The 57,671-nt window shown below is 49.0% G+C and carries 58 protein-coding genes and 1 pseudogene (1 of these 59 running past the window's edge); 19 read left to right on the forward strand and 40 right to left on the reverse strand.

Annotated features, from left to right (window positions below; all coding sequences use genetic code 11):
- From H1R82_RS03420 to speE, 10 genes are all read right to left on the reverse strand, one after another.
- Positions 1-860, reverse strand: an 860-nt coding sequence (locus tag H1R82_RS03420; RefSeq protein WP_181821594.1) for a hypothetical protein, incomplete at its 3' end; no start/stop codon positions are given.
- Complete coding sequence (gene kamB / locus H1R82_RS03425) at positions 850-1,881, reverse strand: lysine 5,6-aminomutase reactivase subunit KamB (protein ID WP_181731264.1); 1,032 nt, start codon at positions 1,879-1,881, stop codon at positions 850-852. The genes kamB and H1R82_RS03420, both read right to left, overlap by 11 nt.
- An 11-nt stretch (positions 1,882-1,892) precedes the next feature.
- A complete protein-coding gene (gene kamA / locus H1R82_RS03430) occupies positions 1,893-3,152 on the reverse strand; it encodes a lysine 2,3-aminomutase (RefSeq protein WP_181731263.1) in 1,260 nt (419 codons plus the stop codon).
- Positions 3,153-3,165: 13 nt separating this feature from the next.
- On the reverse strand, positions 3,166-4,206 hold the full coding sequence (gene kdd / locus H1R82_RS03435) for an L-erythro-3,5-diaminohexanoate dehydrogenase (RefSeq protein ID WP_232333917.1): 1,041 nt from the start codon (positions 4,204-4,206) through the stop codon (positions 3,166-3,168).
- Between the two features lie 106 nt (positions 4,207-4,312).
- A complete protein-coding gene (locus tag H1R82_RS03440) occupies positions 4,313-5,704 on the reverse strand; it encodes a sigma-54 interaction domain-containing protein (protein ID WP_309544783.1) in 1,392 nt (463 codons plus the stop codon).
- A 132-nt stretch (positions 5,705-5,836) separates the two neighbouring features.
- The gene (locus H1R82_RS03445; RefSeq protein ID WP_181731262.1) at positions 5,837-7,303 is read right to left on the reverse strand and encodes a protein kinase domain-containing protein; all 1,467 of its coding nucleotides are present in this window, start codon (positions 7,301-7,303) and stop codon (positions 5,837-5,839) included.
- 215 nt (positions 7,304-7,518) lie between these two features.
- Positions 7,519-9,189 carry an arginine--tRNA ligase gene (argS, locus tag H1R82_RS03450; protein ID WP_181731261.1) on the reverse strand — a complete coding sequence of 557 codons (1,671 nt, stop codon included), beginning with the start codon at positions 9,187-9,189 and terminating at the stop codon, positions 7,519-7,521.
- Positions 9,176-9,616: a YwiB family protein gene (locus H1R82_RS03455; RefSeq protein WP_181731260.1), complete on the reverse strand. Its 441-nt coding sequence runs from the start codon at positions 9,614-9,616 to the stop codon at positions 9,176-9,178. Before H1R82_RS03455 ends, argS begins: the two co-directional genes overlap by 14 nt.
- Positions 9,617-9,741: 125 nt before the next feature.
- Entirely contained in the window at positions 9,742-10,614 is an 873-nt protein-coding gene (gene speB / locus H1R82_RS03460) for an agmatinase (RefSeq protein ID WP_181731259.1), read from the reverse strand.
- Positions 10,604-11,455, reverse strand: coding sequence for a polyamine aminopropyltransferase (gene speE, locus H1R82_RS03465; RefSeq protein WP_181731610.1), 852 nt, complete (start codon positions 11,453-11,455; stop codon positions 10,604-10,606). Before speE ends, speB begins: the two co-directional genes overlap by 11 nt.
- A 193-nt stretch (positions 11,456-11,648) precedes the next feature.
- Between speE and H1R82_RS03470 the strand changes: the two genes are divergently transcribed.
- Positions 11,649-13,694 (forward strand): transglycosylase domain-containing protein, encoded by a 2,046-nt coding sequence (locus tag H1R82_RS03470; protein ID WP_181731258.1) that lies wholly within the window; start codon positions 11,649-11,651, stop codon positions 13,692-13,694.
- 42 nt (positions 13,695-13,736) lie between these two features.
- On the opposite strand, the gene H1R82_RS03475 is transcribed toward H1R82_RS03470, so the two are convergent.
- The 5 genes from H1R82_RS03475 to H1R82_RS03495 form a co-directional block, all read right to left on the reverse strand.
- Positions 13,737-13,967, reverse strand: a complete 231-nt coding sequence (locus tag H1R82_RS03475; protein ID WP_181731257.1) for a hypothetical protein — start codon at positions 13,965-13,967, stop codon at positions 13,737-13,739.
- A gap of 190 nt (positions 13,968-14,157) precedes the next feature.
- Positions 14,158-14,658: a YwhD family protein gene (locus tag H1R82_RS03480; RefSeq protein WP_181731256.1), complete on the reverse strand. Its 501-nt coding sequence runs from the start codon at positions 14,656-14,658 to the stop codon at positions 14,158-14,160.
- A gap of 18 nt (positions 14,659-14,676) precedes the next feature.
- The gene (locus H1R82_RS03485; protein WP_181821602.1) at positions 14,677-16,728 is read right to left on the reverse strand and encodes a sensor histidine kinase; all 2,052 of its coding nucleotides are present in this window, start codon (positions 16,726-16,728) and stop codon (positions 14,677-14,679) included.
- A 312-nt stretch (positions 16,729-17,040) separates the two neighbouring features.
- Positions 17,041-17,607 (reverse strand): hypothetical protein, encoded by a 567-nt coding sequence (locus H1R82_RS03490; RefSeq protein WP_181731254.1) that lies wholly within the window; start codon positions 17,605-17,607, stop codon positions 17,041-17,043.
- 201 nt (positions 17,608-17,808) lie between these two features.
- The gene (locus H1R82_RS03495; RefSeq protein WP_181731253.1) at positions 17,809-18,558 is read right to left on the reverse strand and encodes a YheC/YheD family protein; all 750 of its coding nucleotides are present in this window, start codon (positions 18,556-18,558) and stop codon (positions 17,809-17,811) included.
- Positions 18,559-18,847: 289 nt separating this feature from the next.
- Between H1R82_RS03495 and yycF the strand changes: the two genes are divergently transcribed.
- The 5 genes from yycF to H1R82_RS03520 all read left to right on the forward strand — a co-directional run bounded on the left by yycF (position 18,848) and on the right by H1R82_RS03520 (position 24,349).
- Positions 18,848-19,561 (forward strand): response regulator YycF, encoded by a 714-nt coding sequence (yycF, locus tag H1R82_RS03500; protein ID WP_232333916.1) that lies wholly within the window; start codon positions 18,848-18,850, stop codon positions 19,559-19,561.
- Between the two features lie 572 nt (positions 19,562-20,133).
- Positions 20,134-21,390: an ATP-binding protein gene (locus H1R82_RS03505; protein ID WP_374189108.1), complete on the forward strand. Its 1,257-nt coding sequence runs from the start codon at positions 20,134-20,136 to the stop codon at positions 21,388-21,390.
- Positions 21,383-22,762 (forward strand): YycH family regulatory protein, encoded by a 1,380-nt coding sequence (locus H1R82_RS03510; protein ID WP_181731250.1) that lies wholly within the window; start codon positions 21,383-21,385, stop codon positions 22,760-22,762. Before H1R82_RS03505 ends, H1R82_RS03510 begins: the two co-directional genes overlap by 8 nt.
- Before the next feature lie 15 nt (positions 22,763-22,777).
- Positions 22,778-23,554 carry a two-component system regulatory protein YycI gene (gene yycI / locus H1R82_RS03515; protein WP_181731249.1) on the forward strand — a complete coding sequence of 259 codons (777 nt, stop codon included), beginning with the start codon at positions 22,778-22,780 and terminating at the stop codon, positions 23,552-23,554.
- Positions 23,555-23,557: 3 nt separating this feature from the next.
- Complete coding sequence (locus tag H1R82_RS03520) at positions 23,558-24,349, forward strand: MBL fold metallo-hydrolase (RefSeq protein ID WP_181731248.1); 792 nt, start codon at positions 23,558-23,560, stop codon at positions 24,347-24,349.
- 38 nt (positions 24,350-24,387) lie between these two features.
- On the opposite strand, the gene H1R82_RS03525 is transcribed toward H1R82_RS03520, so the two are convergent.
- Positions 24,388-24,642: a hypothetical protein gene (locus H1R82_RS03525; protein ID WP_181731247.1), complete on the reverse strand. Its 255-nt coding sequence runs from the start codon at positions 24,640-24,642 to the stop codon at positions 24,388-24,390.
- Between the two features lie 172 nt (positions 24,643-24,814).
- Positions 24,815-26,182, reverse strand: a complete 1,368-nt coding sequence (locus H1R82_RS03530) for a hypothetical protein (RefSeq protein ID WP_181731246.1) — start codon at positions 26,180-26,182, stop codon at positions 24,815-24,817.
- A 122-nt stretch (positions 26,183-26,304) separates the two neighbouring features.
- On the opposite strand from H1R82_RS03530, the gene H1R82_RS03535 reads away from it, so the two are divergent.
- The 4 genes and pseudogenes from H1R82_RS03535 (at position 26,305) to H1R82_RS03550 (ending at position 28,596) form a co-directional block, all read left to right on the forward strand.
- Positions 26,305-27,495, forward strand: a complete 1,191-nt coding sequence (locus tag H1R82_RS03535) for a S1C family serine protease (RefSeq protein ID WP_181731245.1) — start codon at positions 26,305-26,307, stop codon at positions 27,493-27,495.
- 71 nt (positions 27,496-27,566) lie between these two features.
- On the forward strand, positions 27,567-27,764 hold the full coding sequence (locus H1R82_RS03540; RefSeq protein WP_181731244.1) for a CxxH/CxxC protein: 198 nt from the start codon (positions 27,567-27,569) through the stop codon (positions 27,762-27,764).
- Positions 27,761-28,240 carry a 23S rRNA (pseudouridine(1915)-N(3))-methyltransferase RlmH gene (gene rlmH / locus H1R82_RS03545; RefSeq protein ID WP_181731243.1) on the forward strand — a complete coding sequence of 160 codons (480 nt, stop codon included), beginning with the start codon at positions 27,761-27,763 and terminating at the stop codon, positions 28,238-28,240. The genes H1R82_RS03540 and rlmH overlap by 4 nt, the downstream gene beginning before the upstream one ends.
- Positions 28,241-28,280: 40 nt before the next feature.
- Positions 28,281-28,596 (forward strand): annotated as a pseudogene (locus H1R82_RS03550) (VOC family protein).
- 98 nt (positions 28,597-28,694) lie between these two features.
- On the opposite strand, the gene H1R82_RS03555 reads toward H1R82_RS03550, so the two are convergent.
- The 11 genes from H1R82_RS03555 to H1R82_RS03605 form a co-directional block, all read right to left on the reverse strand.
- Positions 28,695-29,981 carry an adenylosuccinate synthase gene (locus tag H1R82_RS03555; protein ID WP_181731242.1) on the reverse strand — a complete coding sequence of 429 codons (1,287 nt, stop codon included), beginning with the start codon at positions 29,979-29,981 and terminating at the stop codon, positions 28,695-28,697.
- A 115-nt stretch (positions 29,982-30,096) separates the two neighbouring features.
- Entirely contained in the window at positions 30,097-31,446 is a 1,350-nt protein-coding gene (gene dnaB, locus H1R82_RS03560) for a replicative DNA helicase (protein WP_181731241.1), read from the reverse strand.
- Positions 31,447-31,500: 54 nt separating this feature from the next.
- A complete protein-coding gene (rplI, locus tag H1R82_RS03565; protein WP_181731240.1) occupies positions 31,501-31,947 on the reverse strand; it encodes a 50S ribosomal protein L9 in 447 nt (148 codons plus the stop codon).
- Positions 31,944-33,920 carry a DHH family phosphoesterase gene (locus tag H1R82_RS03570; protein WP_181731239.1) on the reverse strand — a complete coding sequence of 659 codons (1,977 nt, stop codon included), beginning with the start codon at positions 33,918-33,920 and terminating at the stop codon, positions 31,944-31,946. The genes rplI and H1R82_RS03570 overlap by 4 nt, the downstream gene beginning before the upstream one ends.
- A 126-nt stretch (positions 33,921-34,046) precedes the next feature.
- Positions 34,047-34,949 carry a DUF2232 domain-containing protein gene (locus tag H1R82_RS03575; RefSeq protein WP_232333932.1) on the reverse strand — a complete coding sequence of 301 codons (903 nt, stop codon included), beginning with the start codon at positions 34,947-34,949 and terminating at the stop codon, positions 34,047-34,049.
- A gap of 16 nt (positions 34,950-34,965) precedes the next feature.
- Positions 34,966-35,277 carry a MazG-like family protein gene (locus H1R82_RS03580; RefSeq protein WP_181731237.1) on the reverse strand — a complete coding sequence of 104 codons (312 nt, stop codon included), beginning with the start codon at positions 35,275-35,277 and terminating at the stop codon, positions 34,966-34,968.
- A 110-nt stretch (positions 35,278-35,387) separates the two neighbouring features.
- On the reverse strand, positions 35,388-35,615 hold the full coding sequence (gene rpsR / locus H1R82_RS03585) for a 30S ribosomal protein S18 (RefSeq protein ID WP_037998203.1): 228 nt from the start codon (positions 35,613-35,615) through the stop codon (positions 35,388-35,390).
- A 35-nt stretch (positions 35,616-35,650) separates the two neighbouring features.
- The gene (gene ssb, locus H1R82_RS03590) at positions 35,651-36,115 is read right to left on the reverse strand and encodes a single-stranded DNA-binding protein (RefSeq protein WP_181821604.1); all 465 of its coding nucleotides are present in this window, start codon (positions 36,113-36,115) and stop codon (positions 35,651-35,653) included.
- Between the two features lie 54 nt (positions 36,116-36,169).
- Positions 36,170-36,466, reverse strand: coding sequence for a 30S ribosomal protein S6 (gene rpsF / locus H1R82_RS03595; RefSeq protein ID WP_181732960.1), 297 nt, complete (start codon positions 36,464-36,466; stop codon positions 36,170-36,172).
- A gap of 171 nt (positions 36,467-36,637) precedes the next feature.
- Complete coding sequence (gene ychF, locus H1R82_RS03600) at positions 36,638-37,738, reverse strand: redox-regulated ATPase YchF (RefSeq protein ID WP_181732961.1); 1,101 nt, start codon at positions 37,736-37,738, stop codon at positions 36,638-36,640.
- A 150-nt stretch (positions 37,739-37,888) separates the two neighbouring features.
- The gene (locus H1R82_RS03605) at positions 37,889-38,092 is read right to left on the reverse strand and encodes a DUF951 domain-containing protein (RefSeq protein WP_181732962.1); all 204 of its coding nucleotides are present in this window, start codon (positions 38,090-38,092) and stop codon (positions 37,889-37,891) included.
- Between the two features lie 322 nt (positions 38,093-38,414).
- Between H1R82_RS03605 and yyaC the strand changes: the two genes are divergently transcribed.
- Positions 38,415-39,020 carry a spore protease YyaC gene (yyaC, locus tag H1R82_RS03610; protein WP_232334046.1) on the forward strand — a complete coding sequence of 202 codons (606 nt, stop codon included), beginning with the start codon at positions 38,415-38,417 and terminating at the stop codon, positions 39,018-39,020.
- 94 nt (positions 39,021-39,114) lie between these two features.
- Here yyaC and H1R82_RS03615 read toward each other — a convergent pair whose 3' ends face one another.
- The 4 genes from H1R82_RS03615 to noc form a co-directional block, all read right to left on the reverse strand.
- A complete protein-coding gene (locus H1R82_RS03615) occupies positions 39,115-40,254 on the reverse strand; it encodes an aminotransferase class V-fold PLP-dependent enzyme (RefSeq protein WP_181732963.1) in 1,140 nt (379 codons plus the stop codon).
- Positions 40,255-40,275: 21 nt separating this feature from the next.
- Positions 40,276-41,145, reverse strand: a complete 870-nt coding sequence (locus H1R82_RS03620) for a ParB/RepB/Spo0J family partition protein (RefSeq protein WP_181732964.1) — start codon at positions 41,143-41,145, stop codon at positions 40,276-40,278.
- A complete protein-coding gene (locus tag H1R82_RS03625) occupies positions 41,132-41,902 on the reverse strand; it encodes a ParA family protein (RefSeq protein ID WP_181732965.1) in 771 nt (256 codons plus the stop codon). Before H1R82_RS03625 ends, H1R82_RS03620 begins: the two co-directional genes overlap by 14 nt.
- Before the next feature lie 188 nt (positions 41,903-42,090).
- The gene (noc, locus tag H1R82_RS03630; RefSeq protein ID WP_220215077.1) at positions 42,091-42,927 is read right to left on the reverse strand and encodes a nucleoid occlusion protein; all 837 of its coding nucleotides are present in this window, start codon (positions 42,925-42,927) and stop codon (positions 42,091-42,093) included.
- A gap of 420 nt (positions 42,928-43,347) precedes the next feature.
- Here noc and H1R82_RS03635 point away from each other — a divergent pair, with 420 nt between their 5' ends.
- Both H1R82_RS03635 and H1R82_RS03640 read left to right on the forward strand, forming a co-directional pair.
- Positions 43,348-44,538 (forward strand): ParM/StbA family protein, encoded by a 1,191-nt coding sequence (locus H1R82_RS03635; protein ID WP_181732966.1) that lies wholly within the window; start codon positions 43,348-43,350, stop codon positions 44,536-44,538.
- 173 nt (positions 44,539-44,711) lie between these two features.
- Complete coding sequence (locus H1R82_RS03640; RefSeq protein WP_181732967.1) at positions 44,712-46,070, forward strand: hypothetical protein; 1,359 nt, start codon at positions 44,712-44,714, stop codon at positions 46,068-46,070.
- Between the two features lie 69 nt (positions 46,071-46,139).
- Here H1R82_RS03640 and rsmG read toward each other — a convergent pair whose 3' ends face one another.
- The 8 genes from rsmG to rpmH form a co-directional block, all read right to left on the reverse strand.
- Positions 46,140-46,859 (reverse strand): 16S rRNA (guanine(527)-N(7))-methyltransferase RsmG, encoded by a 720-nt coding sequence (gene rsmG / locus H1R82_RS03645; protein WP_181732968.1) that lies wholly within the window; start codon positions 46,857-46,859, stop codon positions 46,140-46,142.
- Between the two features lie 37 nt (positions 46,860-46,896).
- Positions 46,897-48,801: a tRNA uridine-5-carboxymethylaminomethyl(34) synthesis enzyme MnmG gene (mnmG, locus tag H1R82_RS03650; RefSeq protein WP_181732969.1), complete on the reverse strand. Its 1,905-nt coding sequence runs from the start codon at positions 48,799-48,801 to the stop codon at positions 46,897-46,899.
- 15 nt (positions 48,802-48,816) lie between these two features.
- On the reverse strand, positions 48,817-50,193 hold the full coding sequence (gene mnmE, locus H1R82_RS03655; RefSeq protein WP_181732970.1) for a tRNA uridine-5-carboxymethylaminomethyl(34) synthesis GTPase MnmE: 1,377 nt from the start codon (positions 50,191-50,193) through the stop codon (positions 48,817-48,819).
- Positions 50,194-50,311: 118 nt separating this feature from the next.
- Positions 50,312-50,944, reverse strand: coding sequence for an RNA-binding cell elongation regulator Jag/EloR (jag, locus tag H1R82_RS03660; RefSeq protein ID WP_181732971.1), 633 nt, complete (start codon positions 50,942-50,944; stop codon positions 50,312-50,314).
- The gene (locus H1R82_RS03665) at positions 50,941-51,693 is read right to left on the reverse strand and encodes a YidC/Oxa1 family membrane protein insertase (RefSeq protein WP_309544784.1); all 753 of its coding nucleotides are present in this window, start codon (positions 51,691-51,693) and stop codon (positions 50,941-50,943) included. Before H1R82_RS03665 ends, jag begins: the two co-directional genes overlap by 4 nt.
- Before the next feature lie 13 nt (positions 51,694-51,706).
- Positions 51,707-51,964, reverse strand: coding sequence for a membrane protein insertion efficiency factor YidD (yidD, locus tag H1R82_RS03670; protein WP_181732972.1), 258 nt, complete (start codon positions 51,962-51,964; stop codon positions 51,707-51,709).
- Between the two features lie 15 nt (positions 51,965-51,979).
- Entirely contained in the window at positions 51,980-52,333 is a 354-nt protein-coding gene (rnpA, locus tag H1R82_RS03675) for a ribonuclease P protein component (RefSeq protein WP_037998238.1), read from the reverse strand.
- 129 nt (positions 52,334-52,462) lie between these two features.
- Positions 52,463-52,597 (reverse strand): 50S ribosomal protein L34, encoded by a 135-nt coding sequence (gene rpmH, locus H1R82_RS03680; protein ID WP_082240799.1) that lies wholly within the window; start codon positions 52,595-52,597, stop codon positions 52,463-52,465.
- A gap of 542 nt (positions 52,598-53,139) precedes the next feature.
- Between rpmH and dnaA the strand changes: the two genes are divergently transcribed.
- The 6 genes from dnaA to gyrB form a co-directional block, all read left to right on the forward strand.
- A complete protein-coding gene (gene dnaA / locus H1R82_RS03685) occupies positions 53,140-54,495 on the forward strand; it encodes a chromosomal replication initiator protein DnaA (protein ID WP_181732973.1) in 1,356 nt (451 codons plus the stop codon).
- A 239-nt stretch (positions 54,496-54,734) separates the two neighbouring features.
- Positions 54,735-55,868: a DNA polymerase III subunit beta gene (gene dnaN / locus H1R82_RS03690; protein WP_181732974.1), complete on the forward strand. Its 1,134-nt coding sequence runs from the start codon at positions 54,735-54,737 to the stop codon at positions 55,866-55,868.
- Positions 55,869-55,909: 41 nt separating this feature from the next.
- On the forward strand, positions 55,910-56,125 hold the full coding sequence (gene yaaA, locus H1R82_RS03695) for a S4 domain-containing protein YaaA (protein WP_181732975.1): 216 nt from the start codon (positions 55,910-55,912) through the stop codon (positions 56,123-56,125).
- A 15-nt stretch (positions 56,126-56,140) separates the two neighbouring features.
- Positions 56,141-57,259, forward strand: coding sequence for a DNA replication/repair protein RecF (recF, locus tag H1R82_RS03700; RefSeq protein WP_181732976.1), 1,119 nt, complete (start codon positions 56,141-56,143; stop codon positions 57,257-57,259).
- A 5-nt stretch (positions 57,260-57,264) separates the two neighbouring features.
- Entirely contained in the window at positions 57,265-57,507 is a 243-nt protein-coding gene (remB, locus tag H1R82_RS03705; protein ID WP_309544785.1) for an extracellular matrix regulator RemB, read from the forward strand.
- Between the two features lie 44 nt (positions 57,508-57,551).
- Positions 57,552-57,671 carry the beginning of a DNA topoisomerase (ATP-hydrolyzing) subunit B gene (gene gyrB, locus H1R82_RS03710; protein ID WP_181732978.1) on the forward strand. It continues 1,794 nt past the right edge of the window, so the window shows 120 of its 1,914 coding nt (coding positions 1-120); its start codon is at positions 57,552-57,554; the stop codon falls past the right edge of the window.

The following is a 57,671-nucleotide window of genomic DNA, read 5'->3' on the forward strand; positions in this document are numbered from 1 at the left end:
GCCCGGATCCGGGCCCATTGCAAATCGAACCGGGTGATGTGAACCAGCCACTGACGGAAATCCGGAACCAACGGAGCCATTTCTTGTACCAACCACCGGTTGATTTCCTGTTCGATCCGGGCGATCTTTTCTTCCCATCCGGCGATTTCACGGGACAGGGGATGCCCGTTTTTCAAGCGGTAAACCGATTCATGGGCCGTTTGCCGGACCAGCATCAATTCCTCCTCTTCTTTTAACAACCGGTCCCCTTCCGTGTCCCGGGGCACCACCCATTCGCCAAACCGGTTGCAAGTTTGCCCTGTTTTTTCCGCAATCCCGGCCGCCTTTTGTTCCTGATCCCGCTTGACGGTTGCCTGCAATTTCCTGAGCGTTTTTCTGGCTTCTTTTAAACGGTCATCGTAGGCATCATCAAACCAAAAAGAAGAGGTGCGCGTTTTGGCGGGGTTTAAAAGGAGAAAAGCCTTTTCGCATTGTTTTTCCATCGCTTTGTTTTTGAGAATCATGCGGGAGAGCGTGGTTTGTTTCAACAACGAATGGAGCTTCTGCGTGTTGTATAAAAAAGTTTTCAATTGGTACCATTCCGTCAAGTCCAATAACCGGGACTCCTCCAGTTTCCGCAAAACGGGGGAAATGTCCGGGAGGTTCGCAAGAAGGGCATGAACCGGTTCCCGTATGGAAAAGGCATCCAATTGCTGTTTGATCTCCGCTTGCTCGTTTAAACATTGCTGCCAAGCTTCTTCCTCTCCCGGCAAAAACGGCCGGCAAGCCTTTTGCTCTTTTCCGTAAGGGGTGAGCGGCTGAAACAAGTCCAGGCAATCCAAGAGGCCGATTTCTTTGGCCGTACGTTCATCACAAAACATCACACCACCCTCCCTGCTTATACCGGTCCCGCATCACATCGACCACGGGGACGGGAAAAAAAAGGCGGCCAATTTTTTCTTTCATCTCCCCAGGAGGAAAGGAATATCCGTCCGGCGATTCCGGATTGACGGCCACCCGGAGGAGACGGATCGGTTTCAGGACGCGGATTTCCCCTCCTTGGTTATAAAAACGGCGAAGCACCGGCATGCTGACAAATAAATGTGTAATGTCGGGAACAATGATACGGACCGCCTTCCGGCAGCGGAGAAACATTTGCAACATCCGATCGGTCAACGCCCCGCTGATCGCCAGTGCCTGCCATTCGTTTTGCAACCACTCCCCTTCCTCCCGGATGGAAAACAACCCGGAGAAAGGAAGCACTTCGATGCGGTTGCCGAAAATGCCAACCACCCGCTTTTTTTCCAAAGCCAAGGACCCGGCTTTTTGTTCCGGGAAACAGTCGCATGCCTTCAGGCGCAGCAAACGGCTCCATTCCCCGGCTTTGCGGATGACCCCGGCAAAGTTTGAATCAAGGGAAGCCCCGATGACAAGAATGGTGGCATCGGTCAGTTGGGGACTGGACGGAGATCGCCGGTCATAAGCCCCGTCCAGCAGGATTTTTTGTGCACCGGCCCGTCTTAACAACTCCATCGCCCGCTTGGCCCCGCTTTTGGAAGGAAGGCCTGCCAACAGGACCGTCCCCTCCCGTTTGGCGCGGGCAATGAACACTTCCCCCATCACCGATTGGATTCCGCAGGATTGAATCACTTCCCAGTGTCCCGGTTGGCGGTTCAGCCAGTGGGCGGAAGTGGCCACCAGCATATTCTCCCTCACCCGGATCAACGGCTTTTCCTTGCCGCTTATGGCATCATGTTTCTCCCCGTCCACTCCCATGCTTAATATCCCGAGCACACCGGCTTCGGGGGCATCGCGGATCAATGCATTCAACACGGTTGTTTTTCCGGCGTTTTTGGACAGTCCGATGACAGACAGGGAAGCAATTTCTTTTTTTAAACCCATGGCCCCGTTCCTTAAGACGGTTGGACACGCCGGTCTTCCCGTGTCAATTGTTTCGGCTCCAGATTGATTCGTTCATCGTTCATCAAAGCCGCAATTCCCACTTGCTCTCCGGCCGCCTGGCAGTATTCGCATTCTTCTTTGTTGTGCGGTTTATAATGTGCCGGCTCGGGATAACTGGTGATTACGCCTTCAAAGTTGCGCAACACGGTTTTTTCGGTGCTTTGCGAGATCAGATAATTCGGGCTGAGCGGAATTTTGCCTCCTCCTCCCAGCGCATCGACCACAAACGTGGGAACGGCATAACCGGACGTATGCCCCCGCAAATACTCGATGATTTCCAACCCTTTGGAAACAGGGGTTCTGAAGTGCCCGATGCCTTCCGATAAATCGCATTGGTAAATGTAATAAGGCCGGACACGAATTTTCACCAACTCATGCATCAATTTTTTCATGATATGCGGACAGTCATTGATCCCCGCCAGAATCACGGACTGATTTCCCAGCGGAACCCCCGCATCCGCCAGCATTTCACAAGCCCGTTTGGCTTCCGGCGTGATTTCTTTCGGATGGTTAAAATGCGTGTTCAGCCATACCGGATGATATTTCTTCAAAATATTGCACAAATTTTCGGTGATCCGTTGCGGGAAAACCACCGGGGCCCTGGTTCCGATCCGGATGATTTCCACATGGGGAATTTCGCTCAGGTTTTTCAGCAAATACTCCAAAATCCGGTCGTTGACCAATAATCCGTCTCCCCCGGACAACAGCACGTCCCTGACCTCGGGCGTGTTCCGGATGTAGTCGAGGCAGGCATCCATCTGTTTTTTGGGAACGCCCATCCCGATTTGCCCGGAAAAGCGGCGGCGCGTGCAATAGCGGCAATACATGGAACATTGGTTGGTGATCAAAAACAGGACCCGGTCCGGGTAACGATGGGTCAATCCGGGGACAGGGGAATCCGTATCTTCCAACAGCGGATCTTCCATATCGTAAGGAGTGCGGTCCAATTCGGCAGAAATCGGCACCGATTGCATCCGGATGGGATCTTTCGGATCATCGGGATCCATCAACAGTGCATAATACGGCGTGATATTCAGCGGAATCGTCTGTTTGGAGATCTTCACCCCTTCGATCTCCTCCGGCGTCAAACGGATCACCTTGCTTAAGTCTTCAAAATTGCGGATGGTGTGTGTCAGTTGCCACAGCCAGTCATTCCACTGTTCCTCCGTCACATTTTTCCACAGTTCGATTTCACGCCAATCTCTCATCATCTTCCGACCCCTTTCATTGATAGCGTTTGGCAAAAACTTGAAACAACCGGTCGCATTCGCGAAGAGACTGAAAAGCCAGCGTTGCGTGCCCGGGAGCATAACCGTTTCCAATCATCATCTGCACGTCTTTGCCCATTCCTTCCGCTCCCAAAGCCGCTTTGGTGAACTGTACCGCCATGCTGAAGAAATATACCAATCCTTGATCCCGGGTGGCCAAAATGGAGGAAAGCTCCGTATCAGAAGCATTGACACAGTTGATGGTTAAATCGGCCAGCTTCCCGCGGGTTGCGGTGTGAACCGCCTCATAAACCGCCATCGGATCCGTGGCATTCAACCGGATCACGTCATGGGCCAGCCCCAGGGAACGAATCTCCCGGCATGCCTTTTCGCCGGCCTCAATGGCGATCACTTGCCCGGACTTGCCTGCTTTTTTCCATGCCTGATACAAACTGAGCAGTCCCGACTTTCCGCCGGCTCCCAGCACCACCACCCGGTCCTGCGGCCTAACCAGGCGGGCCGTTTGGGCGGGGGCACCACATACGTCCAAAACAGCCAGTGCCACTTTTTCCGGGATGTCATCCGGCAAAAAGGCAAACGGACCGCTGGCAAACAGGACAGCCTGCCCCTTGATTTCGACTTGCCCGGTATCCATGTGTATTTTTTTGATCTTTTCGATGCGAAGCGGGGTCAGTGTCAAGGACACCAAAGTAGCGATTTTCATCCCTTTTTTGACGTTACGGGCCGGAAACCGGGGGCCGGCCTCCTGCACCGTGCCGATCAACATGCCGCCGGACCCTGTCACCGGATTGTGCATTTTTCCGCGGCGGGAAACAATGGCCAAAATCTGTTCTTCCACCTTGCCGGGGTCATGGCGGGCTTCTTCTTTCAATTGCTGAAAAGAAGCGGAATCAATGTTTAAGCAATCCACGTCAATCAACAATTCATTGTCATAAACCACCGGATCCGCATTCAGCTTCCAGGCGGGTTGCGGCAACGTACCGGCCGGTTCCATCACACGATGCAACCCATAAGGGTGGCCTTTCGGATAAATCAAGTCGCTCCCTCCTCTCACCCTTTATGCATGCAAATCCGGTGCCAAGCGAAAAAATGGGGAAAGCACGGTTTTTTCACATAAAAAAAAGCCCAATTTTGGGCACTTTTTAAACCGAATTGATTTTCTTCAGTTTGTATTGCAGGGTCTGGCGTGGAATCCCCAACCGACGGGCAGCTTTTAACACATTGCCTCCGGTTTCTTTCATCGCCTGCCGGATCAGCCGGGTTTCCACTTCTCTCACCACTTCCCGCAGTGACTTGCCATTTTCTTTGCATAAAGTTGAAAATTGGATCCCGTCATCGGACTTTCTGTTTTTGAAATGGCCGGGCAGATGATCGACACGCAGTTTTTTTTCGGTCGCCAACGTCAAAGCCCCTTCAATGGTATGTGCCAACTCTCTGACATTTCCGGGCCAGTGGTACTGCTGGAACACTTGGAACACTTCCTCGTCGATTTCCCCGGACGGCGAATCGATTTCGGCCTTTAACTTCCGGAAAAAATACCGGGTCAAACACGGTATGTCGTCTTTCCGCTCCCGTAAAGGAGGAAGATGAATTCCCACCACATGGATGCGATAGTACAAATCTTTCCTCAACTTCCCTTTTTGCATGCTGATGAGCGGATCTTCGTTGGTCGCCACAATAATTCGCACATCAACCGACCGGAATTTCGCATCCCCGACGCGCCGGACACCGCCTTCCTCGAGTGCCCGCAATAATTTGGCCTGCAACTCAATCGGCATCGATTGGATTTCATCCAGGAACAACGTTCCTCCATCCGCCAATTCAAATAACCCCGGGCGGTCTTCGGATCCTGTAAAAGCTCCCTTCACCGTGCCAAATAAGATCCCTTCCAGCAGAGTTGACGGAATCGCCGCACAATTTTGCACAATAAACGGTCCCTTTACACGACCGGAGGCACTGTGAATCGATTGGACAAACAATTCCTTTCCGGTTCCGGTTTCACCGACTACCAAAACGGGGGATTTGGTTTGCGCAGCCCGCTTGGCTTTCTCGATTTCCTTCAGCATCACCGGGTTTTGCGTCACAATATCGGCAAACTGGTAAAAGGATTGTTTTTTTGAAGTGAAGCGGCGGGGCGGCGGGTTCATTTTTTCTTGCAAGTGAATCACCTGGTCGGACAATTCCTTCACCTGCGTGATGTCGCGCGAAATTTCAGCGGCTCCCACCACTTCGCCCCCGACCCGGAGTGGAATGGTGCGGTTGACGGTCAGCACCCTCTGTCCTCTCCGGTTCATAAACGACTGCTGTTTTTCTTCGATGGATTTTCCCGTTTGCAGCACGTTCAGAAGCGTGCTCGTTTTCTGCGTCAATGAAGGGAAGGCCTCAAGCACATGGACGCCCATGACTTCGTCAATGTCCATGCCGTCCAGCCTGGAAGCCGCTTTGTTGTAAAAAACCGTCATTCCCCGGGCATCGACGATATGCACCCCTTCATTCAAACAATCCAGAAACCGGCAAATCATTTTTTTGGACAAGCGGGTATGAATCAGACCAAATTCCTCCTTCCGCGGTTGGTGCCGAAAAATAATCAGAATTGTGCTTAAAATTCATCACTATCCATTGTAACCGATTGACCCGACAAAAAACAGGAGGGGATTTCCCTCCTGTCAATCAGATTTTTTCCCGGTTTCAGATTCGGGGACCGTTCCCCACATCTGCAATAAATTGTCGATGGTGTATTTTTCTTTCCGGTTCTCTGATTTCTTGTCGAGGCTGTATATGGTGATTTTGGCAATTCCCTCACCCGATATGGGCATGATGGCTTCTTTGGGAATGTTGACGTCAAAATCCACCATCGTAAAATCCTGATCCTTGTCTTTGTGAAAGGTGACCGAACGGCCGTTTAACACCAACCGCGAACTGAATCCGTCCACCACATAAATATCATAATAAAAAGTCCGTCCTTTCAGGTCATTGTTCACTTTGAGGGTCACCTCGTATTGGCCGTCGGCTCCCTTCACTTCAAAATCACGAAACATTTTGCTTTCGGTCTTTTCATCATCCGGAATTTCCTTCCACCATTTATGGTTCCATTCAGGGCGCGACTCGTTTGCCTGTGTTTGCGAAGCCGCCGGAGTGGAAGAAGGCGGATCCGGTTTCTTTTCCTGCTTGGTTTCCCCGATCATTTTGATGCCGAACGTCAGCAGGAAAAGCCCGACAACCGCCACACCGGACAAGATCCCGATTTTTTTGGGGCTGAATTTGCTTGATTTTTTCTTCTTTGGCCGGTCCACCGGCAACATATAAGCATCCGGCTTTTCCAAGGCTTGTTGCAAAGCGTGTTTCAATTCCGCTGCCGTTTGGTACCGTTTTTCCGGATCCTTCTCCAACGCCCGCATCAACACTTGCCGCATCGATTCAGAAATATCCGGATTGTAGGTTGTCGGGTCCGGAACCGGATCGTGCAAATGTTTCAAGGCAATGGAAATGGAACTGTCCCCGTTAAAAGGAACTTTTTTGGTCAACATCTCATAAATCACGATTCCCAATGAATATAAATCCGAAGAGTAGTCCACCTTTCTCCCTGAAGCTTGTTCCGGGGAGAAATAATGAACAGATCCCATGACATAACCAGTTTTGGTTTTGACGGTGGCGGCACTGGGTAAATGCGAAATCCCGAAATCGGTCAACTTGTAACGTTGGTCGGAACCGACCAAAATATTATGTGGTTTGATGTCACGGTGAATAATCCCGTGACGATGGGCATGAGACAAACCGTCACATATCTGTGACGCAATTTTCACCGCTTTTTCCGGCGGGAAAGGACCTTCTTTTTTAATGAGGTCAATCAGCGACGGACCGTCCACATATTCCATCACCATGTAATAGATGGAACCTTCCCGCCCCACATCATAGACACTGACAATATTGGGATGGGACAAACTGCCGGCCGCTTTTGCCTCCCGGATAAAACGCCGGACAAAATCCTGGTCATGAATCAATGAATTGTTCATCACCTTGATCGCAACATACCGGTCAATCACCAGGTCCTTTGCCTTGTACACAACCGCCATGCCGCCCCCGCCCAGAGAGTGAAGGATCTCATATCTCTCCGCCAGCTTCATTCCTTCCATAATCATTCTATCTCCTTAATCGCAGTGTTTATTATCCAAATCATATCTTTCATTTCCCAAGCAACAAAAAAAGGTCTGAGCATCTCTATTAAAACTCGGTTTTCAGTGATAGAATGTTACATTTTTTCAAACATTCATTCAACATATGAAAAATACCACTATGATGATGGCATAAAAAAAGCCAGAAGGGATTCCCCCCTCTAGCTAGTATAACATTACATTTGCTCCGGTGCGTCCACTGCGATCAAATTTAATCCGTTCCGGATCACTTGGGCGATTCCTTGAAGCAAAGCCAGTCTCGCCCGCGACAGGTTGACATCATCACTGATGACGCGATGGGCGTTGTAATAGCGATGGAAGTCGGAAGCCAACTCATACAGATAACGAACCAACTTGTGGGGAGCCAGCTGCACGGCCGAGGAAGCAATCTCGCCCGGGAAACTTCCCAATTTCTCCAACAAGTCGTATTCCTGTTCCTCCCGGAGCAATTTCAAATCTTCGCGGTCTCTGGAAGGAGTGATGCCTTTTGCCTCCGCCTGGCGAAACACGCTCATCATCCGGGCATGGGCATATTGGACATAATAAACCGGGTTTTCATTGGACTTGGAAACCGCCAAATCCATGTCAAAATCCAAATGCGTGTCCGGACTTCTCATGACAAAGAAATACCGGGCGGCGTCCGTTCCCACTTCTTCCATCAAATCGACGAGGGTCACGGCTTTGCCGGTCCGTTTGGACATCTTGACCAGTTCGCCGTTTTGGTACAATTTCACCATTTGCGTAATCACGATTTCCAGTTGATCCGGGTTATACCCCAAGGAAGCCAGCGCCGCTTTCATCCGGGCGATATAGCCATGGTGGTCGGCTCCCCAAACATTGATCAACCGGTCGAATCCCCGGTGGAATTTATTGCGGTGATAAGCGATATCCGGGGTTAAATACGTGTAAGAGCCGTCTTTTTTGATCAGAACACGGTCTTTGTCATCCCCGAATTCAGTGGATTTCAGCCACAAAGCCCCGTCCTTTTCATAGGTGTAACCCCGTTCCTTCAATGCCTTCAGGGTTTCTTCCACGGCTCCTGATTCATAAAGCGAGGTTTCGCTGAACCAGACATCAAATTTCACACGGTATCGGGCCAAATCTTCCCGGATTTTGTCAAGCAGGCGCTTTTTCCCGTATTCACGCAATTTTTGGATCCGTTCTTCCCGGTCGATCTTTAACAGACGGTCGCCCTCTTGTTCCACCAGCTCTTTTGCCAGGTCGATAATGTCCTGCCCGCGATAACCGTTTTCCGGGAAGGAAACGGGCTGCCCCAGCTGTTCCAGATAACGGGCTTCCAGCGACAACGCCAACATGTGGATTTGGTTCCCGGCATCATTGATGTAATATTCACGGGTGACATCATATCCGGCAGCTTCCAACAGGTTACACAAGGCATCGCCCACCGCCGAGCCTCTGGCATGGCCCAGATGAAGGGAACCGGTCGGGTTGGCGGAACAAAACTCGACATTCACTTTTTCGTTCTTCCCGGCCGGGGAATATCCGTATTTTTCTTTTTGGCGGTCGATCTCATCCAGCACATCGACCAAAAAGCTGCGGTCCAGGAAGAAATTGATAAATCCGGGGCCCGCAATCTCGATTTTTTCAATGTGATTTTTCTCTTTGTCCAAGTGTTCCACAATTTTTGCCGCGATTTCACGTGGATTTCTGCGTGCCACTTTGGTCAGTTGCATGGCAAGGTTGGTGGCCCAATCCCCGTGCTCTTTTTCCCTCGGCACTTCGAGCAGTATCTCCGGAATCTCTTTTTCCTCAGCCAGTCCGGCCTGCATCACCGCTTGTTTCAGTTCCTGTTTCAACTTCTCTTTTTTCTGCTCAAGCAGACTCATTCCATGATCCTCCCATCCACCGTAAACTCAACTGGTATTTTCCTAAATTTTGTTGACCCATATGTAATAAAAAGGAAAAATCAATCCATCCTTCCTGCCCTTTAAGCTTCCGCTCATACGTCAACGTGGTGACTTCCATTTCCGTGATTCCGGCAGGTGTGTGAACCATGCTTCCCAACGTCTTCCCCGGTTCGTAACTTTGCCGGTAGGAAACGGCGCCTTGCCGGATGATCGTGACCTTTTCCGGCATGGACTTGACAGAGGTTTTCACTTCCTCACGGGTTCCGCTGTTTTCCTCATATTTCAGGACCCACTCTCCGTTTTCCTTTTCTTGAAAGCGGCCGCTCACTTCTTGTTTGATCACATCCGGTTCCTGGTCCGGTTCCGATTGAATGACCGATTCAATGTAGATCTTGACCGGAATCATCATCCTGCCCCTTTCTGTCTAATATTAGTATCTTATCACTGGTTTTTGCCGTTTGCCAATCTTGAGGGCGCCATATGAAAAAAACCCCCTTGATCAGGGGGAAACGGCACCGGACGTGACGTTTTTTACTTAACAAAACCGAGCAGCATTTCACGGACCAGTTTTGCCGCCAAAATGGGGGTTTGCTCACTGTGATCGTAGCAAGGCGCCACTTCGACCAAATCGGCCCCGACCACACGCACTTCCGAGCGGGCGATCGCATGGATGGCCTGCAACATTTCCCGCGTCGTGATTCCCCCCGGTTCGGGTGTTCCTGTACCCGGAGCGTGCGCAGGGTCCAACGCATCGATGTCGATGGTGACATAAACCGGACGCCCTTTGAGTTCAGGCAGGCATTGTTTCAACGGCTCCACCACATCAAACGGATAAAAATGAATTCCGGCTTCACCGGTATACATCACTTCTTCTTTGGTCATGGAGCGGATGCCGAACTGATAAAGATTTTCGCCTCCGATCCGCTCGGCGATTTTGCGCAAAGGGGTGGCATGGGAATAAATTTCCCCTTCATAATCGGTCCGCAAATCGGCATGGGCATCAATATGGATCACGGCCAGATCGGGATAAGCCCGGTAAACTTCCTCCACCACCGGCCAGGTCACCAGATGTTCCCCTCCCAGTCCCAAGGGGAATTTCCCGGCATCCAGGACTTTTCTCACGAACTGCCTGATACACTGCAAGCTTTTTTCCGCATTCCCGAACGGAAGGGGAATGTCCCCCGCATCAAAATAAGTCACTTCCGACAACTCACGTTGTAAATAGTGGCTGTATTCCTCATGGACCAAAGAGCTTTCCCGGATCCGGGCCGGTCCGAAGCGGGAACCCGGGCGAAAGCTGACGGTCCAGTCCATCGGCATGCCGTAAATCACGGCCTGAGCCCGGTCAAAATCATCGCCGGCTCCGATAAACACGTTTCCGGAATATTTCTCGTCAAAGCGCATCGTTTTCCTCCCCATCCTCTAACAGCTCCTCAACAAACCGTGGCAAATCGAACAAAGCATGGTGCATCTTCGGATGATAATAACGGGTGTCCAGATCGCGAATGGACTGTTCATCCACATCGAGCGGATCATATTTTTTGGACCCGATGGTAAAGCTCCACAACCCGCTGGGATAGGTGGGAATGCTGGCCGTATAAAGGCGGGCGATCGGGAACGTTTGGGAAATGTCCCGGAACACCTGACGGATCAGCGGCCGGTTAAACCACGGGGATTCCGTTTGCGCGACCATGATCCCGTCTTCTTTCAAAGCTTCGTAAATCCCTTCGTAAAACGGTTTTTGGAACAGACCCACGGCCGGCCCGACCGGTTCGGTGGAATCCACAATAATCACATCATATTTTCCTTTATTCTCCTGAATATGGCGCACGCCGTCCGTCACTTGGATGTCCACCCTCTCATCGCTCAACTTGCCGGCAATTTGCGGGAAATATTTTTTGGCGGTTTCAATCACTTTTCCGTCGATCTCAGCCAACACCACTTTTTCGACGGAAGGATGGCGCAAAACTTCGCGAACGACGCCGCCATCCCCGCCACCGACAATCAAAACGTGTTTCGGCTCCGGATGCGTATTCATGGCCACATGGCTGATCATTTCATGATAAACAAATTCATCGCGGTCAGTGGTCATCACCATTCCGTCCAAAACCAGCATCTTGCCGAATTCAATGGTATCTATGACATCCAACGATTGATACTCTGATTTGTCGTGATATAAGGTTTGCTTAATTTTTGTGGTAATTCCGTGGTTTTTGGTTTGTTTTTCCGTATACCACAATTCCATGTCCATCTTCCATCCAATCTCCTTTCATCCTGTCCACACTGACCAAATCCATAACATACTAAGAATAATGCATGTTTTCAGTGGTTACAATCATTTTTCCCGGGAAATACAAACATAATTTTTTCAGGTATATTTTTCCTGAAGGCTCCGCATAATACCCTTTGTCAACTTGTTGGAAGGAAGGAGCCTATTTGTGAAAAAACAGGATTTCCCAACCGGTGTCCAACCCGGGCATGTCCCCCGCCTGGCAAAAATCATCCTGCGTCTTGCACACATGGTCAAATTGGCATTCATCAGCATCATCCTTTTTTCCCTTTTCTGCGGGCTTGCTTTGCTTTACCTGAAAGGGCGCCCGCTCCCTCCTCCCGATACATACGCCAGTTCCATGATGCTGGATGACCGGGGAAGGGTGATCGGCTCATTGGATCACGGGGAACCCCGGGACATCATCCGTTTGAATCAACTTCCCAAATCGTTGATCCATGCCACCTTGGCGGCCGAGGACAAAGATTTTTACCGCCATCACGGATTTTCCGTTTCCGGAATTGCGCGGGCCGTTTTTGCCAACTTAAAAGCGGGCGGGGTGGTGCAAGGGGCCAGCACCATCACCCAGCAATTGGCCCGAAACCTTTATTTGACGCATGACCGGACTTGGACCCGGAAACTGAAAGAAGCGATCTATACTTTGCAATTGGAGTTGCATTACACAAAAGATGAAATCCTGGAACTGTATTTCAATGAGATCTATTACGGCCACGGGGCTTACGGAATCGGACGGGCTTCCAAAATGTATTTCAACAAAAAGCCGGAAGAACTGAGTTTGGCTGAATCCGCCCTTTTGGCAGGAATTCCCCGCGGGCCTTATTATTATTCCCCTTACCGCCATCTCAACCGGGCCAAAAAGCGGCAACATCACATCCTGGATCTCATGGTGAAAAACCGGTTCATCTCTCCGGAAGAGGCCGAAGCTGCCAAGAACCAGGCCATCAGCATGCATCCCTTGTCCCGGTCCAAGCCGGCCAAAGCCAGTTATTTCCGCGATTACATCATCCAAACCGCGGTCACCCGGTACGGACTGGACGAATCGCTGGTCCGGAGCGGCGGGCTTAAAATCTACACCACCTTGAATACAGACATGCAAAAAGCGGCGGAAAAAGCGGTGCAACAGCATATCCGGGATGACAAAGATCTGCAAGGCGCCCTGATCTCCGTGGATCCGGTCACCGGTCACATCAAAGCCATGGTGGGCGGAAAGGATTATCAACAATCTCAATACAACCGGGTTTTTGCCCGCAGACAACCCGGATCGTCTTTCAAACCGGTCGTCTATTTAAGTGCATTGGAAAACGGCTTTACGCCCCTGTCCAAAATCATGAGCCGTCCCACCATCTTTCAATTTGGCGAAGACACTTACACGCCCCGCAATTTTCATCAGCACTATGCGAACCGGCTGATTACGCTGAGAGAGGCGATTGCCCGTTCGGATAATGTTTATGCCGTCGGGACACTGGCCAAAATCGGCACCGCCCCGGTGATCGAAACCGCCCGCCGGCTCGGGATTAAAAGCCCGATTCAAGCGACTCCTTCGCTGGCCTTGGGAAGCTATCCCGTTTCCCCGTTTGAAATGGCACAAGCATACGCCACCTTGGCAGCCGGCGGTGTCAAAAAACCGCTGATCGGGATCACCAAAATCGTAGATCCGTTTGGCCGGGTTCTGGTTGAAGAAAAGACGGAACCCGAGCGGGTGGCTTCCCCGGCACACACCTTTGTGCTGACCAAACTTTTGGAAAATGTGTTGAAACCGGGAGGCACCGGTTACCGGGCGGGGCATCTTTTCCATCAGCCCGCGGCAGGAAAAACCGGAACCACCGATTGGGACGGATGGTTGTCCGGATACACACCGAATTTGGTCACAACAGTGTGGGTGGGGTATGACCAAGAAAAAAAACTGCCTTACCACAAAGCACGTCTCGCCCAAAACATTTGGGCCGAATACATGAATAAGGCAACCGGAAAACAACCGGCCCGCATCTTCACCATGCCGCCCGGCGTGAAGGTTGTCTATGTAAATCCGGAAGAAGGGAAAATCGCCGCCCCCGGATGCATGGGAAAACAAGCCTATCTGGAGTATTTTGTGGCCGGCACCGAACCGGTCGTGTCCTGCACTCCGTCTCATGCCCCCCGGAAGAAAAAGCCTTCCATGCTGGAACGTTTCCTCCGCTGGTGGAAAAACGGATGAAAAAACACCCCGACTTTACGGATGCCGGGGTGTTCCCGTTTTTTAGCAATCCTGGCTTCCTCCCACATTTCCCTCTCCATCGGTAAACAAACCGTCATTGTAAATGGTGATCATCCCTGCCGATTCCAATTCTTGCATCACTTGGAACATGCTTTGTCTTTTGTGTTCCGGTAAGGACCGGACATACAGGTTGATTTGTTGCTTGGGGACATTGGTCCGGTAATGGACTCCCCCGTGTTTGGCAAAAAGATCGACCGAATTGAAATCACGCATGAAAAAACGCCTCCTTTGCCCTTTATGTTGAGCCAAAGGAGGCGAAAATATCATCCGTTTCCAAATAAAAAACAGCGAGCGGATATGCTCGCCATTTCCGTGTCCTAGCAAAAGATTCCGAAACCACAAATCAAGTGTACCCCTGCCCGTCAACCCGGGCAAGATATATGTTGATTTGTTCACGAACCGTTCACTTTTTGGACAATTGTTCTTTCAACTCATCTCCACTGTTTTCCCACATTTCCTCATTATGCCGGATCAAAAATTCCTTCAGGGCTTGTTTTTCCCGCCCGCCCAACTCATTGATTTTGATTTTGCGCTTCAGGGCATCATCCATCCGGTTCACATGAAAGGCCAGATTTTTCCATCCTTTCCGTTTTTCCCGGTCAATGCGCATCGGACAAGCGGCCACGCCTGCATAGTAAGGCCCTTTTTCATTCCGGTCGGTGGCCACCCAGACGACCCAATAATCCTTTCCTTCCGGAACTTCTTCCGGATCGGCCGTAAATTTGATGCCGCGCTCCACCGTACTTTTGGCATGAAGAAGCCCCAAATCGATTTTTACTTCATCCCCGTCAATCAGAAGTGAGGACAAATTGTTGAGATTCAAAGTTCCGGTATAGTAACTGCCGTGGATGCTGCTGGATTTGTTACCGAGAATCTGAAATTGCGTCTTTTTTTTGTCTGCCATTCTTCATCCTCCTTCCTTTTATTTTACAGCACGTTCAACCCGATGGGCAAAATCGGTTTTCTTCTTTTCAGATAACCCTTTTCTTTCCGCCCCGTTTTCTTCTTTCAGCCGCTTATGACCGGTGATCGGGCTTACCTTTGCTTCCTCCTTCCATTTCAAGGCGATGGTGCGCTCCGCTTTTTGCATCATGTCGGCAATTTTCCGGGACACTTCCGGACTGATCGGCACTTTTTTCCCACCGGCCGCCGGCTTCTGTAACACGGCCACTTCCCCTTGTTTTTTCTCCTCTTTTCCCGGTTCCGCCTTTTGAACGGGAACGACGTTGCCTTGCGGTGCCCCCGGATCAGGATCCGCCTGCAGATGGTGTTCTCCTTCATCGGTTTCCTGACACATGCTTGTTTGTTTCAGCGGCAGATAAATCTGGAAAGTGGTTCCCCGGCCCGGACGGCTGTTCACCGTGATTTGCCCGCCATGCTCTGACACGATGCGCTGACAAATGGAAAGCCCCATGCCGGTTCCATCGCCCTTGGTGGTGAAAAAAGGATCGAAAATCCGGGAGAAATCTTCCGGGTTGATTCCGTTTCCATTATCTTTGACAGTGATGAGGACATACCGGTTTACCTGCTTCCATCCCACTTCCACCCTTCCTTTTTCGTTCAGGGCTTCCAACCCGTTTTGGATCAGGTTGATCAAAACTTGCTTGATTTGTTCGGGATCCGCCTCAATCTCCATGTCTTTCTCCGGCGGATCTTGTTTCAATTCATGCCCCATCAACAACGATTTGGGCTCCAATAAACTCAACACGTCACTCATCAACTGATTCAAGGAAAAGCGCGTCACTTGTTTCGGTTTGGATTCACTCAGGTTCAAAAACTGCTTCAAAAGATCATTGATCCGGTCAATCTCCGGCAAAATGATGGACTCCCATTTTTTCACGGCTTCCGATTCCGCCGCCGAAATCTGCACAAATCCCCGGATCGACGTCAACGGATTGCGGATTTCATGCGCCAGCCCCGCAGCCAGTTGGCCTACCGCCGACAATTTTTCCATGTGCCTTCTTTGCTCTTCCTCTTTGTGGCGAATCCGGTTTTGTTCAATCCGCAACCGTTCCTCAGCCAACCGGATCAATTCCCCTCCGGAGCTGGCTTCCCGCGGATAACTGGCAAACCCGACGCAATATTGGATGATGCTTTGCTCGGTGCGGATACCGGCCATGATCACTTCAATGGTCTCCAAAAGGCGACGCAACACCGATTCATCCCCCATTAATCCGATCGCATACTGATCCCCGTCATAGCGGGCCAGCTTGGCTGAAGGAGGAAGATGTTTTTTCAGTTGGCGGGCAATCTGCACGAGAATGCGGTCGCCCGTCTCGATGCCTTCTTCAATGTTGATTTGCCTGAACGAATTCAAATCGATGCAAATCACGTGATACGCCGTTTCCGGCCAAAATCGCGACAAGCTGCGGATTACTTGCTCCTGAAAACCGTGAAAGTTATACAGTCCCGTGAGCGAATCCCGGAGGTATGTCTCGTCCAGTTCCCGCTGGAAATCCCGGAGCCGCTGATTCGCCTCATTCTTTTGATCAACAAGGAAACGGATTTTTTCTCTTTGTTTTTGCAATTCAAAAAATATATCCCGTACATGATTTGCCATCCAGGAGACCCAAATAAATAAAAGCCCGTGGCTGATCAGCTCAATGATCATCAACCGGTTCCAAACCGTCAACGCCGAGATGACCAAATACACAGACAAAAAGGCAACCGCCACTTTATAGCTTTTTTCCTCATTGGACCGAAACAGGACGTATCCCAATACAATCAGGTAAACGGTTAAAATCGGGATGGATAAAGTAAATAAATCCAACAATGCAATGCTCAGCAAAACGGAAGCCATATATCCGTAGCGCGGAAACCGTTCCATCGTTTTTTTCGGGATCAACAACAAAACGATCAACAACCCCGTGACCAATCCGACACTGATCCAATGCAAAAAGGGATAGGCCGAAAACAATTTTTGGATTTCATAATAGAAAAAACCCTTTTCTGCCAGTGCATAATAATCCAACACGATGATTCGCACTCCCTTAGTTGCTATATTTTGTCAAAATTCATTCTTTATCTACATCCACTGCATTTATACATCGTTGATTTCTTCCACTTGCAAATAAAATAATCCTTCAAACCTTGTTTTATTCGACAAAAATTTTCAAACTTCGATCCTCTGCGCGAAATCCAACCAAATAAAATAGAGCCCGCACTCAACAGTAAACGGACTCTTTCATTTCTTCTGCCTGAATTTCCTCCACACTGTCATTCCTCTTTTTCCCATGATGTCGTTCATCTTTGTGTGCATTTTATCTTTCCGTCAGCAAACCGTCTGTCATCCCAGATAGTTGACCAAATGGCTGAATCCTTTGGTGGCTTTATCATTCCCCTCTGCATCCCCTTCGGTCGGATACGGTTCTTCCATCGCGATCTGTTCCCTTTTGAGCAGGGTCAATTTTTGCGTTTCGTCCGGATAAGGGCGGTACATGCCTTGCGCTTCGTGGGCTTCCATGCCGCCGTAAGGGACTTGTCCCATCATGCGTTGCGGATAGTGCGGTTGTTCATTCAGCAATGTATGAACCACCGTTTCCTTCAAAATGTTTTTGATTTCCTCACTGCGGTAACCGCTTTCCAGTCCTTTGATCCATTGATAAACCGGACCGTCTTCCGGGGTGAACGTGACATTCCGCTGGGTGGGAACGTACTCGCTTCTTTTTTGGATTTGCTCTTTCAGCTGTCTTGCATCACAAATGGATTGCAACGGGAAATAGTTGTTTCTCAGATAAGACTGAATGCAGTATTTGACCAACATCGGGAATTGGCCTTTCGGCAAAATTTCGTACCAATAACGAACCAACCGGTCCTTTTTCCCCAGATATACGCCAACCGTAATGGAAGACATAAATACACCTCCAAAAAATCGTTAAAAAATTTTAAATACCTAGAATTAATATTAATGGTAACAGGTGTTATACAAGAACGTCAACGGGAAGACTTTGTCGAAACATGTTATATATTTTCGAAAACGAAAAAAACATGCTTTGCGCATGTACAAATCATTTAACCCACAATGGTTGGCGTGATAATTTTTCTTCTTAAATTTTTAAACGATCAAAGCATGGTTTTTCAAAATTCGACGGTACATCCGGGAATTGTTCAAAGAACGGAACATTTTAAAGTCCGGCCGGGTGTTGACTTCAAAAATCCAGATCCGCAAATCTTTATCCACCCCCAGATCAATACCCAACTCTTTCAAGCCGGGGAAAGCCGCGTTTAATGTACGGGCCGTCTCTTTGGAAAGCGCTTGGATCTCATTCATTAAATGCATCGTCCGGCCCGGATTGCCCGCCACCTGAAACAGGGCATGTTTTGCTTCCACCGGCAATCCGCCCTTGCAATGGTTGGTGACAATCTTGCCGGGAGCGGCCACTTTGGCGCAAACCCCGGTGATGTGCCAACGATGAAAAGGTTTTTGCAAATGAACCCGCAAATCAAACGGGCGTCCGCTGATTTCCCCCAGGTCGATTCCCTGTTGGATGATGTAGTTTTTTTCGGGGTGCATGCATTGGTTTAAATAATGAAAAAGCTTCCCGATCTCAATCACTTTTTGGCGGTTCAAGGTGCGGATCTCAATTTTCCCCCAACCTCTTTTTAACAACCGGACTGCCCCCGCGCCGCCTCCTCCTTTATCCGGTTTGACAAACAAAGAAGTATGGCGGGTCAGCATCCGGACCAGGTTCCGGGGACTGAAACGTCTTGTTTCCGGAATGTAGGGCCGGATCCGGTGATTTGTCATCAGGACCATGGTCTTTAAACTTTTGCTGGCAACTTGCTGATACGGCAATGGTTTCAATGGCGCTCCCCCCCTTTTTTGTATCCTATTCCAAAGAAAGGCGCCCGGATCAGGAATGAAAAGCCCAATTTCCGTAACACCCGTCTCCGGGAGATTTTTTAAGGTTCCGTGGATTTCCATCTTTTCGTCTGTCTTCTCTGAATTCCGATGTTAAAATAAGACATAAAAACAAATTGTACACATGAAGGCAATTGTGGGACAATGGTTTTAACTTTTTTCTGTTTTGTTCACTGAAACCAGAGAATGACCATAAATTCTCCGATTCCTGAAAACCTTGGGAGGGATGGGCTTGAGCGCCAAAATTTATGTCGTCGAAGATGAAAAACCGATTGCAGACATCATCCAGTTCAATTTGGAAAAAGAAGGATACAGCGTGGAATGCATTCATGATGGCAGTGAAGCCATTCAAAAAGCGTTGTCCTCACCTCCGGATCTCATGCTTTTGGATCTGATGCTGCCGGGTGCCGACGGCATTGAAGTTTGCCGGCAGGTGCGGCAGCGTTACCAATTTCCCATCATTATGCTCACCGCCAAAGATTCGGAATTGGATAAAGTGCTCGGACTGGAAATGGGCGCGGATGATTATGTCACCAAGCCTTTCAGCAACCGGGAACTTTTAGCCCGGATCAAAGCCAATTTGCGGCGGACGCAAACGTTGAAACAGGCAAATGCCGAAGAAGAAAAGAATGGCACATTAAACGTCGGGGACATTTCGATTGACCCCAACAGCTTTGTCGTCACCAAAAAAGGGCAAACCGTGGATTTGACCCATCGGGAATTTGAGTTGCTCCTTTACCTGACCAAACATGTCAATCAGGTTTTGACCCGGGAGCATCTTTTGCAATCCGTGTGGGGATATGATTACTTCGGGGATGTACGCACGGTGGATGTGACAATCCGGCGGTTGCGGGAAAAAATTGAAGATGATCCGGGTGCTCCCAAATATATCATCACGCGCCGCGGGATCGGTTACACGATCCGGGATCCTTATTCGAAACAGTAGCCGGGTGATGGATGTTGAAGAGATGGAAACAACTTGCAAACAGTATCCAGTGGAAACTGGTCGTGATCTATTTGTTGATGATCATCATGGCCATGCAGCTGATCGGGGTCTATTTCTTCCGTCAGCTGGAAAATCATTTTACGAGCAGTTTAAATCAGACCTTGCGCACCCAAGCCGAGGTCTTAAAGAAAATGGGCGTCACGGAAGAATTGGCGAAAGGACAAAATGACGAAGAGCGTTCCAATCACCTGAACACGTTGCTTGGCAAACTGGCTCCGTCATTGAAACAATCCGACATCACCATTCACATCATTGACGAAAACAACTTTATCATCGCTTCGACGGAGCCCAACCAATCCAAACTGAAAAAGCGGCCGTTCACCTACAATCTGCCCCAACAGCCCACGGAAGTGTTGAAACGCACCAACCCGGCCACAAACCAGGATTATCAATTCTACACCGAACGCCTGTCCCATGCCGGCAACTATGTGGGAATGATTTATGTTGAGGCACCTTTAAAACAAACTTACGAAAACATCAAAGACATCAGTGTGATCCTGGTGCAGATCACCATGGTCTCGCTGGTGGTCACTTGCGTTTTGATTGTCATTCTGGCCCGCACCATCACCTCTCCGGTGAAAGAGATCACCGAACAAGCCACTTTGATGGCGGCGGGGGATTTTGACCGGAAAGTGGACGTCCGCAGTCACGACGAGATCGGGCAACTGGCTCATGCCTTCAATCATTTGGCAGCTCATCTCAGAAATGCCCTTGCTGAAAAAGAAGAAGAAAAAGAGAAGCTGGAATCGGTCCTTTCCAACATGAGCGACGGGGTGATCGCTTTTGAAAGCACGGGAAAAGTGATTGTGAAAAACGAGTGTGCGGAAAAACTGCTGGATCGTCCGATTCCGATCGGGGAAAAAATCGACCGCATTCTCCCGCTTGATCAACCCCTGGACAAACCGCTCGCCCAAGAGTGGCAAACTTATTTGGAGATCCGTCAGCAGGATTCGGAAGATCCCGTGATTTTGCGGGCCACGTTCACCCCGGTCAAGCTGAAGGGAGAAAACGTGTACGGCACGGTGACCGTTTTGGGGGACGTCACCGAGCAAAAAAGGCTGGATCAGCAACGAAAAGATTTTGTGGCCAATGTTTCACACGAGCTGAGGACACCCTTGACCACAATCAAAAGTTATTTGGAAGCACTGGAAGACGGAGCGGTGGAGGAGCCCGAACTTGCCCGCCGCTTCTTGAAAGTGTCCCTGCAGGAAGCCGACCGGATGACGCGTCTGATTCAGGATCTGTTGCACCTTTCCCATTTGGATTCCAGAAAGGCGACCTTTAACAAACAGTCCATTTCGTTGGAACCTTTGCTTGAGGAAGTGGCCGACCGTTTCCGTTTTCAATGCGAAGAAAAAAACATTTCTTTCACTTTGTCCGTTCACCCGCCGGTTCCCAACGTCTACGCCGATAGGGACAAACTGAATCAGGTTTTGGACAATCTCGTCTCCAATGCCGTGAAATATACGCCGGACGGGGGATCGGTTGCCCTGGTGCTGCAAACCAACCGCCAAGGAATGGTGGAAGTCGGCGTGGCCGACACGGGGATCGGGATTCCCAAAAAAGACCTGGGAAGAATTTTTGAACGGTTTTATCGCGTGGACAAAGCGCGCTCCCGAAGCATGGGGGGAACGGGATTGGGACTGGCCATCGCCCAAGAGATCGTTCGTCATCACGAAGGCGAAATCGAGATCGACAGTGTTTACCAGAAAGGGACTTTAGTCACCTTTACCTTGCCCCCTGTCACAGGAGGGAAAAACGATGAGTGAAAAATGGGTGGAGCACATCAAAACGGGACTTCTCATTGCCCTGGTCCTCGCCAGCTTCCTTTTGACCGGCTTGTTGTGGTTGAATCAACCCGGGGAAAAGCGGACCTACAATCCGCTCGATGCTTACACCATCAACCCGATTTACGACGAAAAATACAACGACCGGAAAATTTACCAACTGGCTGCTCCCAACCAAATGATCGTCCACCAAAAGGGAGCCCATTTTTGGTTGCTGCCGGAGGAAGCCGATTATGAACAATTATTGAGATCAATGCAATCCATGTCCGTCAGTGACATGGAAAAAATGGGGAAGGTGAGCCCGGACACATGGAAAAACATGTTCACCCGGTTTCCGGGGGTCGAACTATATTTTCCGGATGAGGTTTCCCTGGAGCAGGCCGACCTCTTTTTCCAGGAGTCTTTGTCCCAGCATTATCCCATGTCGTACCTTTCTTCGGTGAGCCGGATCTGGTTCTTTTCCAACCCGGAAAAAAAGCAAAACTTTGTCTGGTTTATTTCCGATCAAGACCAGCAAATCATCCAGGCCAAAACGGACATCGACTTGGAAAACCTGCTTTCAAAGCTGAAACATCCGTCATCCCCGTCTCTTGAGGCGGTGCCTGCAACCGGAAAAGCACCGTGGGATCCGGCCAATCAAGACGAACCTTTTCCGCGGATGTTTTACCTTCCCACCCGGCCGGTCTCTCTGAGCGAAAAAACCTATCAATTGGAAGACATCTCTGCGGATGCGATGATTGACTGGTTATTTAAAGATCCCGATGTTCGCCCGATCCCGATCAATAAAAATGAAGATCTGTACATGTATGACGAACAAATGATGACCGTCAACAAAAACAACCGGTTCATGGTCTACAGCGAAGCCGTGGAAGAATCCCCCGGAGAAATCCAGCCGGTGGAACAACGGTTGTCGGCTGTGAACAACTTTGTGCAACGGCCGCATGGATGGACCGGCAATTATCTGCTCGATCAGGTGGATGACAAAGAGAATGCTTTCAGTGAATTCACCTTCCGTCTTTACATGAACGGCTACCCGGTTTATTGGAAAGACAGGAATTTTATTCACCCGGATGAAATCAAATTGCAAACCAATCCGGTGGAAAATGCCGTCAATGTCAACAAATACGAGCGTTCTCTCTTTTATCTCACAGGAGAACCGCAACAAAAACAGGCAGCCTTGCCGGATAAAGAGACCCTGATCAAACAACTGTCCAAGCATAACCTTTCCCTTTCCAACGTAAAACGGATCCATCCGGGGTATCAGGCTGTCACAACCAACCAACAAGTCCGGTTGACCCCCGTCTGGGTGGTCAAAACCACATCCGGACAGCAAGTATGGATTAGTTCTCCATGATAGGGAGGAACCCAAATGGATTGGAGTCGGGCCAAAAGTATCCTGATCGCCACCTTTTTTATACTCGATCTCTTTCTCGGCTTGCAATTGAGCCAAATGATGCAAACACAATCCAAAATCATCCGCGAAGACCAAATCAACCGCAAACAGATTGATCAGTTGCTGGATCAGGTCCATGTAAACGCCAGGTTGGACCAACTGGAAAAAAAAGATTATCCCGGGCAACTGACGGTGTATAAAGCGATGATTTCCGAATTGGGGAACCCTTGGGTCAAAGAAAAACAAGGAAGCTACATCCAGACCTTTTCCCCGGGGCTTCCGTTTCAAAATGAACAAGATTTAACGCGGATTTTAAATCAACAAATTCCGTTTTTTCAGGACTTCCGTTACTTCAAAGCATTTTCATCGGACAAAAAACGCGTCTATGTTCAAGTGGTGGATCAGATCCCGCTTTTCAATGGAAAAGTGGAAGTCCATTTAAACGGAAAACAAATTGAAGCAATTCGTGTGTTGCATTTTAATCACTTGGAAAAGCTGTCTTCAGTCTCCGCGGTCAATCTGCGCACGGCTTTGTACCGCCTGATCACCAATTGGGAGTTTAACAACAATACAACAATTAATGACGCAAACATCGCTTACCGGTCCAAACTGTACAACAGCGTCAACAACGAACATATCCTGCTTCCCTATTGGTACTTTGAGGTGGGATCGGATTATCTCCTCATTCAGGCAAACAACCGCGGACAAAATGAAGGGGTTGAAAAAATACCAATAAAGCAAGGGAACGAATGAATCATGAAATTCAGTGTACTCGCAAGCGGAAGTACAGGCAATGCCTTGTATATCGAGTCGGAACAAACCAGGATTCTGGTGGATGCCGGAATCAGCGCCAAACAATTGACCCGGCGCCTGCAACAACTGGACGTTGACCCGTCGACCATCCAGGCGATTTTTGTCACCCATGAACACATCGATCATGTGAAAGGCTTGGGCGTGTTGGCACGCCGCCTGCAAATTCCCGTTTATATGAACGAACCGACCTGGCGACATTTGCCGTCCAGTGTGGGCGAAATTCCGGAGCCTTTAAAAAATGTGATGGAAACAGGAGCGTCTTTGGAATTTAAAGATCTGCTCATCGAATCCATCCCGGTATCCCACGATGCGGCCGAACCCGTGGGATACCAGATTCACCACGGCAAGGAAAAGCTGGCAACCGTCACGGATCTGGGTTATGTCAGCTCCCGCATCATCGACTTCTTGCAAGGCGTGGATACCTTGATTTGGGAAAGCAATCACGATGTGGAAATGCTCCGGATGGGTTCTTATCCTTGGAATGTCAAACGGCGCATTTTAAGCGACACCGGCCATTTATCCAACGAAGACGCCGGAGAAGCGTTGGCGGAAATTTTAAAGGGGATGGGGGAAAATGTTTATCTCGCTCATCTGAGCAAAGATAACAATTTGAGTGAACTGGCCCATCTGACCGTAAAAAATATTCTGGAAGAGACCGGACTTAAAACCGGCCGGGATGTCCATTTGTGGACAACCTACGATGATCGTCCCACGCCTTTACGGGAAGTGAAATAAGCGCAACAAAACAGGGCAGCCATTCACCGGCTGCCCTTTTATTCTTCGGTCGGCTTTTGTTCCAGGGGATACAGATCTTTTGCCAATTCCATATCTATTTTCATCGCCATATGAGCAATTTCTTCTTTTTGCAGTAAATCTTTTTCAATCAGCAAATCCATCATCGCGGATAACAGCACACTTTGCTGGTAAAAGCTTAATTTCAATTCTGCCAACTGGCCTGCCAAGTCCAATTTGTCAACCGAATCCAACGAGCCTGAAAATTTTGCCCGTTTGGGTCTGTGTTGATCCATATTCTCAACTCCTAATCTGTCCTGGCATATTTACTTTTTCTATTCATCTCCTCTTTTTTCCTATTTTATATAGTCAAAGTAAGAAAATTGTGACCAGGAAGTGAATGTTCCTAAAGAGCTTTGTGTCATACAAAAAACCCCATCCTCATACCGATGGGGTCAAAGGATCTCCTTAAGGCCGGACGGCATACAACACGCGCTTTCCGGGATGCTCGGTCACCGTCCATATCTGATCGCGCTTTAGCCAGTAATACAAATCTTCCGGTCCGATCCCCGCAACACGGGAAGAAGGTACATTCCCCGGGGTTCCTTTGTACAATTTTCCGTTGCTGGTCTCTCCGGCACTGGTCATCGCATACCAATTGCCGTTTAACGCCAGGGCCCCTTGTGCATGGGCTTTGGGCAGGCGATATGCTTCACTCGCATAAACTTTCCCGTCCTCCGCCGTTTTCAGTTGCCCGGTCGAAGCATCGAGCGGCCATCTTGCCACCCGCCCGTATAATGTACGGTCCTCTTCCGGATTGGGGGGATTGCAATATTCACCGGTAATCAGCGAATCAGGCACGGTGCTGCGATCCAATCCGACAAAACTGAAGCGGGGTGGACCCGAAGGTTCGCAAGTGTCTCCGGTTTGGTCCCCGGAAACCGTCCAGGCACCGACCTGCGGCATCACATACCGGTAACCGTGGCCGTAATAAACCCCGTTTTGCCGCCCGATTAAATCTTTGTTGGAGGTATTGCCGTTTGAACTGGCCCCCAAATCAAACACATACCTCATGTCAAAAACGCGAAACCCTTTTTTCGTATCCACGACATACAAATAGTTGCCATACCAGACGATCCCGCCGGCATGAATTTTCACCGCCCGGTAACTCGGATTTCCATACGAGTTGGTGTAAGGTTCCACCAGCAGGACATGCCGGTATTTTCCCGTATCCGTATCGAGAAAACTGATCCGGACCCCTTTTTGGGAATGGTACCAGCTGACCAAAACCGCCTGTTTGCTTCCCCAATAATCATCGGCTTGGGCATCGCCCGTACCCGTCACCCCTTGCGGATACCATTCGGACGTCTGATTGTCCCCGCTGTTGAAGCACCAGTTGTCCAGAACGCCCGACACTTGGTTCAGTGCCGGGGAACTGCATCCCCGCGTTGCCTCCCGGTTGGCCTCATCCAGCAATTTTTGAATGCCGCTTTTTTGGAGCTCCCCTTCCAGCTTGCTCACCTCACCGGGCAAATTCGTCGCGGTGCGGGTGAGAACAAACGGTTTCGTGCTGACGGGAGCCATCGGTTCCTCTTCGGAAAATGCGGGCGGAACTGGGAACCCGCAAACCAAAACCAGCGAAAGGAGCCACACTGTGACAGCCCGACGGAAAAACCGTTGGTTTTTAATATCCAAACACTCTCCTTCACTTTTGGAATGTTTTTTGATCTTTACAAATCTATTCCATTCATTCCGGTTGTTTTCCTCTTTGATTTTGGCAATTTCCCCGGTACGGGAGGAAACCGGATGTTCCCAGATTTGATTGATCTTTTTCACATGAACTACACACAAGTCCGGTAGAATGAAAACAGAAACACCACGAAGCACAGGAAAATCTTGCAAACTTCCGTTTAAAAAAAAGAACATTTTGGGTATATTAACTTGCAGGAGGGAACGCCATGGGATTTTATGATGAACCCGATGTTCAAAATCCGCCGCCGAAAAAGCAATTTTCCCCGTCGACCATATGGGTTCCGCTCGTTTCGGCCATCATCGGCGGGCTTGTTGCATTGTTCCTGGCTCCTTTTTTGATGGAAAAAGGAATCATTCCTGAGCCTTCCAAACAACAGGAACCTTTATTTGGCGACTCCAAAACAGCCAGTTACCGCGTCAATTCCGAGGTGACGGAAGCCGTCAACAAAGTGGGGCCGGCTGTTGTATCCGTGATTAATTTAAAAACTTCGGGAGATTTCTTCAGTACCGAACAAGTGCAACAAGGAACCGGATCCGGAATCATTTTTAAAAAAGCCAACGGCAAAGCGCTCATTGTGACCAACAACCATGTCATTGAAGGCGGATCCAGCTTTAAAGTCAACATCTCCAGCGAAGACGGCGAGCATCATGAAGTGGATGCCAAACTGCTCGGCAGCGACCAATATACGGATCTTGCCGTTTTGGAGATTGATGATAAATATGTCACCAAAGTGGCCGAGTTCGGCAACTCCGATTCGCTGAAAGCCGGGGAACCCGCCATTGCCATCGGCAATCCGCTGGGACTCGGACGCTCCATCACCGTCGGGGTGATCAGTTCCCCGAAACGGACGATTGAAGTCAGCTCAAACATGGCGACCGATGTCATTCAAACGGATGCCGCCATCAATCCGGGAAACAGCGGCGGCGCTCTGGTCAATGTGGCCGGCCAGGTGATCGGAATCAACACATTGAAAATTTCCGACCAGGGCGTGGAAGGACTGGGATTTGCCATCCCCGTCAATGAAGCCCGCCCGGTCATTGAAAGCTTGGTCAAAGACGGTAAAGTCCAACGCCCTTATTTGGGACTCAGTCTGATCGACCTCTCCAACCTTCCGGTTTATGTCCTTGAGGAATTGAGATTGCCCGGTTCCGTGCGTGAAGGCGTGGCCGTGGCCGAAGTGGTTTCAGGCAGCCCCGCCGATCAGGCCGGACTTCAGCCGCGGGATGTGATCATCGCTTTGGATGGGCAGGAAATCTCAAGCAGTTCGGAGCTTCGGAAGTATCTGTACACGAAAAAAGAGATTCATCAAAAAGTGGACGTCACTTACTACCGAAACGGCGAAAAACAAACCACATCCATTGTCTTGGGGGAAGCCCCGAAATCATTCCAATCATGATGTTAAAATGAAACGGGTGAAATGCTCGTTTCATTTTTCATTTCATCCGACGGTTGAAAGGAGGAAAGGTTTTGGACGGAGAAAAAATCGTCTGGTATGCTTGTGAAGAGCACGCAGAAATCGTCATGGAAGATTTCATCGATACTTACCAAGCCCCGCCGGTCATGGAACCCTGCGACACGCAACAAGCCGGGGCACAATGCAAATGGTGCGGGGAAAAACCGAAATACCAGTTTGAAATTCACACCCAAAAGCAGGAGATCTTATGAAAATTCAAATCATCACAGTGGGAAAGTTGAAAGAAAAATACTTGCAACAAGCTTGCAAAGAATACTTGAAACGATTAACCCCCTATGCCAAAACGGAAATCATTGAAGTGGCGGAAGAAAAAGCGAGCGATCCGGTCCATCCGGCACAAAAAGAGCAAATTTTGGAGAAGGAAGGGCAACGGATCTTGCGCCACTGTCCGCCGGATGCCTTTCTCATCGCACTGGCCATCGAAGGAAAAGCTTTTACATCCACCGAATTCGCCCGGAAACTGGATCAGCTGGCCACATACAGAAAAAGCCATATCGTTTTTTTGATCGGAGGCTCTTACGGCTTATCTCCCAAGGTGCTCAAACAATCGGATTTGTCTCTTTCTTTTTCAAAGATGACTTTTCCCCATCAGCTGATTCGTGTTTTTTTGCTGGAACAAATCTATCGGGCCTTTAAAATCAACCGGGGAGAAGCCTATCATAAATAAACAAAAGATAAATTTAAAGACATATGGAAAGAGGGATGGCATGAAAATCAATCATCTCAATTTAACCGTTCATGATGTGGATGAAACACGAGAGTTTTTAGAAACTTATTTTGAATGAAATGTGTGAATCGGCGCGGAAATCCATTTGCAGTGTTGTTTGATGATGACCAATTTGTCCTCACATTGATGAAAGAAAAAGAGATTCGGCATCCAAAAACGTTTCATATCGGGTTTCCGCCAGGGAAAAAGCGGACCAAATCCATCAACGCTTGAAAAATGACAATTATGAAGTGACTGCTCCCGTTGAATCCCACGGATACACTTTCTATGTAAAAGCGCCGGGCGGGTTAAAATAGAAATCATATCAGAATAAAATACAAGAAAAAACAAAAAGGACATTACACATGTAATGTCCTTAATTGTTCCATATGCCTGTCTTCACAAAGACCCGTCTTTAAGCATAAACCGGACGGACTTGAACTGTTTGATCCCTGCCCGGTCCCACTGAAAAAGTAGTCACCGGAATGCCGGTCAATTGGGACACCCGTTCGATGTAATGCCGGGTTTCCTCCGGCAGTTCATGAATGCTGCGAACGCCGGTGATGTCTTGTTTCCATCCGGGCAATTCTTCGTAGACCGGTTTGCATCTTTCCAGAAGGGACAAATTGGCCGGGTAATTTTCAATCCGTTTGCCGTCCACTTCATAGGCGACACAAATTTTGACCGTATCCAGCCCGGTTAACACATCGAGTGAATTCAAAGACAAGCCCGTGATGCCGCTGACCCGGCGGGCATGCCGGACCACGACGGAGTCAAACCATCCGACCCGTCTCGGCCGGCCGGTGGTGGTTCCGTATTCCCGCCCGATTTCGCGAATTTGGTCACCGATTTCATCATGCAATTCCGTCGGGAAGGGTCCGTCTCCGACCCGCGTCGTGTAAGATTTCGCAACCCCGATGACATGATGGATTTTGGTCGGTCCGACTCCGGACCCGATGCAAACGCCTCCGGCTACCGGATTGGAGGAAGTGACAAACGGGTAAGTTCCTTGGTCGATATCGAGCATGACCCCTTGCGCCCCTTCGAACAATACCCGTTTTCCTTGATCGATCGCATCGTTTAACACCACCGAGGTGTCGGTGACATATTGACGGAGACGTTCGGCGCAGGCCAGATACGACTCATAAATTTCCTCAAATGTAAATCCATCCGTTTGATAAATCTGTTCCAACAAGCGGTTTTTCTCTTCCAAATTTCTTTTCAATTTCTGTTTAAATTGTTCCGGATCCAGCAAATCGCTGATGCGGATTCCCACCCGTGCAGCTTTGTCCATATACGCCGGTCCGATTCCTTTTCCGGTGGTTCCGATTTTTTCGTTCCCTTTCAGTTTCTCGCTCGCCAGATCCAACCGCAGATGATAAGGCATGATCACATGGGCACGGTCAGAGATTCTGAGATTATCGGTCGAAACACCATGTTGGTGTAAATAATCCAGTTCTTCGACAAGCGCCTGGGGATGAATCACCATCCCGTTTCCAAGTACACAGATTTTTTCTTTGTAAAAAATCCCGGAGGGAATCAGGTGCAATTTATAGCGGGTTCCGTTGAACACAATGGTGTGCCCCGCGTTGTTTCCACCTTGATAACGGGCAACGACTTCCGCTTTTTCCGCGAGATAGTCGGTGATCTTCCCTTTTCCTTCATCTCCCCATTGGGTACCTACGACAACCACTGTAGACATCTTATCGTTCCTCCTGAAACGAGGTTTTGCTATCGCTTTAGCACAAGCCCATTTTATCAGTATCCTGTAAAAAGAGTCAAACAAAAATCGAACATTAATAAAGAAAAAATAAATATTATTCGGGAATTGGCGTTCTGTTCATCTCCAAGCTTAAAAACTTGTTATAGTTCTTCAAAAACAAGAGCTCCACTTTTCCGACCGGGCCATTCCGCTGTTTGCCGATGATCAGCTCCGCGATGTTTTGTTTTTCGGATTCCTCGTTGTAGTAATCATCGCGATACAAAAAGGTCACCACATCGGCATCCTGCTCAATCGATCCGGATTCCCGGAGGTCCGATAACATCGGCCTTTTATCCTGGCGTTGTTCCACGGCACGGGATAATTGCGACAAAGCGATCACCGGCACATCAAACTCGCGGGCCAACAACTTCAAGGACCGGGAAATCTCCGAAATTTCCTGTTGGCGGCTGTCTCCGCCACGGCCGGAAATCAGTTGCAGATAGTCGATTACCACAAGCCCCAAACCGTGTTCGGCTTTTAACCGCCGGAGTTTCGCCCGGATATCATACACCGTCACTCCCGGCGTATCATCAATAAAAATCGGTGCTTCGCTCAGCGTGCTCATCGCCATCGTTAGTTTTTCCCAATCTTCCTCATTCAAATTACCGGTCCGAAACGCCTGGGCATCGATATTCCCTTCCGCCGCCAACATCCGGGTCACCAGTTGGGAAGCCGACATCTCCAGGCTGAAAATCGCCACGGTTTTTCCGCTTCGCACCCCCACATTTTGTGCCAGGTTCAGTGCAAATGCCGTTTTTCCCATACTGGGACGCGCCGCCAGAATGATCAGCTCCGAACCTTTCAGCCCGGAAGTCATCCGGTCAAAATCGACAAAACCGGTCGGAATCCCGCTGATCCCGCCCTTGTTGAAATGTAGCGTCTCAATCTGTTCATAGGATTCCATCAAGGCATCGTGGATGGAAACAAAATCCTCCCCACGAACCGTCCGCTGTGAAATCTCCAAAATCTTTCTCTCTGCTTCATTCAAAATTTGAGTCAATTCGGCTTGTCCCGAGTAACCGGATGCGGCAATTTGTGTGGCGGTGCGAATCAACCGCCGCAAAATGGCCTTTTCTTCCACGATTTTGGCGTAATACTCCACATTCGCCGCAGTGGGCACGGCATTGGCCAATTCGTTCAAATAAGGAACGCCGCCGATTTCATCGAGCAGCTTCCGGTCATTCAATTCAGCCGTTAACGTCACCAAGTCAACCGGTTCACCTTTTTCGTCCAGTTCATTCATCACTTGAAACAGTTTTTGATGAGCCTGGCGATAAAAGTCCCCCGGCTTTAATCGCTCATTTACAGTTGTTAACACAGAGGGGTCCAGTAAAACCGCTCCCAACACGGCTTGTTCCGCTTCATGGTTGTGAGGGGGGAGCCGGTCCGCGAAAAGATCACTCATGATACATCCCTCCGATCCATAAAAAAGCACTCCAGATCAGTGGAGTGCTTCCGCTCATTCTTCAACCACATGCACGGCAAGGGTCGCCGTCACTTCCGGATGAAGTTTCACGGGAACTTTCGTGACTCCAAGTGAACGGATGGGCTGGTCCAATTGAATCTTTCTCTTATCCACATTTATTTGATGCTGTTTCTTCAATGTCTCGCTGATTTGTTTGGAAGTGATGGAACCGAAAGTTCTTCCGTCTTTCCCCAATTTCATGGAGAAAGAAACCTTCATCTTGTTCAGCTTTTCTGCCAAAGCCTCTGCCTCTTTCCGTTCTTCCTCTTTACGCCTTTGTTCTCTTTGTTTTTGGTCCTTCAATGCATTCATATTTCCCTGGGTGGCCGCCACCGCCATTTTCCGCGGAATCAGGAAATTTCGGGCGTACCCTTCTGCAACCTCTTTGACTTCCCCTTTTTTCCCGGTACCTTTCACATCTTTCAACAAGATTACTTTCATCGGTTCACTCCCCCACTCTCTAAGGTTTCATTCAATACATCCAGCAACTTTTCTTTCGCTTCCGCCAAAGAGACTTGTTCCAGTTGGGAAGCCGCATTGGTCATATGGCCCCCGCCCCCCATTTTCTCCATGACCACCTGGACATTGATTTCTCCTTGAGACCGTGCACTGATGGAAACCAATCCGTCTTCTCTTTTGCCGATCACAAATGAAGCGCGGATTCCCTGCATATTGAGCAAAGTATCCGCCGCTTGGGCAATCAGCAATTGATGGTATTCCTCATCTTCCTTCCCGAGCGCCACGGCAATGTTGTCAAAATAAATTTCGGTGTTTTTTATAATCTCCGCCCTTTTCACATAATGCCCCAAATCCTCCTTGAGCAAAGACTGCACCATCATCAAGTCCGCCCCGTGGCGCCGCAAAAACGAAGCCGCTTCAAAAGTGCGGGACCCGGCACGAAAAGCAAAATTTTTCGTATCCACCACAATCCCGGACAACAAAGCAGTCGCTTCCAGTGTATCCATGGGCAGGCGGCCGTCTTGGTATTGCAAAAGCTCCGTCACCAATTCACAAGTGGAAGAAGCATAGGGTTCCAAATACACCAGCACCGGATCCGAAACAAAATCTTCCCCCCGCCGGTGATGATCGATGACCACGACCCGCTTGGCCTTATCCAACAAACGGGGTTCCATCACGAGCGAAGGTTTATGCGTATCCACCAGAATCAACAACGTGTCCGGATCATCCAGCCAATGCATTGCTTTTTCGGGAGAAATCAAATGGTCTTTCAGGTACTCATGATTTTTCAAGGCCATCAACAAGCGCTGAATGGACAGGTTGTCTTCATCCTCATCCAATACGATCGCCGCTTCACAATCATGGAGGGTGGCAAATTTGACCACACCGACGGCCGCTCCGAGCACATCCATATCCGGGCGCTTATGTCCCATCACCAGAACCCGTTTGCTGTCGCGAAACAAATTGCTCATGGCATGGGAAATCACCCTGGCCCGGACACGGGTCCGTTTTTCAACCGCATTGGTCTTTCCACCGTAAAAGGTAATCTGTTCGCCCGCATGGACAGCTGCCTGGTCGCCTCCCCGCGCCAGCGTGATGTCCAACGCCGCTTGTGCGTTTTGGACTCTTTCCGCCATGGTTTGGCCAACACTGGCTGCCCCAATGCTCAGCGTAATCGGAATTTTATTTTGACGGGTCATTTCCCGGACAACATCCAAAATTCCAAAACGGGATTTCATCAACTTCTCCAAGGATTTTTGTTGAGTGACAAAGAACATTTTATCTGTTTCAATTCGTTTGAGGGCGATATCATATTCCAGTGCCCATTTTGAGATCGCACTTGTCACGTTGGACAACAGCAAGGTGCTTTCCTGATCCGTCAAACCTTGACCGGCTTCATCAAAGTTATCCAAATGAATAAATCCCAAAACGGCCCTGTCATCATGCAACTGCTTTTTCAAACGGCTCAACTCGGTGATATCCCAGAAAAAGTACAGCCGTTCTTCCGACTGGGGAGTGACTTGATAAATATGCTCCCCCAACTCCATGGTAAAGCTCCCCTCTTTTTCCGAAGCATGTTGTTTCAAGGAGGGAAGCACCTCACCGATTTCCTTGCCCACCATCCGGTCAAGCCCTGTCATGCGCTCGACAAAGGTGTTATGCCACTCAATTTTTCCGTCCCGGTCATAAAGCAGGATCCCGAGCGGCAACTCGTCCACCGCCGTCTGTCCCGCATTCTTCACCCGGTTTCCAAGCGTCAGCACATACTCGGTAAAATCCTTGCGAAAGGCACGCTCGGCCCGGTACAAGACCCATGCCAACACTGTAAAAAAAACGAGACCGATCACTCCATAAATCCATTTGTACGTCGATAACAGCGCAATCAAAATCAGGCTGAAACACATGGCAAAAACCATGTGATAGCCATGCCATCTTTGTATCACAAACTTCGGCATCCTATACACCCTCAAACTATCCGATGCATCACAATATGCAACCGTTTCTCCTTCTTATTTTACCCTAGTTGGCACAAGGAGCAACTCCCCTTGTGAAACATCCGCGGTTCCATAAAGTACCTGTTGTCATTTCTGTATTCTTTTTCGCAAGGGTGTTCCTGTATCAATCATCCCCATCAGCAAAATAACAAAGGAAACCGGGGGAAACCACGCCAGCAAAACGGCCGGTGCCATCCACACCATGCTTCTTCGTTTCTGTTTCAGTAAAAACGCGATCAATGACAAGCCCTGGATAAAAAACAAGACATGCAAAATCAAGAGGGCGCTGATGATCCACCGGAAATTTTGCCCGTACTCCTCCGAGATCAAAAGCCACTGCAACAGCAACACGATGACAAAAAAATAAAAGAATACTTTCGGCAAACGCCACTCATAAAACGGAGGAAGCGATTTGCTTTCATATCCTTTAGCGACAAGCCGTCTTTTGGCGGCCGCAAACGTTATCAATACCATGGGCAACAAAGCCATCAACAAAAAGATGAGCACAAACGTTTCCACCGGCGGGATGATTTCCCCGGGCACCGACACTCCTGACTCTTGCAAAATTTTTTGGGCCTGATTCCATTCATTCAGCCACAGGGCATTCAACCGGTCAAAGAACCCGAAGGCCCATTGCATCACACTCATGGTCAAGACGGAGACGATCAATCCGCTGACCAATCCCCCCAGTACCACATCGGTTCCGGTCATCTTGGTTTGGGCATATAAATTTCCCATCACCACGCCGACACACCCGGCCGAAACGCCGAGCAGGATGTACCAAAGCGGAACACCGGTGAAAAACATGATGAGGAGGCTTAGCAGCGGAACAACCATTGCACTGACCGGCTGTTTCACGCGCAACATAAAAAAAGGAAAAGGAATGATCCACAATGCAAGCCATTGGATAAAAGGAATGTGAATGGAGGCCAGCAAGAAGAGAAACAGCCCTGTGTACAGGAAGCTGTCTTTTATCCAACCTTTGTCCATGTGCGGCAAATATCCGTCACCTCTTGTTCAGATACTCGTCCAATTTTGACAAATCACCATACCATTTCTCCAGCTGGTGCCCTTCCCGGGCATGTTCACGCAACTTTTGCGAAACCGACTGATCCAATTCGCTGAAAGAAAAACCCATTCTCCGTGCCAAAACATACACCGAAATCACCAAGCTGGACAAACTGTCTATCATCAAATGCTGATTGGCTGAATAAATTGCCCGGAACAAAACGGCAATTTGATCCAAGATTTCTGTCTTCAACCAATCCACAATCTTTATGCTCTTTGCGAATTGTAACCCCCGCTCAGGCCGACTCATTGGTTGCACTCCTCCAAAATCCAACATATTTAGGAGAAGTTTCCACAGATGATTCGCGTTTTCCTGCTTTTTATATGAAAAACAGGGGCGTCATCCACCCCTGCTTTCGATCAATCATTGGTATATGGCAACAGAGCCATTTGACGCGCACGTTTGATTGCACGTGTCAACTGGCGTTGATATTTGGAACTGGTTCCCGTTACACGACGGGGCAAGATTTTGCCGCGTTCGCTGATGAACTTGCGCAGCAAATCAACATCTTTGTAATCGATGTATTCGATTTTGTTCGCTGTAAAGTAGCAGACTTTACGGCGCTTATTCCCACGACGGCGTGCCATGAGACCATCCCTCCTCCCTTAAACCGTTTTTGTTCTCAGAAAGGAAGATCATCGTCAGAGATATCAATCGGTTGTCCGTCATCGGCAAAGGGGTCATCCAACGGCGTGTTCTGGCTGTAACTGTTTCCGTTCCGACTGTTGTCAGAAGCTCCAAAAGCACCGCCGGATTCCGCATTCCGGTTGCGCGGCTCCAAGAACCGGACATCTTCCGCGACGACATCGGTCGTATAGACCGTCCGTCCTTCCTGGTTCTCATATTTTCCGGTTTGCAAACGTCCGTCAATCCCTACCAACGAACCTTTCCGCAAATAGTTGGCACAGTTTTCCGCCAAATTCCGCCAAGCGACAATATTGATAAAATCCGCTTCACGTTCGCCGCGCTGATTCAAGTAGTTCCGGTTCACCGCAACATTGAACCGCACCACGGCGACACCGCTCGGAGTGTAACGAAGCTCCGGATCCCGCGTCAAACGCCCGACCAGGATGACCCGATTTATCATGACAAACCTCTCCCTTTCCCGTGATCAGCCTTTGAATCTATTCCAACGTTTCAATTATTTTTTCTCATCCACATTGATGATCAAATGACGCAAAATGTTGTCATTGATCCGGATCGTGTAATCAAGCTCGTCAATCACTTCGGCATCCGCCTGGAAGTTCACAACGGTGTAATAACCTTCGCGATAGTGATTGATCTCGTAAGCAAAGCGGCGTTTTCCCATGTCATCGGTATCCGTGATTTCACCTTTGTTTGCTTTGATGGTTTGCGCCACTTTTTCACGGGTTGCTTGCAATGTTTCTTCATCCACATCCGGACGAACAATATACATCATTTCATAGCTGTGTTGCATCTCTTTCCACCTCCTTCTGGACTTTCGGCCCTGCCTTCCTCGGCAGAGCAAGGAGCGTATCATCGCCCATGTACAATACGGTATTTAATTCTAACAAAGCCACCGTCATAAATCAATAAGGGGGATGCGCATCCGGCATTGAAATTTTTGCCCGTTCCGGTTTTCTCACCCTCAAACATTAAAACGGAACGTGATAATGTCGCCGTCCTGGACGATATAATCTTTTCCTTCCAACCGGAGCAACCCTTTCTCCCGGGCATTGGCCAGGGACCCGGAGCGAATCAAATCCTCATAGGACAAAACCTCCGCACGAATAAACCCGCGCTCGAAATCGGAGTGGATCACCCCGGCGGCTTGCGGCGCTTTCGTTCCTTTGCGGATGGTCCAGGCACGCACTTCTTTTTCCCCTGCCGTAAAGTAGGTCATCAATCCCAACAGGCGGTAGGCCGCCGCAATCAACCGGTCCATTCCGGAAGAACGGAGCCCCAGCTCTTCCAGGAATAATTGCCGCTCCTCTTGATCCAACTCGGCGATTTCCGCTTCCACCTGCGCACTGATCGGAACCACTTCAGCCCCTTCGGCGGCTGCAATCTCTCGGACCACCCGGACATATTCGTTGTTCTCCGGATCGGCAATATCCGACTCGTTCACATTGGCTGCATACAGCATATTTTTCATGGTCAGCAGGTTTAAGCTTTTGATCATTTTTTTCTCATCCGCGTCCAATTCCACCGTGCGGGCCGGTTTTCCCTCTGCCAACGCCTCTTTTAAACGCGTCAGGATGTCAAATTCCAAAATCGCTTCTTTATCGCCACTTTTCTTGATGCGCGCCACCCGGTCCAGCCGCTTTTCCACGGTTTCCAGATCCGCCAACACCAGCTCCAGATTGATCGTCTCAATGTCACCGGCCGGATCTACTTTTCCCGCAACATGCGTGATGTTTTCATTTTCAAAACAACGAACCACGTGGATGATCGCATCCACCTCGCGGATGTGGGACAAAAACTTGTTTCCCAACCCCTCCCCGCGGCTGGCTCCTTTGACCAACCCGGCAATGTCAACAAATTGGAAGGAGGTGGGGATCACTTTTTGCGGACCCACAATCTCTGCAATTTTCTCCAGTCGTTCGTCCGGAACATCAACCACGCCCACATTCGGGTCAATGGTGCAAAACGGGTAGTTGGCTGATTCAGCCCCTGCTTGGGTGATGGCATTAAATAAAGTGGATTTCCCCACATTGGGAAGTCCGACGATTCCTGTTGCTAACGCCACATCGGCTCCTCCTTGCTATTTATGAAATGGTTTTTCGCACCGGATTTTATGCCCCGTCAATCCTCGTCCATTATAGCGTAAAACGGGAGGTCTCTTCCATCCGCAAAAAGAGAACCTCCCTCCCGGGCTGATTCAGGGAGGGAAGTTCTCTTATTCCGGGTCTTTTGCCGAAACCAAAACCCGCTTCATTCTTCTTTCAAACCGGCTGCGCGGCAGCAAGACACTATGGTCACAACCGGTGCATTTCATCCGGATATCTGCGCCCATGCGAATCACTTTCCAGGCATTCGTTCCGCATGGATGAGGTTTTTTCATTTCCACAATGTCCCCTAAGCCAAATTCCTTCCTCTGCAATCGGGATCACTCTCTTTACTTATTTTATTGCTTCATTATAGAAAGAGCCCCGTTAAAATTCAACCGGACATTCCGGATGTCTCCCGCCTCTTTTCACCAGGCCGGTTTTCCGGAACCGGCTCCCACATGATCCGGCCGCTGAACCGGCAAACGAAAGTTTAGCTTGCAACAACCCATTCTTCTTTTTCTTTGAATCTATTTATATTTCATTTTGAAAGAAGCGCCTTCTTTTACGCCTGCAGAACTCGGCGGTATGTATATTTTCTCCTCTCCAGCCGTATACTGAATTTGAGATTTCAGAGTAAAGGAAGGGATCCCCTGAATGCGAGAAACGATGCCTCCCCGGTTCCGCGTAAAACCCCCCGGCCTCTTTCGGGTGGAATACAATGACCCTTATGCTCCACATCAATTTTCAAATCAATTGCAAAAATTAATGTCTGCTTTTTCCCCGTTTGAGGAAGTCGTCTGTGTCTCCATCGGGACGGATCGTTCCACGGGGGATGCGTTGGGACCGCTGGTCGGCTCCCTTTTGGAGAAAGATCTTCCCGATTCGCTTTCGGTGTACGGGACACTGGATGCGCCTGTTCATGCACTCAATTTGAAACAAACCCTTTCAAAGATTAAAGACTCTCACCCTCATGCACTGATCATCGGCGTCGATGCATGTCTCGGACAAATGAAAAATGTGGGTTGGATTCAAGCGGGGCCAGGTCCTGTGAAGCCCGGGGCCGGCGTCCATAAAAAATTGCCGGAAGTGGGCCAGATTCATATCACCGGCATCGTCAACGTGGCAGGATTTATGGAATACTTTGTCCTGCAGAACACGAGGCTGAACCTGGTCATGAAAATGGCCGAGCTGATTTCCTCATCCATCAGACAAGCCGTGTGCAAGCTGTCAGAAGAAAAACCTGTATATCTGCAGCCATGAAAAAAGGCGCCTTTTTCGGCGCACGACGCATGGGAAAGACCGGTCCCGGGTCAGCCGGCAAACTCCCGCGTCGAAACGGCAAACCTTTGGAGGCTTACAGGGAATATGCCTTGCTGATTTCCCGCACCGCTGCAAGCAGTTGATCCACTTCATCCTTGGTGTTGAAATACCCCGGACTCACCCGTACCGTTCCTGTTTCCGTCTTCAAACCGCGATGTTTCAATGCCGCACAATGAAAACCGGCACGCACCGCCATTTGATAATGCTGATCCAAGATCATGGCCACTTCATTGCTGTCCACACCCTGGATATTAAATGAAATCACAGGCAAAGCAGGCGGGGCATCCGTCACCAATTCCACCCCGTCGATCTCCCTCAATCCTTCCCAAAGCTGCCGGGTCAAAGCTTGTTCATGCTCACAGACCTCCCCGACACCGGTTTTTAATAAAAATTCCACCCCTTTGCCCAATCCCGCAATTCCGGGAGTATTGGGAGTGCCGCTTTCAAAACCCGTCGGACGGATTTGCGGCTGATCCATCTCTTCCGATTTCGTCCCGGTTCCCCCTTGCATCCAAGGGGTTAGCGGAACATTCGGGGCCACATACAAGCCTCCCGTTCCTTGCGGTCCCAATAAGCTTTTGTGTCCGGGAAATGCCAGCATGTCAATGGGCATTTGATCCAGTTGGTACGGAAACAAACCGGCGGTTTGGGCTGCATCCACCAGATAATAAATCCCCTGTTCACGGGCGAACTCCCCGATTTCCAACACCGGCAGGCATTCTCCCGTTACATTGGATCCATGGATGGTCACCAACAAGCGGGTATTCGGACGAATCTCTTTTTTGATTGCCGAAACCCAATCACCACCGGCATCCACATCCACCACACTCACACCGATCCCGTGATGATCCTGCAACCAAAAGGCGGGGCGTGCCACGGCATTATGCTCCCAACCCGTGATCACCAAATGGTCCCCTTCTTTCAATAATCCCTTCAACGCCTGATTGATGGCATGGGTGGTATTGAAACAAAACAGCAGATGCTGTGGATCATGAACGCCCAGCAATTCAGCCAATCTCCCGCGCGTCCCTTCAATGATGTCTTCCGCTTTCCGGGCCAGTTGATGCCCGCCGCGCCCGGGATTGGCTCCTGCATGCATAATCGCTTGTTGCACAGCTTCCGCCACTTCCGGAGGTTTCGGCCAGCTGGAAGCCGCATTGTCAAAATAAATCATGGTTCGTTTCTCCTTTGACTGTTAATCCGTCATCACCTGATCCCGGTTTAACATTTCAATCAAACGTTCCAGTTCCCGTTCGGAATAATATTCGATTTCAATTTTCCCTTTTTTCTTACCGTGTTTAATGCGCACCGGCGTGCTGAACACTTGCTGTAACATGTTTTCATAATGCTTGATGAAAGGATCTGCTGCTTTCTTCTTTTTCTTTTCCTTTTTCGGAACGGATTGATTCAATTGTTGCACCCATTCCTCCAATTGGCGGACACTGGGCTTTTCTTTTTTTACTTTTTCCGCCAGTTTCTTCATCAAATCACGGTCTTTGATTCCCAATAAAGCCCGGGCATGTCCCATGGACAATGTTCCACGTGAAACATCCTCTTGAATTTCCGGCGGCAGTTGAAGCAAACGAAGGAAATTTGCAACATGAGGCCGGCTTTTGCCCACCCGCGCCGCCAACTCTTCCTGCGTGATGGATAAATGCTCCATCAATTTTTGATAGGCACGCGCCATTTCAATGGGATTCAAGTCCTCCCGCTGAACATTTTCCACCAAAGCGATTTCCATCATCTGTTCATCGGTGAAATCGCGCACCACCACCGGAACCCGTTCCAGTCCGGCTTCCTGGGCGGCCCGGAAACGACGCTCTCCCGCCACAATTTCATATCCGCGAATGCTTTTCCTTACGATTAACGGTTGGACAACCCCGTGTTGTTTGATGGACTCTGCCAATTCCTGCAACGAGTCGGGATCAAACTCTTTCCGGGGCTGATAAGGGTTGGCTCGCAACTCGGAGATCTCCGCTTCATGAACGGTTTCATCCCCGTCTTCCACATCAATCGGTTGAAACAACGCCCCCAATCCCCGTCCCAAACCTTTAGAGTTGCTCATTATTCATCACCACTTCTCTGGCCAATTGATTATAACATTCCGCTCCCCGGGAGCGGGCATCATAAATCGTGATCGGCTTGCCATGGCTGGGAGCCTCACTCAGCCGGACATTCCGCGGAATCACCGTTTCATAAACTTTTTGTTGGAAATACTTTTTCACTTCTTCCATCACTTGGACGGACAGATTGGTGCGCCCGTCAAACATGGTCAGCAACACACCTTCAATTTCCAAGCCCTTGTTCAAATGTTTTTGGACAATGCGAATCGTATTTAACAGTTGTCCCAATCCTTCCAAAGCATAAAACTCGCATTGGATGGGAATCAGAACAGACTTGGCAGCCGTTAACGCATTCAGCGTAATGATCCCCAACGACGGAGGACAATCGATAAAAATGTAATCATAATGTTGGGTCGCATTTTTCAACGCCCTTTTTAACCGCAATTCCCGTGAGATGGCCTGAGACAGTTCAATTTCAACCCCTGCCAACTGAATGGTTGCGGGAATAATCGATAAATTCTCAACCTCAGTGGGCAAAACCACGTTTTCTGCCGGAACTTCATCCACCAAAACGTCATACACACACTGCTTCACGTCCGCTTTGTTGATCCCGAGCCCGCTGGTCGAATTCCCTTGCGGATCAATATCCACCAGCAAAACCCGTTTCCCCATCGCCGCGAGGCTTGCCGCCAGGTTGACCGAGGTTGTCGTTTTCCCAACGCCCCCCTTTTGGTTTGCAATTGCAATTACTTTGCCCATTCTCCCACCTCATTTTCGGACTTTTAGTTTTCCGAACCACACCGCCGAACCAGCCTATGTACGAAAAGAAAATGAGGCGAATCATTGCCTCACAGCCCCATCCGTTTCTTCTCTTATTTTAATGATAAAAAAGAAAGAAAAAAAGATAAAATCAAATTCATCATAACAGGAAGAAGATCCGTTTCCCGTCATTTGGGAAGGCGGATGACCACTTCAACGAAATGTTCATGTTCCCGTTCATCCACCATGACATCCATGCCCGTTTTCTTCACCAGATCCACCGATTGGCGGATGGTGTTCATGGCAATGCGAAAATCACGCGTGACCGACTTGCGTTTGGCCTGCTGTTTCTTGGTTTCCTTGACCAGAAGCTTTTTGACCCGTTCTTCCGTCTGCTTTACATTCCAACCTTTGGCCAAAATCTCTTCCAGTACTTGTTTTTGCAAAAACCCCTCTTTTAACGGAAGGAGCGCCCGTGCATGACGTTCGGTGATCATCCGCTTCTGCAATGCTTCCTGCACCTCGGCCGGCAGCTGCAAAAGCCTCAATTTGTTGGCGATGGTGGACTGCCCTTTTCCCAACTTTTGCGCGAGGCCTTCCTGTGTCAATTGATGAATCTCCATCAACCGTTGATAAGCATGCGCTTCTTCAATGGCCGTCAATTCCTCGCGCTGCAAATTTTCAATGAGGGATGCCGCCGCCGCCTGATGATCATCCATTTCCCGAATCACTGCAGGAATCCGTTTCAGCCCCAATTTTTTTACCGCACGCAATCTGCGCTCACCTGCAACCAACTCATAACAGCGTTCGGTGCGGCGCACCACGACGGGCTGAATAATCCCGTGCATACGGATGGTTTGGCATAATTCATCAATTCGTTCCTCATCAAAAATCGTGCGGGGTTGATAGGGACTGGGTTCAATTTCGTCCACGGGAATCTGCATGACTTGATCGGGATGAACCTCTTGTTCTTGTTCTTGCTCTTTCTCTTTCAGACCGAATAATCTCGTGAAAGACTGTCTCATGAACACAGACACCACCTTACGGTCAACTCAGGTCACGGAATCACCTAATATACCTTTTCGCTTTGATCGTTCAACCCCCTTCTTTCCCGAAACATTATAGAAAAAGATTCACATGTTCCACGTGGAACATGACCGGTTTCGTTGTATGATATGAGAGGAAAGTTTATCATGCCAAACCCGTTCCTTTCACCATTTGGTTAAAAAACAGGGGAGAATCCGGAAACTTTATCGTGGAAAGAAAAGTCTGATACATCGACGCAAACCTTCTCCCCCTGCCTTTCGATATAAAAGAATTTACAAATCTAAAAAACCCGTTATAAGCTGGTGAAGATTCACTTTATTCTGTTGACCCTTTACCTTCACAATTGATAGAATCGTGGGAAGAAGGGGATTTCATCACTTGAGGAGGATATTTCAAAAATGAGCGTACCTGTATACATAGGAAATGACCAAGGATACTATGGTACCAAAGTAGTGACCCGGGCGAATGGAAAGTTTTATAAAATGTTCATCCGGAACATGGTTGTGCCAAACCGTGTGGGGGAAATCACCTATAACAACGATCCCCATAACATCATGTACCGGGATCATGAAGGGGATCAAGAATGGTTCTGCGGAAAGTTGGCCATCGAGCAAGCCGGGGATGACGAACTTTTTGATTCACACAAACGCCGGCTCTTCAGCCCGACCTGGTTCCGGGAACAAGAATACCTGATCATGTTCCGTGTCAGCACCGGCCTCATGCTGCAAGGATCCACGGAACCGGTGGTCGCGGTCGCTTTGCCGACGGACAACTACATCGATTACAAAGATGAATTGAAACGCCGGCTGATCGGGAAACACAGTTTTGAAGTGAAACAAGGAAACTTGCCCTGGCGCAAAATCGAGTTTGAAATCAAACAAGAAAATCTTTTCGTCATCAGCCAACCCATGGCAACCTTGTTCCATATCGCCTTGGACCGCGAAGGAAAACTGCTCAATGAAGACTTGTTTATCCAAAAAGTGAGCATCAACGACTTGGGCTTTGGTACTTCGGACATCGAAACCCTGCACGGGGAAACGATTATCAAACGCCAAAGCTTCACCTCCCGCCATGCCATGTTGGGCGTATATCAAAACCTGGCGAAACGCTTGCTCGAATTCACCCGGAACGCGGATAAAGACGGAAACGGAAAAGAGTATCCGTTATGGAGCCTGCCCCGGATCGTCCGTTCCGGCGAAATCAGCTTTAAAGGAAAATCTTATGATGTCAGCGCCATCGTTCAGGAATCGATCAAGGAAGTGGGCGAAGCTTTGGTGGATGAAGTCTGGCACCGTCTGGACTATGGTGACGACATCACTTATATCATCCTCACCGGCGGCGCTTCGATTCCGTTCAAACCATTTTACCGGGAACGCTTTGGCGATAAACTGATCTTCTCCGAAGACTATGGAATTGAAGCCCAATTTGCCAACGGCTTCGGTTTGTGCAAATTTGCCCAATCCAAAGCGCGCACCGCATCATCCAAAGAAATGATGGAAGCAGCAGCCTCCATTCATCAAGAGTTCAACGTTCCTGATAAATTCGGGGACAACCAGCAAAAGAAAGATCGGAAATCCGGGAAAAAATAAAAAAACGATTCACCCCCCAAGGAAATCCTTGGGGGAAAACTTTTCATGGGCTTTCCATTGAGGAAATTTGTCAAATAAACAAAAATAATTATAGAGATTGTCGCTGAAAAAAGAGATAATAATTGAGAAAGAAGGTTGGAAGGGATCAGGCGACTTTAAGGAGGGCGGAGTAGATGTCACAATTTGAATCCCAATTCGATTGCATTCTTATCGGTACGGGCAATTCGGGAAAAGCGGCTGCCGATGCACTCAAAGAAAAGGGGAAAAACGCACTGTATATCGAATTGAAACCCGAGATGGTGGCAACGTTGATCAGCCAACAAGCCGTCGGGCAATCCACCGGATCAAGCAACCCCTCCTCACAAACAGAAACGCATGGAAACGGGGAAATCTTTGTACAAAAGCAAACGTTACATACCAATCAGCTTGAAACCAACACATATACTTTCCAAAGCAAACCGGCTGAAAATTTTTCTTATCAGACCGACTCTTTTTATGATGAATCGTCTCAGGCCGACCAAAGTTCCAGCGCCAAAGACATGGAAATCATCGAAGCTCAAAAAGTCGAATATGCGCCTCCCCACTATTCTTTTTTCACCAATCGCGGCCCTTTACGCAAAAAGACGTTGCGCCGTAAACAAAAGTTAAATTTCCAAGAAACCCCGGAAACAGGGGATGACTATCCGGTTTACCACTTGGAACGGGTTCAGTTGGGGGAAGAGGAAGAATCAAGCAATCACATGGAAGATCCCTGGAATCCGCCTTTTATCGACGAAGATCAGGAAAAACAAGAAGAAATGTATCTGGAACGGGAACAAAAACTTCGCAAAAAACGGACTAACAATCAGTGGATCCATTCATTCAACCAAGATGACGAGGAATCGCCGATGCAAACAGACCGTTCCTCTTTTTCGCCGGCAACGTACGGGCCTTCGGACAACCCGTTTTCTTCTGACTCGTTCCCTGATTTTTATTCGAACGGATTCCAAGCGGAGTCCGACAAAAACCTCCCATCGGATTATTACAAACCAAATGAACAAAACAAAGACAACCCGTCCAACGAACTCGTCCCGTTCGAGCCTTTTTCACCGCGCCGCCGGGTCCGCCAGGGAAAGCGAAGCCGATTGCAAAAAAAGCGGGGAGCGCTTGCGGAAAAAACAAACCAATCATTGACGGAAAATCATCAACAACAAGAAAACCAGTCCATGCTGTTTTCGGGAGAACCCGCCGTCCATGAAAAAAACCCCATCTTTCCCGACGGATCATCCGGTGTCCAATCCTTCGGGAATGAAGAAAAGATCGAGGCGCAACAACCGTTTTCCGCTTTTCAGACCAATGAAAGCAACGAGTCTGCATCCAGTTTGAAACGGGATGACATTGAATTTGAAGATGCTTACGGCGGCTACAGTTCGTGGGAAGAAATCATGACCCCTTATTCCCAAAACAGCCGGAAACGCCAAGAAATCGATAAAATCGAAAAGAGAAAAATCGCTTTGCGTGGATTGCACAATTTAATCAATAATATGGGTTAATCAAAGAAGCCGAATCACTCCCTGACTCCAAGAGCATTCGGCTTTCTTTTTATCTATGAAACGGGATTTTTAAACCAATGGTTGCTTGGCCGGGGTCCCTGCTTTCCGCGGATAAGCTTTGGGCGTGTGATCCCGCTTTTTCATCCACAACAAACTGCGCGTCCCCATCTCTTCCGGCAAGCGGAACTGCTTCACTTCCAGCGTCGTTTTCCCGAGGGTGTGCAAAGCCTTGCCCGCTTCTTCCATTTCCTCTTTCACATCCGGTCCTTTCATGGCGATGAAATGTCCCCCCACTTTGACAAACGGCAGGCAATATTCCGCCAGGACATTCAACCGGGCGACCGCACGCGCCGTGGCCAGATCAAAATTTTGCCGGTATCCTTTTTTCTTCCCAAACTCTTCGGCCCGTCCATGGATGCATTCCACCCGGGTCAATCCCAATTCCTCCACCACTTCGTTTAAGAAGTTGACCCGTTTTTTCAGCGAATCCAACAAAACCACCCGCAAATGGGGAAAAGCAATCTTTAATGCCAATCCCGGGAATCCGGCACCGGTCCCCACATCGATCACGGACCGGACCCGATTCAACGGAATGACGCGGGCCAAGGTTAATGAGTCATAAAAATGCTTGATGTAGACTTCCTTTTCTTCCGTGATTGCCGTTAAATTCATCACTTTGTTTTTTTCCACCAGGAGCTCATAATACCGGTGGAACTGCCGGAGCTGTTCATGGGACAGATGAATGTCCCATTCCGCTGTCTCTTGTTGCAACCAACTCCCCCAATGCATCCCCTGAAACCTCCTTTAAAAAAGCCTGACAAGATTGTCAGGCTTGATTTTCCGATATGGCATAAGCTTTTCCGCCTTGCTCAATATGCACCATCAAAATGGATATGTCCGCAGGGTTCACCCCGGAAATCCGCGAAGCCTGGCCCAAAGAAACCGGCTGTACTTCTTTTAATTTTTCCCGGGCTTCCGAAGAAATTCCCGAGATTTTATCATAATCCACCCAATCGGGAATCCGTTTTTCTTCCATCCGGCGCATTTTTTCAACTTGCTGGAGCGCTTTTTTGATATAACCTTCATATTTCAATTGGATTTCCACTTGCTCCATGACATCCGCCGGGAGCGGCTCAGGCGGCGGGGACATGCTGGCAATTTCTTTGTATCCCAATTCGGGACGTTTGATTAAGTTCGCCAGTTCCACCGCATTGTTGATCTCCGAGGTTCCCATTTCCTTCAAGATCGCTTGGACTTCAGGCTTCGGCCGGACTTTGGTTTCCCTTAAGCGTTGAATTTCCTTTTGGATCAATTCTTTCTTTTTGACAAACCGCTGATAACGCTCTTCCGGAATCAACCCGATTTCATAGCCCAATTCCGTCAAACGAAGGTCCGCATTGTCATGACGGAGCAACAAGCGGTATTCCGCCCGTGATGTCAACAGACGGTACGGTTCATTGGTCCCTTTGGTGACCAAGTCATCAATCAACACGCCGATGTAAGCTTGCGAACGGTCCAAAATCACGGGTTCTTTGCCTTGCACTTTACGGGCGGCATTGATTCCGGCCATGATGCCTTGTGCCGCAGCCTCTTCATAACCGGAAGTTCCGTTCAACTGTCCCGCGGTAAACAAGTTTTTCACCAATTTGGTCTCCAGCGAAGGCCATAGTTGCGTCGGAACGATGGCATCGTATTCGATGGCATAGCCGGTGCGGAGCATTTCCGCTTTTTCCAGCCCTTTGATGGTGTGGAGCACTTTTAACTGGACATCTTCCGGCAAGCTGGTGGACAGACCTTGGACATACATTTCCTCCGTGTCCCGTCCCTCCGGTTCGATAAAGATCTGGTGCCGCCCTTTGTCGGCGAACCGGACGATCTTGTCTTCAATCGACGGACAATAACGGGGTCCCCGCCCTTCAATCATCCCGGAATACATGGGGGCGCGGTGCAAATTGTCCCGGATGTAACGGTGCGTCTCTTCATTGGTGTACGTCAACCAGCAAGGCAATTGATCAGTGATGTATTCCGTCGTTTCATAGGAAAAAGCCCGTGGTTCCTCATCTCCCGGCTGAATGGTCATTTGACTGGTGTCAATGGATCTTTTGTTCACCCGGGGCGGGGTGCCTGTTTTAAACCGGACCATTTCAAAACCGAGTTCTTTCAAATGATAAGCCAGTTGGATGGAAGGCTGTTGGTTATTCGGGCCGCTTTCATAACTGATATCCCCGATGATGATTTTGCCGCGCAAATAAGTTCCGGTCGTCAAAATCACCGTTTCAGACAGATAGTGCGTTCCGGTCCGGGTGATGACGCCTTTGCACACGCCGTCTTCCACAATCAGCTTTTCCACCATTCCTTGCTGCAAACAGAGATTGGGTGTTGATTCCAGGGTTTTCTTCATCTCTTGCTGATACAGCACTTTGTCGGCTTGCGCCCTTAACGCATAAACGGCCGGTCCTTTCCCCGTATTCAACATCCGCATCTGGATATGGGTTTTGTCAATGTTTCTTCCCATTTCCCCACCCAGCGCATCAATCTCACGCACCACATGGCCTTTGGCCGGTCCTCCGATCGATGGATTACACGGCATGTAAGCAATGGTATCCAGACTCAGGGTCAACAGCAGCGTGGAACAACCCATCCGGGCCGCGGCCAAGGCGGCTTCGCATCCGGCATGACCGGCACCGATCACAATCACGTCAAATTTTTGGGATTGGGATGCATCCCTCATCCTGTTCACCTCTCTTTATTTGCCCAAGCAAAATTGCGAAAAAATCTGGTCGATCAAATCTTCGGAGACGGAGTCCCCAATGACCTCGCCCAACGATTCCCAAGCATTTTTCAAATCAATCTCCACCATATCCAAGGGAACCCCCGAATCGATCCCTTCCACCACGTCTTTCACACTTGCCAAAGCTCTGCGAAGCAAGTGGATATGCCGGGAATTGCTGACATACGTGGCATCGGCAAGTTCCACTTTCCCCAACTCAAACAGCCGGGTGATGGCTTCTTCCAAATCCTCCATTCCCCGATCCTCTTTGACGGAAGCGGAAATAACCGGAACGTCGCCGGCCAAACGCTTCACTTCATCCATATCGATTTGCCGGGGCAGATCCGTTTTGTTCACAATGATGATCGAACTGTGCTCCTTAATCAGCGAAAGCAGTTCCCGGTCCAACGGGGTGAGGGGCTCGGCGTAATTTAACAAAAGCAACACCAAATCCGCCTGTTTCAATGCCTGGCGGGAACGCTCCACCCCGATCCGTTCCACCACATCCTCGGTCTCGCGGATTCCGGCCGTATCCAACAGTTTGAGGGGAATCCCCCGCACATTGACAAATTCCTCAATCACATCCCGTGTGGTTCCCGGGATGTCGGTCACAATGGCCTTGTTTTCATGGGTCAATGCATTCATCAGCGATGACTTGCCGACATTGGGACGCCCCACGATTGCCGTTTTGATTCCCTCCCGGTAAATTTTCCCCTGGCGGGCGGTTTGAAGTAACCTTTCAATTTCACCGGAAATGTAAACACAGCGCTCACGCAAAAATCCGGCCGTCATCTCTTCGGCATCATACTCCGGATAATCCACATTGACCGCAAGATGGGCCAGGGTTTCCAGGATTTCGCTTCTCAGGCGTTGAATCATCCGGGAAAGTTTTCCGTCATGTTGGGACAGAGCCACTTTTGCGGCCCGGTCCGTTTTGGCGCGGATCAAATCCATGACGGCTTCGGCTTGGGACAAATCAATCCGGCCATTTAAAAAAGCCCGTTTGGTAAACTCGCCAGGCTCCGCCAATCTTGCCCCGTGATCCAACAGGATTTCCAACGTCTTTTGAACGGGAATCATCCCGCCATGACAACTGATTTCAACCACATCTTCCCGGGTGAATGTGCGTGGTGCGCGCATCACGGTCACCAGCACCTCATCGACCCGCTCTCCCGCTTCCGGATCCACGATATATCCGTAATGGACGGTATGCGAAGGCACCTTGTCCAGAGATTTTTTTCCTTGATATATCTGATCTGCAATCGAAATGGCATCGGGTCCGCTGACACGGATCACCGCAATGCCTCCTTCCCCCACGGGGGTGGAAATCGCTGCAATGGTATCGGTCTCCATTTTTTCACACTCCAACATGATTCCTAATACTTAATCTTAGCATAATCCGATTCATTCAATCAAAAAAATCGCCGAAACAAAAAACCCCCCTGAACGGGGAGTTTACGGGCTCCGTCTGCTATGGATCTTTTCTCAAAGCAATCACCACAGAGCGCCGGGGTTCTTTTCCGACACTGTATGTGGTCAAATCTTTTTCCCGCTGTATAAAGCGATGGATCATTTTCCGTTCGCTTGTGGGCATCGGATGCAAGGTCACCTCTTTGTTCGTTGCACGGACTTTTTCCATCATTTTCGCCGCCAGGTGCTTTAACGACTCCTCCCGGCGACGGCGGTAATCGCCCGCATCCACCGTCACGCGAATGCCGTTGTTGTATTTCCGCCAGACAACGGTTTGCACCAATGTTTGAATCGCATTTAACGTCTGGCCGTGTTTTCCGATCAGAAGAGACAAGTCCTCTCCTTTCAACACAAAGGAAATCTCCGCCGGCTCTTCTTTCATTTCGACTTGGCACGGCCAACCGATCCGCTCCACAATCCCCTTCAAAAACTGACAGGCGTATTCCCCGGGAGTTTCCTTCCGGATGACGGTGACTTCCACGATGGCATCCCGTCTCCCGAATAGACCGAGGAACCCTTTTTTGGGTGGTTGGATCACTTCATACCCGATCTCATCGGGTGACACCTGTAACGCTTCACATGCTTTTTCAATCGCCAATTCAACGGACCGGGCCCGCTCTATCCGTTTGCTCAACGAGTTGCACCCTTTACTTCTTTTTTATTGAGTTTCTGCAAAATGAGCGATTGGGCAATGGTGAAGATGTTTCCGTATACCCAGTACAAAGAAAGCGCAGACGGGAACTGATAGGCCAGGAAAAAGATCATGACCGGCATAATCCAGACCATCACTTTCATTTGCGGATTGCTTTGCGCTCCGGTGACGATAAACTGCAAGTACGTGGTAAACGCCGCAATCAAAGGCAGGATGAAGTAAGGATCCGGACTTCCCAATTGCAGGTACAGGAAACTGGATTCTTTAATATGCTCATTCCCCATGATCGCCTGGTAAAAAGCGAACAATACGGGAATCTGGATCAATAAAGGCAAACATCCGGCCATCGGATTGATGTTGTGCTTTTGGAACAGCTTCATGGTTTCTTCTTGCATTTTTTGCGGATTTTTTTCGTATTTTTTGCGGATCTTCATCATTTCCGGCTGAATTTCCTGCATCCGCTGGGTGCTTTGTTGCTGTTTCCAGGTAAGCGGAAAAACAATCAGACGGACCAAAAAGGTCAGCACCAGAATCGACAATCCGTAATTTCCCAAAACATCTTTAAAGATGTCCAGCAATTTGACCATCGGGATAACCAAGATCTGTTGAAAAAAGCTGGGATGGTTGTAATCGATCTTGTACCGGTTTTGATCGGGGGCACACCCCGAAAGGATGGTGACAGCCATAATCATCAGCAAGAGTACAGCAATCCCGCGCCTCCGTTTTTGCAAGGAAAACTCCTCCTCATCTTCTCTTCAGTCTCTGAATCCATTTGTTTGCGGTTTCTTTTTTTTCTGGCACATCATCAAATCCGCCCGGATGAAAAGGATGGCATTTCAACAGCCGGATCAATGTATACCATCCCCCGACAATAAATCCGTGTCTCCGAAAGGCAATCAAAGCGTATTCCGAGCAGGTGGGAACGAAGCGGCAGACAGGGGGCTTAAGCGGTGAGATGACATAGCGATAAAATTGAATCAGACCGATGGCAATCCACTTCATTCCACTCCCCCTCCCTTATTCCGAAGGCTTCGAAACAAAACATTTCCCTTTGCGAAACACGTGAAACAGGCTGGATTTCACCTGTTTGTAATCCATTTGGGCAACGGGGTTTCGGGCGATGATGACGTAATCGGTTCCGGGTTTCAAATGGGAAACCCAATGCCTCGCCACCTCTTTGATTAAACGTTTACACCGGTTGCGTATCACGGCATTCCCGACCTTTTTGCTCACGGAGATGCCGATACGCGGCGGTCCGGAAGGAGAACGGCCATATTGGATCACGACGAATTGCCGGTTGGCAAAAGATTGACCGGCCTGAAAAACCCTCCGAAAATCTTTTCTCTTCTTCAGACGGTATTCCCGCTGCAATGAAAATCTCCTTCCTCGCTAAAATCCCCGTTTTTTTACTTCACATTATAAAACAAAAAGAAGCAGATTAAACACTTTCATAGTGAATTAAATAGGAAAAAAGGCCACAAAACACGTGGCCGGCATTTATTAAGCAGATAATACTTTTCTTCCTTTTCTTCTGCGTCTTGCAAGAACACGACGTCCGTTTTTCGTGCTCATGCGTGCACGGAAACCGTGCTTGTTTTTACGTCTGCGGTTACTTGGTTGAAATGTGCGTTTCATTTTCACTCACCTGGTTCCCATCACTCAGCCACGGCAAATATGCCGGCTGAGGACCGCGTTCCAGGATACCTCCCTTCTTCAATCAAGTCCGTGAATAACCGATGGACAATCTCTATCATTATAGACAGCATCGGCAATCACTGTCAAGAATCCGGCTGCATCCCTTCCTGTTTATCCACATGTGGATAATTTTTTCTTAATCCACCCGTTATCCCAAAATTATCCACGATTTATCCACAAATCCCCGGCTGTGGATAACAAGGTTTTTTCCGCTTTGTGAATTGTGGATAACTCACGATTTTTCATTGTAAATATTGGTATATTTTGATATTCTATTCTTGTTTTCCTGTGGATAAATATGTTGCGGATCAGTGAATATCCACAATTGTGGATAAGTCGGGAGATCAATTAACCACAACCTGTGGAAAAAAGTATCCACAGGCTGTGGATAATGTGAATAAATGCAACAGACTTTGATGTATCGCCGCTTTCAACTGTGGATAAGTCATGTTCAATTTTTTGTCAGGAAGGAGGTTCTTTGGGTGATTCACATCCAAGAATTATGGTCCCAAACGTTGGATTCCATCCAAAACAAAATCAGCAAGCCCAGTTTTGAAACCTGGCTCAAGGCGACCGAAGCCATCGACATGGAAAATGACATCCTGATTGTCTGCGCCCCCAATGATTTTGCCCGGGACTGGCTGGAATCGCGCTATGCCGATTTGGTGCGGGACACCTTGAAGGAAGTAACCGGCGGCTCAAAAATCGGCGTCAAATTTGTCAGCCAAACCCAGGAAAAAAGCCATCATGAATCGGCAAATGAACCGCAACAACCCGCGGCGGAAAACGGGGAAGACGAAAAGGACCCCGGCTCCCAACTGAATCCGAGGTACACTTTTGACACGTTTGTCATCGGTTCCGGGAACCGGTTTGCCCACGCGGCTTCCCTGGCGGTGGCCGAAGCGCCGGCCAAAGCTTACAACCCTTTGTTCATCTATGGCGGCGTCGGCCTTGGAAAAACACACTTGATGCATGCCATCGGTCATTATGTACTGAAACATGATCCGTCCAGCCGGGTGGTGTACATCTCATCCGAAAAATTCACCAATGAATTCATCAATTCGATCCGGGACAACAAAACGATCCAGTTCCGGAACAAATACCGTTCCGTGGATATCCTGTTGATCGACGACATTCAGTTTTTGGCGGGTAAAGAACAGACCCAGGAAGAGTTTTTCCACACCTTCAACGCATTGCATGACGCCAACAAACAAATCATCATTTCCAGCGACCGGCCGCCCAAGGAAATTCCCACACTGGAAGACCGTTTGCGCTCGCGTTTTGAATGGGGGCTGATCACTGATGTGCAACCGCCGGATTTGGAAACGCGGATCGCGATCTTGCGAAAGAAAGCAATAGCTGATAATTTAGATGTTCCAAGTGAAGTCCTTGCATTTATCGCGGATCGTGTGGATACAAACATTCGCGAGCTGGAAGGTGCGTTGATCCGGGTTGTGGCTTATTCGGCCCTGTTAAACCAACCCATCACTCCCGATCTTGCACTGGAGGCACTGAAGGATATCATGCCCGATTCAAAGCCAAGAATGTTCAGCATTCATATTATTCAACAGACGGTCTGTGATTATTACCGGCTCCGCATAGAGGATTTAAAAAGTAAAAAGCGAACCAAGTCGGTGGCATTTCCGAGACAGATTGCCATGTACCTGTGCCGGGAAATGACGGAGTTCTCTTTGCCGAAAATCGGGGAAGATTTCGGAGGGCGCGATCATACGACCGTGATTCATGCACACGAAAAAATCAGCCGCATGATCGAAGAAGACCCGCAAGTCAAAGAAGTGATCAAACAGTTGAAACAACAACTCCAACGCAAAGCTTAAAAGCGGTGCCTGTGGAAACTGTGGATAAGGTGTACAAGCTTATGCACACTTTCTCCACAGCCGGCAATCCGCTTTATACCTGGACCAAACGAGGTTTTCCACATTATCCACAACCCCTACTACTAGTGCTACTGCAATTTTAAAAAATATATATATGTACAAGCGTCCTGTTTTATGCATGCCTGTCATGATTTTTCCCAAAACAATTTTTGGTTTTATCACCAACAAGGAGGATCGATATGAAGTTCCGTGTCATCAAATCAGCTTTGGTTGATGCTGTTTCTCAAGTATCCAAAGCGGTTTCTTCCAAAACAACCATCCCCATTCTCACCGGGATTAAAATTGCTGTGGATGAAGATGGGCTCACTCTGACCGGAAGCAATTCGGACATTACCATTCAGGTGCATGTTCCCGTCAAAAAAGAGGACTTGGATCAGGTATTCGTGGAAAAAATAGGTAGTATCGTACTCCCCGGACGCATCTTTGGCGAGCTTGTCCGCAAATTGCCCGGCGATGAAGTGGAATGGATCACCAATGATCAATTCCAAACCACCATCCGATCGGATATGGCGGAATTTCAACTGAACGGATTGGATCCGGTGGAATATCCGCGCTTGCCGTATTTATCCACAGACCAGATGTTCAGTATTTCCGCCGATGCACTCAAGTCCCTGATCCGGCAGACCGGATTTGCCGTGGCCGCCAAAGAAGCAAGGGGCGTATTGACCGGAGTTTTGTTTCAACTGGAAAACGGGGTGTTGACCTGCATCGCCACGGACAGCCACCGTTTGTCCAAACAACAGGCTCAAGTGGAAGCTTCCCCGGAAGTGACACTGAAAAATGTGATCGTCCCGGGCAAAAGTTTGTCGGAACTGGCCAAGACCCTGGGGGATTATTCCGGATATGTGGATATCCTGATTGCGGAAAATCAAATTCTGGTAAAAACCGATGAATTCTCGTTTTATTCCCGTTTGCTGGATGGGACCTATCCTGACACCAACCGGGTGATTCCCGAACGCGGTGAGACGGAACTGGTTTCCTCCACCAAGGAATTGTTACAATCCGTTGATCGTGCATCCCTGATCAGTCGGGATGGCCGGGATAATGTGATAAAATGGACTATAAAAGACGGAAAAGTGGAAGTTCACTCCACCGCCCAAGATATTGGAAGTGTGTCTGAAGAAGTGAATGCCAAGGTGAACGGGCCGGAAATGAGCATCTCTTTTAATGCGCGTTACATGATAGAAGCTCTCCGCTCCATTGAAAGCGATGAAATCCGGATTCAATTCACAGGCGCGATGACACCGTTTATGATCCAACCGACGGACCGGGATGATTCGCTCCATCTGATCGTGCCGGTTCGCACCCGTTAGAATAAATCGGCACGGATGACGCCCGAAAAGGAGGACTGGGATTGGAATCCATCAAGATTGACACACCGTACATCACATTGGGACAACTCTTAAAACGCCTGGATGTGATCGACAGCGGCGGACAAGCCAAATACTTTTTGCAAGAGGAAACGGTAAAAGTCAACGGCAAAGTGGAAACGAGACGGGGAAGAAAAATTTATCCCCAAGATCAAGTGGATATCTCCGGGTTCGGGTCTGTGATCGTGTCGGGCCGGTAAGGGAGGATCTTCGTTTTGCGTGTCCAAACCCTGGAATTGAAACAGTACCGAAACATTGAGAAACTTCATCTGCATTGTCCGGAGGAGCTTCATTTTTTTGTCGGCCCCAATGCCCAAGGAAAAACCAACATCCTCGAATCCCTTTATGTCCTTGCGCTTGGCAAATCACACCGCACACGGACTCATAAAGAACTGATCCGTTTTGGCCAAAAGGCATCCTTTCTCAAGTGCAGAGTAAAAAAAGGAAATGAGATCCAGCGTCTGGAAATCAGTTTATCGGACAAAGGAAAAAAAGTGAGTCGGAACGGGGTGGAACAAAGGAAGTTGAGTCAGTATATCGGCTCGCTTCCTGCTGTCCTCTTTGCGCCGGAGGATCTGGCGCTGGTCAAAGGAAGCCCGCAGGTTCGACGCCGTTTTTTAGATATGGAGATTGGCCAGGTGAGTCCTCAATATGTGCATGATTTGTCGCAATTAAACAAATTGCTCGTGCAGAGAAACAGCTTGTTGAAACAACTTTCCCGGCAAAAGCAGGAGGATTCCCCTTTATTGGAGGTATTGGATGAACAATTTGCCGCTTTGTCCGTCCGTTTATGGAAAAAAAGAAAACAATTTTTGAAATCCCTCACCCGATGGGCGTGTGAAATTCATCAGGCCATTACGCAACAGCCGGATGAGCTGGTGATCAAGTACCGCCCTTCTTTTCCTTTGCCTGAATCATCCGGGCCGGATGAATGGGCGGGGATTTTGCGGTCGGAACTGAAAAAAAACCGCCGAAAAGAAGTGATGCGGGGAAGTACCGTCATCGGGCCGCAACGGGATGACATCCGGTTGTTTCTGGGGGAGATGGATCTTCATCATTACGGTTCCCAGGGACAGCAACGAACCGCCGCCTTGTCGCTCAAGCTGGCGGAAATCGAATTGATTCATCAGGAAATCGGTTATTATCCCATATTATTATTGGATGATGTGTTGTCCGAATTGGATGACATGCGCAAAACGCATTTATTGAAGGCCATTTCCGGACGTGTCCAAACCTTTGTGACCACCACCGGTTTGGACGGGATCCATCCGGATATCTTGTCCGGAGCCAAAATCTATCAGGTGAAGCAAGGACATATTACGGAATCGGGGTGAATGAAGTGTTTATCCACTTGGGTGGAAGCCGGATGATTTGCATTCGCGAAGTGATAGCCATACTGGACGCAAATGTTGCGAAGAATGCAACGCCACCGTTTTTGAACGCTTGCCATCAGAAAAAGAAAATTGAACATTTGTCTCCTGACGAAATCAAATCGTATGTGATCACCACACATCACATCTATGCATCGCCCATTTCTTCAACCACATTGAAAAAACGGGCCGATTTGACTCAAAAGATATAGAACCGAGTTTATCAGTTATGGAAGAAGGAAGCAGGTGACCGAGAGTGTCCATTCAACAAACAAATTATGATGAAACACAAATTCAGGTGTTAGAAGGTCTGGAAGCCGTCCGAAAGCGGCCGGGGATGTATATTGGTTCCACTTCCAGCCGCGGTCTCCATCAT

The sequence above is a fragment of the Thermoactinomyces intermedius genome (assembly GCF_013912365.1).
In the GTDB taxonomy this organism is placed as follows: Bacteria; Bacillota; Bacilli; order Thermoactinomycetales; family Thermoactinomycetaceae; genus Thermoactinomyces; species Thermoactinomyces intermedius.

Coding starts and splice junctions, on each gene's coding strand:
- mnmE (WP_181732970.1), bottom strand. CDS start 50,193: ATGGAGACCGATACCATTGCAGCGATTTCCACCCCCGTGGGGGAAGGA.
- argS (WP_181731261.1), bottom strand. CDS start 9,189: ATGAGTCTGCTTGAGCAGAAAAAAGAGAAGTTGAAACAGGAACTGAAA.
- dnaB (WP_181731241.1), bottom strand. CDS start 31,446: ATGAGTGATCTTTTCGCGGACCGGCTCCCCCCTCACAACCATGAAGCG.
- H1R82_RS03555 (WP_181731242.1), bottom strand. CDS start 29,981: ATGTCTACAGTGGTTGTCGTAGGTACCCAATGGGGAGATGAAGGAAAA.
- H1R82_RS03455 (WP_181731260.1), bottom strand. CDS start 9,616: ATGATTCCGGTCAAGATCTACATTGAATCGGTCATTCAATCGGAACCG.
- rplI (WP_181731240.1), bottom strand. CDS start 31,947: ATGAAAGTAATCTTGTTGAAAGATGTGAAAGGTACCGGGAAAAAAGGG.
- rpsR (WP_037998203.1), bottom strand. CDS start 35,615: ATGGCACGCCGTCGTGGGAATAAGCGCCGTAAAGTCTGCTACTTTACA.
- kamB (WP_181731264.1), bottom strand. CDS start 1,881: ATGGGTTTAAAAAAAGAAATTGCTTCCCTGTCTGTCATCGGACTGTCC.
- H1R82_RS03480 (WP_181731256.1), bottom strand. CDS start 14,658: ATGGCAGACAAAAAAAAGACGCAATTTCAGATTCTCGGTAACAAATCC.
- H1R82_RS03510 (WP_181731250.1), top strand. CDS start 21,383: ATGAGTGAAAAATGGGTGGAGCACATCAAAACGGGACTTCTCATTGCC.
- H1R82_RS03520 (WP_181731248.1), top strand. CDS start 23,558: ATGAAATTCAGTGTACTCGCAAGCGGAAGTACAGGCAATGCCTTGTAT.
- yyaC (WP_232334046.1), top strand. CDS start 38,415: ATGCGAGAAACGATGCCTCCCCGGTTCCGCGTAAAACCCCCCGGCCTC.
- H1R82_RS03575 (WP_232333932.1), bottom strand. CDS start 34,949: ATGGACAAAGGTTGGATAAAAGACAGCTTCCTGTACACAGGGCTGTTT.
- H1R82_RS03615 (WP_181732963.1), bottom strand. CDS start 40,254: ATGATTTATTTTGACAATGCGGCTTCCAGCTGGCCGAAACCTCCGGAA.
- rpsF (WP_181732960.1), bottom strand. CDS start 36,466: ATGCAACACAGCTATGAAATGATGTATATTGTTCGTCCGGATGTGGAT.
- kamA (WP_181731263.1), bottom strand. CDS start 3,152: ATGATGAGAGATTGGCGTGAAATCGAACTGTGGAAAAATGTGACGGAG.
- speE (WP_181731610.1), bottom strand. CDS start 11,455: ATGGAATTGTGGTATACGGAAAAACAAACCAAAAACCACGGAATTACC.
- ssb (WP_181821604.1), bottom strand. CDS start 36,115: ATGATAAATCGGGTCATCCTGGTCGGGCGTTTGACGCGGGATCCGGAG.
- H1R82_RS03525 (WP_181731247.1), bottom strand. CDS start 24,642: ATGGATCAACACAGACCCAAACGGGCAAAATTTTCAGGCTCGTTGGAT.
- yidD (WP_181732972.1), bottom strand. CDS start 51,964: ATGAAGTGGATTGCCATCGGTCTGATTCAATTTTATCGCTATGTCATC.
- H1R82_RS03620 (WP_181732964.1), bottom strand. CDS start 41,145: ATGAGCAACTCTAAAGGTTTGGGACGGGGATTGGGGGCGTTGTTTCAA.
- dnaN (WP_181732974.1), top strand. CDS start 54,735: ATGAAGTTCCGTGTCATCAAATCAGCTTTGGTTGATGCTGTTTCTCAA.
- rsmG (WP_181732968.1), bottom strand. CDS start 46,859: ATGCATTGGGGGAGTTGGTTGCAACAAGAGACAGCGGAATGGGACATT.
- H1R82_RS03535 (WP_181731245.1), top strand. CDS start 26,305: ATGGGATTTTATGATGAACCCGATGTTCAAAATCCGCCGCCGAAAAAG.
- mnmG (WP_181732969.1), bottom strand. CDS start 48,801: ATGAGGGATGCATCCCAATCCCAAAAATTTGACGTGATTGTGATCGGT.
- H1R82_RS03635 (WP_181732966.1), top strand. CDS start 43,348: ATGAGCGTACCTGTATACATAGGAAATGACCAAGGATACTATGGTACC.
- H1R82_RS03570 (WP_181731239.1), bottom strand. CDS start 33,920: ATGCCGAAGTTTGTGATACAAAGATGGCATGGCTATCACATGGTTTTT.
- H1R82_RS03640 (WP_181732967.1), top strand. CDS start 44,712: ATGTCACAATTTGAATCCCAATTCGATTGCATTCTTATCGGTACGGGC.
- H1R82_RS03475 (WP_181731257.1), bottom strand. CDS start 13,967: ATGCGTGATTTCAATTCGGTCGATCTTTTTGCCAAACACGGGGGAGTC.
- rlmH (WP_181731243.1), top strand. CDS start 27,761: ATGAAAATTCAAATCATCACAGTGGGAAAGTTGAAAGAAAAATACTTG.
- speB (WP_181731259.1), bottom strand. CDS start 10,614: ATGCGCTTTGACGAGAAATATTCCGGAAACGTGTTTATCGGAGCCGGC.
- H1R82_RS03445 (WP_181731262.1), bottom strand. CDS start 7,303: ATGGAAGGAATGAAGCTGGCGGAGAGATATGAGATCCTTCACTCTCTG.
- H1R82_RS03580 (WP_181731237.1), bottom strand. CDS start 35,277: ATGAGTCGGCCTGAGCGGGGGTTACAATTCGCAAAGAGCATAAAGATT.
- noc (WP_220215077.1), bottom strand. CDS start 42,927: ATGAGACAGTCTTTCACGAGATTATTCGGTCTGAAAGAGAAAGAGCAA.
- H1R82_RS03625 (WP_181732965.1), bottom strand. CDS start 41,902: ATGGGCAAAGTAATTGCAATTGCAAACCAAAAGGGGGGCGTTGGGAAA.
- rpmH (WP_082240799.1), bottom strand. CDS start 52,597: ATGAAACGCACATTTCAACCAAGTAACCGCAGACGTAAAAACAAGCAC.
- yycI (WP_181731249.1), top strand. CDS start 22,778: ATGGATTGGAGTCGGGCCAAAAGTATCCTGATCGCCACCTTTTTTATA.
- H1R82_RS03490 (WP_181731254.1), bottom strand. CDS start 17,607: ATGTCTTCCATTACGGTTGGCGTATATCTGGGGAAAAAGGACCGGTTG.
- H1R82_RS03505 (WP_374189108.1), top strand. CDS start 20,134: ATGGTCTCGCTGGTGGTCACTTGCGTTTTGATTGTCATTCTGGCCCGC.